Source organism: Geobacillus sp. ZGt-1, from assembly GCF_001026865.1.
Taxonomy (GTDB): domain Bacteria; phylum Bacillota; class Bacilli; order Bacillales; family Anoxybacillaceae; genus Geobacillus; species Geobacillus thermoleovorans.
Genome location: NZ_LDPD01000023.1, coordinates 691588 through 737221 on the forward strand (window position 1 = coordinate 691588; position 45634 = coordinate 737221).

General features: G+C 56.1%; 42 protein-coding genes, 1 pseudogene and 1 other annotated feature. Of the genes and pseudogenes, 12 read left to right on the forward strand and 31 right to left on the reverse strand.

From position 1 onward, the window contains the following. Positions 1-78 precede the first annotated feature (78 nt). On the reverse strand, positions 79-1782 hold the full coding sequence (ezrA, locus tag VU18_RS12210) for a septation ring formation regulator EzrA (RefSeq protein ID WP_011232272.1): 1704 nt from the start codon (positions 1780-1782) through the stop codon (positions 79-81). Between the two features lie 195 nt (positions 1783-1977). Here ezrA and hisJ point away from each other — a divergent pair, with 195 nt between their 5' ends. Together hisJ and VU18_RS12220 are read left to right on the forward strand one after the other, a co-directional pair. Beyond that, a complete protein-coding gene (gene hisJ / locus VU18_RS12215) occupies positions 1978-2802 on the forward strand; it encodes a histidinol-phosphatase HisJ (RefSeq protein WP_011232273.1) in 825 nt (274 codons plus the stop codon). A 92-nt stretch (positions 2803-2894) separates the two neighbouring features. Beyond that, positions 2895-3371: a GAF domain-containing protein gene (locus tag VU18_RS12220; protein WP_011232274.1), complete on the forward strand. Its 477-nt coding sequence runs from the start codon at positions 2895-2897 to the stop codon at positions 3369-3371. 55 nt (positions 3372-3426) lie between these two features. On the opposite strand, the gene VU18_RS12225 is transcribed toward VU18_RS12220, so the two are convergent. Further along, positions 3427-5286: a sensor domain-containing diguanylate cyclase gene (locus VU18_RS12225; RefSeq protein ID WP_021322106.1), complete on the reverse strand. Its 1860-nt coding sequence runs from the start codon at positions 5284-5286 to the stop codon at positions 3427-3429. 310 nt (positions 5287-5596) lie between these two features. On the opposite strand from VU18_RS12225, the gene rpsD reads away from it, so the two are divergent. Beyond that, on the forward strand, positions 5597-6199 hold the full coding sequence (rpsD, locus tag VU18_RS12230; protein ID WP_011232276.1) for a 30S ribosomal protein S4: 603 nt from the start codon (positions 5597-5599) through the stop codon (positions 6197-6199). 46 nt (positions 6200-6245) lie between these two features. Here the strand turns inward: rpsD and tyrS are convergent, their stop codons facing one another. Further along, on the reverse strand, positions 6246-7505 hold the full coding sequence (gene tyrS, locus VU18_RS12235) for a tyrosine--tRNA ligase (protein ID WP_011232277.1): 1260 nt from the start codon (positions 7503-7505) through the stop codon (positions 6246-6248). Between the two features lie 50 nt (positions 7506-7555). Further along, positions 7556-7780 (reverse strand) — a binding site (T-box leader). Positions 7781-7936: 156 nt separating this feature from the next. On the opposite strand from tyrS, the gene VU18_RS12240 reads away from it, so the two are divergent. Further along, positions 7937-10687: a transglycosylase domain-containing protein gene (locus tag VU18_RS12240; RefSeq protein ID WP_011232279.1), complete on the forward strand. Its 2751-nt coding sequence runs from the start codon at positions 7937-7939 to the stop codon at positions 10685-10687. Positions 10688-11031: 344 nt separating this feature from the next. Here VU18_RS12240 and acsA read toward each other — a convergent pair whose 3' ends face one another. Beyond that, on the reverse strand, positions 11032-12747 hold the full coding sequence (acsA, locus tag VU18_RS12245; protein ID WP_011232280.1) for an acetate--CoA ligase: 1716 nt from the start codon (positions 12745-12747) through the stop codon (positions 11032-11034). 174 nt (positions 12748-12921) lie between these two features. Here acsA and VU18_RS12250 point away from each other — a divergent pair, with 174 nt between their 5' ends. From VU18_RS12250 to VU18_RS12260, 3 genes are all read left to right on the forward strand, one after another. Next, positions 12922-13554 (forward strand): GNAT family N-acetyltransferase, encoded by a 633-nt coding sequence (locus VU18_RS12250; protein ID WP_011232281.1) that lies wholly within the window; start codon positions 12922-12924, stop codon positions 13552-13554. A gap of 92 nt (positions 13555-13646) precedes the next feature. Then, a complete protein-coding gene (locus VU18_RS12255) occupies positions 13647-14291 on the forward strand; it encodes an acetoin utilization AcuB family protein (protein ID WP_021322104.1) in 645 nt (214 codons plus the stop codon). Further along, the gene (locus VU18_RS12260) at positions 14288-15457 is read left to right on the forward strand and encodes an acetoin utilization protein AcuC (protein ID WP_011232283.1); all 1170 of its coding nucleotides are present in this window, start codon (positions 14288-14290) and stop codon (positions 15455-15457) included. Before VU18_RS12255 ends, VU18_RS12260 begins: the two co-directional genes overlap by 4 nt. A gap of 163 nt (positions 15458-15620) precedes the next feature. Here VU18_RS12260 and ccpA read toward each other — a convergent pair whose 3' ends face one another. The 12 genes and pseudogenes from ccpA to VU18_RS12315 all read right to left on the reverse strand — a co-directional run bounded on the left by ccpA (position 15621) and on the right by VU18_RS12315 (position 26649). Then, complete coding sequence (gene ccpA, locus VU18_RS12265; RefSeq protein ID WP_023633315.1) at positions 15621-16613, reverse strand: catabolite control protein A; 993 nt, start codon at positions 16611-16613, stop codon at positions 15621-15623. Positions 16614-16815: 202 nt separating this feature from the next. Continuing rightward, positions 16816-17898 carry a bifunctional 3-deoxy-7-phosphoheptulonate synthase/chorismate mutase gene (locus tag VU18_RS12270; RefSeq protein ID WP_025039243.1) on the reverse strand — a complete coding sequence of 361 codons (1083 nt, stop codon included), beginning with the start codon at positions 17896-17898 and terminating at the stop codon, positions 16816-16818. Positions 17899-18109: 211 nt separating this feature from the next. Continuing rightward, a complete protein-coding gene (gene ytxJ / locus VU18_RS12275) occupies positions 18110-18439 on the reverse strand; it encodes a bacillithiol system redox-active protein YtxJ (RefSeq protein ID WP_011232286.1) in 330 nt (109 codons plus the stop codon). 5 nt (positions 18440-18444) lie between these two features. After that, positions 18445-18840, reverse strand: coding sequence for a hypothetical protein (locus VU18_RS12280; RefSeq protein ID WP_011232287.1), 396 nt, complete (start codon positions 18838-18840; stop codon positions 18445-18447). A gap of 43 nt (positions 18841-18883) precedes the next feature. After that, positions 18884-19297, reverse strand: coding sequence for a DUF948 domain-containing protein (locus VU18_RS12285; RefSeq protein ID WP_011232288.1), 414 nt, complete (start codon positions 19295-19297; stop codon positions 18884-18886). A 146-nt stretch (positions 19298-19443) separates the two neighbouring features. Next, on the reverse strand, positions 19444-20748 hold the full coding sequence (gene murC / locus VU18_RS12290; RefSeq protein WP_011232289.1) for a UDP-N-acetylmuramate--L-alanine ligase: 1305 nt from the start codon (positions 20746-20748) through the stop codon (positions 19444-19446). Between the two features lie 153 nt (positions 20749-20901). Then, positions 20902-23256, reverse strand: coding sequence for a DNA translocase FtsK (locus tag VU18_RS12295; RefSeq protein ID WP_011232290.1), 2355 nt, complete (start codon positions 23254-23256; stop codon positions 20902-20904). 106 nt (positions 23257-23362) lie between these two features. Continuing rightward, positions 23363-23968, reverse strand: coding sequence for a YtpR family tRNA-binding protein (ytpR, locus tag VU18_RS12300; protein ID WP_013144448.1), 606 nt, complete (start codon positions 23966-23968; stop codon positions 23363-23365). A gap of 20 nt (positions 23969-23988) precedes the next feature. Further along, a complete protein-coding gene (locus tag VU18_RS12305) occupies positions 23989-24786 on the reverse strand; it encodes a DUF1444 domain-containing protein (RefSeq protein ID WP_011232292.1) in 798 nt (265 codons plus the stop codon). A 210-nt stretch (positions 24787-24996) separates the two neighbouring features. Beyond that, positions 24997-25237 (reverse strand): DUF84 family protein (locus tag VU18_RS20350; RefSeq protein ID WP_236687384.1); only part of this gene is annotated, 241 nt, incomplete at its 5' end. Position 25238: 1 nt separating this feature from the next. Further along, a pseudogene (locus tag VU18_RS20355) lies at positions 25239-25527 on the reverse strand (DUF84 family protein); the annotation flags it as partial. A gap of 45 nt (positions 25528-25572) precedes the next feature. Beyond that, positions 25573-26649, reverse strand: a complete 1077-nt coding sequence (locus tag VU18_RS12315; protein ID WP_011232294.1) for a M42 family metallopeptidase — start codon at positions 26647-26649, stop codon at positions 25573-25575. A gap of 116 nt (positions 26650-26765) precedes the next feature. Between VU18_RS12315 and VU18_RS12320 the strand changes: the two genes are divergently transcribed. Next, on the forward strand, positions 26766-27065 hold the full coding sequence (locus VU18_RS12320) for a PepSY domain-containing protein (protein WP_011232295.1): 300 nt from the start codon (positions 26766-26768) through the stop codon (positions 27063-27065). Here VU18_RS12320 and VU18_RS12325 read toward each other — a convergent pair. Further along, positions 27060-27908 carry an MBL fold metallo-hydrolase gene (locus tag VU18_RS12325; RefSeq protein WP_015375642.1) on the reverse strand — a complete coding sequence of 283 codons (849 nt, stop codon included), beginning with the start codon at positions 27906-27908 and terminating at the stop codon, positions 27060-27062. The two genes, VU18_RS12320 and VU18_RS12325, sit on opposite strands and share 6 nt — an antisense overlap. A gap of 80 nt (positions 27909-27988) precedes the next feature. Further along, positions 27989-28642, reverse strand: a complete 654-nt coding sequence (trmB, locus tag VU18_RS12330) for a tRNA (guanosine(46)-N7)-methyltransferase TrmB (protein WP_011232297.1) — start codon at positions 28640-28642, stop codon at positions 27989-27991. Between the two features lie 208 nt (positions 28643-28850). On the opposite strand from trmB, the gene VU18_RS12335 reads away from it, so the two are divergent. After that, positions 28851-29120, forward strand: coding sequence for a YtzH-like family protein (locus VU18_RS12335; RefSeq protein WP_011232298.1), 270 nt, complete (start codon positions 28851-28853; stop codon positions 29118-29120). Positions 29121-29229: 109 nt separating this feature from the next. On the opposite strand, the gene VU18_RS12340 is transcribed toward VU18_RS12335, so the two are convergent. The 6 genes from VU18_RS12340 to pepV all read right to left on the reverse strand — a co-directional run bounded on the left by VU18_RS12340 (position 29230) and on the right by pepV (position 36928). Beyond that, a complete protein-coding gene (locus VU18_RS12340; RefSeq protein WP_014196576.1) occupies positions 29230-30012 on the reverse strand; it encodes a phosphotransferase family protein in 783 nt (260 codons plus the stop codon). A 453-nt stretch (positions 30013-30465) separates the two neighbouring features. Beyond that, positions 30466-32622: a type I pullulanase gene (gene pulA, locus VU18_RS12345; protein ID WP_011232301.1), complete on the reverse strand. Its 2157-nt coding sequence runs from the start codon at positions 32620-32622 to the stop codon at positions 30466-30468. A 101-nt stretch (positions 32623-32723) separates the two neighbouring features. Continuing rightward, positions 32724-33662, reverse strand: a complete 939-nt coding sequence (locus tag VU18_RS12350) for a hypothetical protein (protein ID WP_014196578.1) — start codon at positions 33660-33662, stop codon at positions 32724-32726. An 11-nt stretch (positions 33663-33673) separates the two neighbouring features. Continuing rightward, on the reverse strand, positions 33674-34252 hold the full coding sequence (gene thpR / locus VU18_RS12355) for an RNA 2',3'-cyclic phosphodiesterase (protein ID WP_011232303.1): 579 nt from the start codon (positions 34250-34252) through the stop codon (positions 33674-33676). Further along, complete coding sequence (gene malA, locus VU18_RS12360) at positions 34249-35442, reverse strand: maltose permease (RefSeq protein ID WP_025039245.1); 1194 nt, start codon at positions 35440-35442, stop codon at positions 34249-34251. The genes thpR and malA overlap by 4 nt, the downstream gene beginning before the upstream one ends. 70 nt (positions 35443-35512) lie before the next feature. After that, on the reverse strand, positions 35513-36928 hold the full coding sequence (gene pepV / locus VU18_RS12365) for a dipeptidase PepV (RefSeq protein ID WP_081130533.1): 1416 nt from the start codon (positions 36926-36928) through the stop codon (positions 35513-35515). Between the two features lie 250 nt (positions 36929-37178). On the opposite strand from pepV, the gene VU18_RS12370 reads away from it, so the two are divergent. Then, complete coding sequence (locus VU18_RS12370) at positions 37179-37400, forward strand: DeoR family transcriptional regulator (RefSeq protein WP_008880936.1); 222 nt, start codon at positions 37179-37181, stop codon at positions 37398-37400. A gap of 95 nt (positions 37401-37495) precedes the next feature. On the opposite strand, the gene VU18_RS12375 is transcribed toward VU18_RS12370, so the two are convergent. Further along, entirely contained in the window at positions 37496-38242 is a 747-nt protein-coding gene (locus tag VU18_RS12375; protein ID WP_011232306.1) for a pseudouridine synthase, read from the reverse strand. A gap of 104 nt (positions 38243-38346) precedes the next feature. Here VU18_RS12375 and VU18_RS12380 point away from each other — a divergent pair, with 104 nt between their 5' ends. Further along, positions 38347-38559, forward strand: a complete 213-nt coding sequence (locus tag VU18_RS12380; protein WP_011232307.1) for a hypothetical protein — start codon at positions 38347-38349, stop codon at positions 38557-38559. 203 nt (positions 38560-38762) lie between these two features. On the opposite strand, the gene VU18_RS12385 is transcribed toward VU18_RS12380, so the two are convergent. Next, on the reverse strand, positions 38763-40388 hold the full coding sequence (locus tag VU18_RS12385; protein WP_047758157.1) for a polysaccharide biosynthesis protein: 1626 nt from the start codon (positions 40386-40388) through the stop codon (positions 38763-38765). A 112-nt stretch (positions 40389-40500) separates the two neighbouring features. Here VU18_RS12385 and VU18_RS12390 point away from each other — a divergent pair, with 112 nt between their 5' ends. Continuing rightward, a complete protein-coding gene (locus VU18_RS12390) occupies positions 40501-41811 on the forward strand; it encodes an NAD(P)/FAD-dependent oxidoreductase (RefSeq protein ID WP_047758158.1) in 1311 nt (436 codons plus the stop codon). A 192-nt stretch (positions 41812-42003) separates the two neighbouring features. On the opposite strand, the gene VU18_RS12400 is transcribed toward VU18_RS12390, so the two are convergent. The 5 genes from VU18_RS12400 to VU18_RS20360 all read right to left on the reverse strand — a co-directional run. Further along, positions 42004-42183 carry a sporulation protein Cse60 gene (locus tag VU18_RS12400; protein WP_008880941.1) on the reverse strand — a complete coding sequence of 60 codons (180 nt, stop codon included), beginning with the start codon at positions 42181-42183 and terminating at the stop codon, positions 42004-42006. Positions 42184-42298: 115 nt separating this feature from the next. Further along, positions 42299-43939: a M4 family metallopeptidase gene (locus tag VU18_RS12405; protein WP_047758159.1), complete on the reverse strand. Its 1641-nt coding sequence runs from the start codon at positions 43937-43939 to the stop codon at positions 42299-42301. 69 nt (positions 43940-44008) lie between these two features. Further along, positions 44009-44107, reverse strand: a complete 99-nt coding sequence (locus VU18_RS17535) for a transcriptional regulator (RefSeq protein ID WP_021322701.1) — start codon at positions 44105-44107, stop codon at positions 44009-44011. Positions 44108-44452: 345 nt separating this feature from the next. Continuing rightward, on the reverse strand, positions 44453-44767 hold the full coding sequence (locus tag VU18_RS12415; protein ID WP_013144427.1) for a rhodanese-like domain-containing protein: 315 nt from the start codon (positions 44765-44767) through the stop codon (positions 44453-44455). A 57-nt stretch (positions 44768-44824) separates the two neighbouring features. Next, the coding region (locus VU18_RS20360) for a class I tRNA ligase family protein (RefSeq protein ID WP_236687385.1) at positions 44825-45634 on the reverse strand (810 nt) is incomplete at its 5' end.

The window sequence follows — 45634 nt, forward strand, 5'->3', positions numbered from 1 at the left end:
AAGCTTGTGTTCAGCCATATGATTCTGTGTTTTTTAGGTAAAATAATGGATAATCAATACTCGTGATCGGGTGGTTTATCACTGTTCGCGGCTGTTATCCTCCTGCCATAATTTCTGCACACGGTCAAACGCGCCCGGCTCGACTTCTTCAACGGCCGCCACCGCCTGCCGGAGCGCCTCCTCATAATCATAATGGCGAAATAAAAATTCGGCTTCTTCCAGCCCTTTGCGGACCGCTGGATAGCGGCGGCGGTAGCGGTTGCCGTATTGAATCGTCCGCTCCGCCAGCGTCGCCTGTTCGATCATTTCCACCGTCCGCTCATACAACCGTTCCACAGCCGCTTTCGCCTCCTCCAACGCTTGGTCGACCGCCGGCATGTCAAGCGGCTTTTCTTCAAGACGCGCGGCAACGGCTTGCAAGCTGCGTCTCGCTTCCGCCAATTCAAGCGCATACGGTTCAGGCAGCCCCGGCAGCCGGCTTTTTTGCACAAGGCGGAGCGCCTCGGCCAATGTTTTTCTCATGCCGTCAAGCTTTTCGCGGGCGATCAATTCGTCTTTGCGCAGCGTCTGCAGCATCGTTCGAAACTGTTCATGCTCTTCCTTCATGAGGTCGATCTGAGACACAAGCTGCTCAAGCTCCTCTTTCAGGAGCGAATACGCTGTTTTCGCCTCGGCAACGCGGTCTTGAATGAGAAAAAACCGCTTTTGCAACTGGTGCAGCTGCTTTTCGATGCTCCGGTACTTTTCGAGGTCGCTTGGCGCCAAATGGTAGCTTTGCTGGACGAACAGCGCCTCGGCCTCGGTTTCCTTCGCCTCGGCGGCGAGCTCCTGAAGCATGCCGCTGAGGCGCGGCATTTCCGTTTGCACATATTGATGCGCGAGCACTTCGTTTTCGAGCAAATCGTAGAGCGCGTCGATCTCTTCTTTCAGCTCAGCGACAATCTGCTTCGCTTCTTCGATGCGCAGCTCATGGATCATGGCCAGACATTGCTCGATTTTTTCCCGTTTTTCCTGAAGCGTGCGCTCCATGTGCAAATGGTCAAGGATGTATCCGCGCTCTTCCATCTCTCGATAGCCATCAGCCAACTCAGCGAGCTGAGCTGGCAACGACGTTTGGCATTCGCCAAGAAGTTTGGGAATTTCTTCCATCATGGCTGTGAGCCGGCCGAGCTCTTCCTTCAGTGTCAGAACCACATCGCGCGCCGCCAAATAGTTGCCGGCTTCCGTCAATTCGGCAAACCGCTGAAACTGCTTTTCCGCTTCCGTTAAACGGACGTCAAGCAAGTCGGCAGCCGAACCGAACGTATAACGGTAAGCAAGCAGCGCCTTTTTCGCTTCCCGGTGAGCCGCACGCAGCTCCTCGATCTCCGCCCGGCTTTGTTCCTCGCTGCCGATCAACTCATTCACTTCATGAATGATTTCATGCACTTCTTCCTCAAGACGACGCAATCCGTCGGCGATCTGCCCAAGCAGCCGGCGCGCCTGCCGGTAGCGGTATTTGTCGAGCAGCCGCTCCGCGTCAAACAGCTGTTCTTCCACATTCGGCAGCTTCACTGCCACAATGTCGTCCCATTGCTGGCGCCATCGTTCAAACAGCTGCTCCGTCTCCCCTGTCATATTCAGCTGTTTCACTTTCGCCAGCTCATCCGGCACCGGCCGGTTCATCAAGTTGATTTTCCATTCCTCGAGCCGATCGATTTCCCGGTACATCCGCTTCCGGTACACATGATTATATATGATTGCCCCCGCTCCGAGGAGCAGAACGATCCATGCCATTCCCATCCGCTGATGCCCTCCTTGCATTCAAGCTACTTCTATCGAACAAACGAAAATAGCGGAGAAGGCAAAAATATATGTTTTTCAATGTTTTTATGATACCATGTTAACGACATTTTTTGACCAAAATTTTTATTTTTTTTACAAGAATCTTCTCTATTTTTGCTATGATACATAAGGAAGAAAGGAGGAAAATCGATCATGCGCGACGGGCATATTCATACGCCGTTTTGTCCGCACGGAAGCCAAGATCCGCTTGAGGCCTATGTAGAGCGCGCGATCGAACTGGGCTATACCGACATTTCCTTTACGGAGCATGCCCCGCTTCCTGAGCGGTTTATCGATCCAACGCCCAACCAGGACTGTTCGATGAAGCTTAGCCAGCTTGAGCGCTATTTGCACGCCGTCGCTGAGGTGAAAGCCCGCTACCGAAACGACATTGCCATCCGTGTCGGGCTCGAAGTCGATTTTATTCCTGGCTTTGAGGAAGAAACAACCCGCCTGCTCGACGAGGTCGGCCCGCTGCTTGACGACAGCATTTTATCGGTTCACTTTTTGGCCCACGAAGGGCAATATGTATGCCTTGATTACAGCGAAGATATGTTCGCCGACATCGTCCGCTTGTTCGGATCGGTCGAACGCGTCCACCGCGCCTACTACGAAACGGTGCTGCAATCGATCCGCACGGAGCTTGGCCGCTACAAACCGAGACGCATCGGCCATATGACGCTTGTGCGCAAGTTCCAACGCCGTTTCCCATGCTTGGAACCAATGGATGAGTGGATTGTTGCCATTCTCGATGACATCAAGCAGTTCGGCTATGAATTGGACTACAACGGCGCCGGCGCCGCCAAACCGCTCTGCCTTGAGCCGTATCCGCCGGGCGGCGTGATCGCCGAGGCGCGGCGGCGGGGCATCCCAATCGTCTACGGATCCGACGCCCATCGCGCCGCCGACTTGCACCAAGGACGGGAGAGGATGGACCGCGAGGCGCTTTCGGTTGACAACCGCCCGCAGCCGTCATAAAATAGGCGAATCAGCCATTTCCCTGCTTGCATCCTGCTGGATGTTGAGGCCAGAGTCCTGCTCCAACCATGATGAAAAAGGAGGCTAGTTCTATGTTTCGTCCCATGGCTTACAACGGAACACGCGAAGAAAATTACGCGCTCGTCATCGAACAGCTGAAATCGCTCATTTCCGGGGAACCCAACTTCATCGCCAACTTGGCGAACGCAGCCGCCTTGCTCAACCAGTTTTTCACCGACATCAATTGGGTCGGTTTTTATCTCGCAGACGGCGAGGAGCTTGTGCTTGGCCCGTTCCAAGGCTTGCCGGCATGCGTGCGCATTCCGTTCGGCAAAGGGGTGTGCGGCACGGCGGCCGCCAAACGGCGGACGGTGGTCGTTCCAGACGTTCACCAATTCCCGGGCCATATCGCCTGCGATGCGGCGTCTCAATCGGAAATCGTCGTGCCGCTCATCAAAGACGACCGCGTCATCGGCGTTCTTGACATCGACAGCCCGGTGAAAAACCGCTTCGATGACATCGACCGCCGCTACTTGGAGCAGTTTGCCAGCGTGCTCATTTCCGCCTGACGAAAAAAGCGCACCAAGCGCGAAGAAGGAATCCGCTTGCTCGGATTCCTTTTTTTTACACCTTATACAAATGACAGTCATCGTGCACAAAAATGCAGTTTTTTCCCGTCTCTTTTGCCATATAAAGCGCGGCGTCGGCTCGTTTGAACAGCTGTTTTGCATCCTCGCAGCCTTGGCGCTCCCACCATGACACGCCGCACGAAACGGTCACCGTCGGAATCGTTTGTTCTCTGACTTTTTCTGTGATGCGGCGGGCAATCGAAATGGCGTCAGACAGCGGCACTTTCGGCAAATACACCGCCAGCTCTTCCCCGCCCCAACGCGCCGCCACATCGCCATCGCGAATGTTGGCGCGCACCGTCTCAGCCACTTGGACGAGCACCCCATCGCCCGTTTGATGGCCGTACACATCGTTGATTTGCTTAAAGTTGTCAATGTCAAACAAAATGAGCGCCCCGGATGCATCGGATCCCATGGATGTTTGGATCACCTCGTCCAAGTAGCGGCGCGTATGCAGCTTTGTCAAATAATCGGTGACTACCATCTTCTCGAGCTCTTCGCGCAGCATCGCGTTCATAAACGCCAGCGTTGAATGTTGAACGAGGGATTCCAAGAGCTTAAACATCTCAAACGTAAATCGGTATGGCTCGCTGGCGAGCGCAATGCACAGTCCCTTCGTTTCCTTGTTTTGCTGCATCGGCGCCGCCATGATGGAACGAAACGAACCGAAAGCGGACACGCATACATCACCGGCAAATAAAATGTCATTTCCGCTTTGGCGCCGCTTTTCCACCCATTCGATATAGGGCTCGGACCGATGGTCGAAAAAAAACGGCGTGCTGCCTGGCAAAAGCTCCCGCTTGCCGTCGGCAAACAAGAAAAAACCGACTTCATCCGCGCCGAACGATTGTTGGATTTGCGATACCATGTACTCAATGGCTTCATGAAGCCGCGGCCGGGCGTTCAATTGGCGCATTGTGTCGTTGATCAGCTGCAAATCGGCGACAAGCCGGCGCGACTGTTCATACAACTTGGCGTTCTCAAGCGCGCTTCCAGCCGTGCTCGCCAGCAGCGAAATAAAATGAATCTCTCGTTTTGGAAATGGCGCAGCGTATGGGGCGATAATTTCAATCACCCCATACACCGCCTGCACCCCTTTAATCGGGGCGTACAGCACCGAGCGCGGCGGCGCCTCCATCTCCTCGCATTGCACTTGTCCAGTCAAAAACGCCCGCAACGCCGCCGTCTGTTTTTCCCTTTCATCCAATACAAGCGTTTTAATCGGCAAATTTCCGCGCAGATGGTTGTCATGCGACAACAGAAGGTGGTAGGTGAATGATGGATAGACGTTTTGCAGCGTGCGGATAATTTCTTCAAGCACAACATCGATATGCATCGAGGAATGAATTTTTGCGGCAAAGTGATGCAGCTGTCCATACCGTTTCTCTTCGCCCTCTCCTTGCAGCACCGCGCTAAGTTTCCGAAACAATCGCGCCAAATCCGTCCGGATCTCCCACAACAACCGCTCGTCAAAACCGCCATCTTTTCGATACATCAGCTCGACCATCGCCGGCGTCTCATCGGAAAGCATGAAAAAGAGCCGGGCCGCCATATGCGGCCCACCGGCATCGACAACAGCGACTTTCCGCTCTCCATCAGCCGCGATCGGCCCAGCGTCCGGCGTCCCAACCGCGGCCGCTTCCGGATAAAAGGCAGCCCGCACCGGGTCGTACAAATAAAAAACGGCTTGCTCGAGCGCCAGCTCTTCTTTTAGCAGCGCGAGCAACTCGCCCGCCGCCGCCGAAAACGGCCCATCGTCCTGAAACGCTAAAAACCAGTGGAAAAATTTTTGTTTAAATGATTCATACCGCTTCATTTCTTCCTTGTTCATCGCCTTTTCCACCCAAACCGGCATCATCATTCCAAATGAGAGAATGGGATGACAAATTTTTTCTAAAAATTGCATCTTTTATTATATCATACAAATAGAGAAGAAGGGAAACAAAATGTTGACTTTATCCTCTAAAAATCATATAATAGCCTTTGTGTAAAATATAGCAGCCTTTGTGCCCACCTTTATGGTTCATTTTGTTCCTCGACCCGCCGAGGTGCATCGTGTAACTCTTAGCTGCGAGAGCGAGGATGCATGAAAACAAAATGGCCATAATTGTTGGCGCACATCTGCTTTTATTTTACGGGAATAAAAGCGTAAGGAGGAGCAACGAATGGCTCGTTATACTGGCCCAATGTGGAAAATTTCCCGCCGCCTTGGCATCTCGTTGAGCGGCACGGGGAAAGAATTGCAAAAACGTCCGTATCCGCCTGGCCAACATGGTCCGGGGCAACGGCGGAAATTGTCGGAATATGGCTTGCAGCTGCAAGAAAAACAAAAGCTGCGCCATATGTACGGCGTGAACGAACGCCAATTCCGCAAAACGTTTGAAGAAGCAGGCAAAATGCCGGGCAAACACGGCGAAAACTTCATGATTTTGTTAGAATCGCGCCTAGACAACCTCGTCTATCGCTTAGGGTTGGCCCGCACGCGCCGTCAAGCCCGCCAGCTCGTGACGCACGGCCACATTTTGGTCGACGGCAGCCGTGTCAACATCCCGTCGTACCGAGTCAAACCGGGACAAACGATCGCCGTTCGCGAAAAATCGCGCAACTTGCAAGTGATTAAAGAAGCGCTCGAAGCGAACAACTACATTCCGGATTACTTGACGTTCAATCCGGAAAAAATGGAAGGGACGTACACCCGCTTGCCGGAGCGTTCCGAACTGCCGGCGGAAATCAACGAAGCGCTCATCGTCGAGTTCTACTCGCGTTAAGGCGCAAAAAAGATCCGAAATGCCGATGCATTTCGGATCTTTTTTCTTAGGCGTAGCGAATCAAATAATACTTTTTCTTCCCGCGGCGGATGACCGTAAACCGCCCCTCAAGGCGGTGTTCAGCCGTTAATATGGCTCCGACGTCTTGAAGGCGCTCGCCGTTGACGTAAATGGCGCCGCTTTGGATGTCTTCGCGCGCTTGCCGCTTCGATGGCGAAATGCCGGCAGAAACGAGCAGCTCGACAAGCGGAACGTCGCCTCCTTCATGAACGAATGACGGCACATCTTTGAACCCTTGCTCAATTTCCGCCGCTGTCAAATTGGCAATGTCGCCGCTAAAGAGCGCTTCAGAAATGCGAATCGCTTGCCTGAGCGCCTCTTCGCCGTGCACGAGCTTTGTCACTTCCTCAGCAAGCGCCTTTTGGGCCGCCCGCTTCTCTGGGGCTTCACGAAGCTCTTGTTCAAGCGCTTCGATTTCCTCTTTTGACAGGAACGTAAAGTACTTCAAGTAGCGGATCACATCGCGGTCGTCGGTGTTGATCCAAAACTGGTAAAACTCGTACGGCGATGTTTTCTCTTTATCGAGCCAAATCGTGCCGCTTTCCGTTTTCCCGAATTTCGTGCCGTCCGCTTTCGTCACAAGCGGGATCGTCAAGCCAAACGCCCGCGCCTCGCCTTTCGTTTTGCGAATAAGCTCAAGCCCTGCCGTGATGTTGCCCCATTGGTCGCTCCCGCCGATTTGCAGGCGGCAGCCTTCCGTCTCGTACAGGCGGAGAAAATCGTATGCCTGCAGCATCATATAGCTGAACTCGGTAAATGAAATGCCCGTCTCGATGCGCGATTGCACCGACTCTTTCGCCATCATGTAGTTGACGCTGAAATGCTTGCCCACATCGCGCAAAAACGTAATGACATCCAGCGGCCCGATCCAGTCGTAGTTGTTTTTGATTTTCGCCGGATTGCCGTCCGCTTCAAAATCTAAAAAACGGCCGAGCTGTTCTTTAATACGCGCGCTCCATGCCTCGACGGTTTCTTTCGCATTGAGCGTGCGCTCGCTTTTTTTCCCGCTCGGGTCACCGATCAACCCCGTCGCTCCGCCGACTAGGGCGATCGGCCGGTGCCCCGCCTGCTGGAAGCGGCGCAGCGTCAAAATGGCGGCCAAGTTGCCGATATGCAAACTGTCCGCCGTCGGGTCAAACCCGCAGTAGAGCGTCACCCGCTCCTCATTCAACAGCTTGCGCAACCCGTCTTCATCCGTCGTTTGGTTGACGAGCCCGCGCCATTGCAATTCCGCAAGCAAATCCATGTCCTTCACCTCTCTATAAATGTCATGCAAAAGAAAACACCCGCCCGTGATGAAGGGGCGAGTGTTCGTCGCGGTACCACCCTACTTAGAAAGCATGGTGCTTTCTCACTCATTTGGATAACGGCGCCGGCCGGCGGATGGCTACTAGGTGCCAAAAACGTTCGCCATCGCTGCTCAGGGAGGTAATTCACGCCTGCCTGTGGACTGGCTCGCACCGTCCGCCAGCTCTCTGCACCAGGGAGACAGCCGCTACTTGTTCCCATCATCGCTTTCTCATATGAAATATATACATTCTTATTACCATAGCGATGCGCTCGCTGTCAACTCTAACGCTTTTCGCACAAACGGCGAAAAATCGGCAAAATTCCACAATGCCTCCCCTTCCTATGGTATACTGATATATAATGACTTGCCGCATAGGGGGGGCTGGCATGAAGCGAAACCAACTTTCCATTTCTCTTGAAAAAGCGTGGCATTATTTTTCCCTTACATACGATGTGGTTTGGAACGTCATCTTAATTTTGCTCATCGTCGCACTCTGCCTTGTCTGCTTTGCCATCGGCGCCGGCGCCGGCTATTTTGCCTTTTTGGTCAAAGATATGCCCGTTCCCTCGCCCGACGAGATGAAAAAGGAGATTTACCATTACGGCGAAACGAGCCACATGTACTTTGACGGCGGCGTATATTTAGGGCGGTTCCGGTCCGACCTTGACCGCGAGGCGGTGCCTCTTTCCGAGGTGTCGCCATACGTCGTGCAGGCGATCATCGCGACCGAAGACGAACATTTTTATGAACACGACGGCGTCGTTCCGAAGGCCGTCATCCGCGCCGTGTTTCAAGAGCTGACCAACTCGCCGGTCAAAAGCGGCGGGAGCACGCTTACGCAGCAGCTCGTCAAAAACCAGATGTTGACGAACGAGGTGTCGTTTGAGCGGAAGGCGAAAGAAATGCTGCTTTCACTTCGTCTGGAGAAATTTTTTTCCAAAGAAGACATTTTAGAGGCGTATTTAAACGTCGTTCCGTTCGGCCGCAATTCTTCAGGGCGCAACATCGCCGGCATCCAAGCCGCGGCCCAAGGCGTCTTTGGCGTCAACGCCAAAGAGTTGAATCTCGCTCAAGCGGCGTTTTTGGCCGGACTGCCGCAAAACCCGTTCGTCTACACCCCGTTTGCCGCTGACGGCAGCGTCAAATCGGATCTCTCGGCGGGATTGAAACGGATGAAAACGGTGCTGTACCGGATGAAACGGGCCGGCTACATCTCGGAAAAACAGTATAAGGAAGCGCTTTCCTATGATGTGGCGAAGCATTTCGCCGCCCCGAAGCCGTCGCCGTTTGAACAATATCCGTTTTTGACGATGGAGATTGAGCGGCGGGCGAAAGAGGTGCTCGCCGAGACGTTCGCCAAGCGCGACGGCTATAAGCCGGAAGAGGTGAAGCGCGACCCCGCTCGTTTCCGCCGCTACCTCGGCGAGGCGGAAAAAGCGTTGCGCCAAGGCGGATATCGGATTTATACGACGATCGACAAAAAGATTTATGAACAAATGCAGCGCATCGCCGCCCGCTACCCGTATTACGGAAGCGACAATGTGTATTACACCAAAGACAAGAAAACAGGAAAAATGATCCCCCATCGCCAACCGGTCGAAGTCGGGGCGATGCTCATCGAAAACAAAACGGGAAAAATCATCAGCTTCGTCGGCGGCCGCGATTATGGGCGCGAGCAGTTGAACCACGCCACCCAGGCGCACCGGTCCAACGGGTCAACGATGAAACCGCTCTTAGTATACGCGCCGGCGATGGAGATGGGCGTCATCCAGCCGGCGACGATCATTCCCGACTTGCCGCTTTCGATCGGTTCGTATACACCGAAAAACGCGGACGGAAAAACGCACGGGCTCGTCACGGCGCGCTATGCCTTGCAGCAATCGTTCAACATTCCGGCTGTTCGGACGTATATGAGAATTCGATCCCGCCATCCGATCGACTATTTGCATAAAATGGGGGTCACGAGCGTCGCCAAACAAGAAGAGGCCAATCCAGCTTTGGCGATCGGCGGGACGCACATTGGCGTCACGGTCGAGGAAAACGTCAACGCCTATGCGACGTTCGCCAATTACGGATCGTTCGTGGACGCTTACATGATTGAGAAGATTGTGGACAAAAACGGAAAGATCGTTTACAAACATCAAAGCAAACCCGTCCCGGTGTTTTCGCCGCAAACGTCGTACTTGATGATCGATATGATGCGCGATGTGCTTCACGGCGGAACGGCCTCGTCGGTGCCGCGCTACTTGACCTTTTCCGCCGATTGGGCGGGAAAAACCGGCACATCGCAAGACAAGCGCGATTCGTGGTTTATCGCCGTCAATCCGAACGTCACGTTCGGCGTTTGGATCGGCTATGACCGGCCGGCGCCGCTTGAGTCCCGCTACAAAGGGCTTTCCTACAGCCAGCGCACCCAGCTGTTATGGGCGCGGTTGATCAATGCTGCCTATCAAGAAAACCCGAAGCTCATCGCTCCGCCGAAGCGGTTTCTCATGCCAGGCGGCATCGTCCGCCGCGCTTACTGCGCCGCGAGCGGCTTCAGCCCGTCGGCCGCGTGCGAAAAAGCCGGGCTCGTCCGTTACGATCTGTACAATACGAAGTTTGCACCGCGGGAAGGAAGCGGCGAGGAAGTGATGGAAAGCCGGGTCGTCGTCATCGGCGGACGCCGCTATGTGGCGCTTGAGACGACGCCGGAAGAGTTTGTCACTCGCGAAGTGATCGTGAATCCGAAGCTTCTCGCCGATTGGGGGATCAACGGCGAAGGGCAGGCAGGCGATGCATCGCTCGTCTCCACATTAAAGGAAAACGGCCGTCCACCGGCTCCACCCGCCGCTCGGCTTGCAGGGGGCAAGCTCGTCTGGAATCGCCATAACGAGCCGGATGTCATCGGCTACCGCGTCTATCTAGTGAACGAAACGGGGGAACGACGCCTCGCCGCCGCTGTTAAAGCGGACGAGGCAGCCTCGTTTTCGCCGCTGCAGCCGGGCGCCGCGTACTGCGTCACTGCTGTGGACATCGCCGGACAGGAATCGGCGCCGTCGAACCTCGTTTCGCTGCCGTCCGCCTCGCCGCCCAATTCCGGTCATCAAAAGAGCGGCGAGCCGTCTTCTCCCCCGCCGTCGGGTGACGTGGAGTGACAAGGAGCTGACCCAAAAGATTGTCTTTCTTTGATTGGCTTTCTTTAGAAGATGCCATTCGTTTTGAATAAAGAGTTGGCGCGTATATATGGTGATCGAAAAGAGGGTGTCCCGATCCTTGTTGGGACACCCTTTCTTGTTTTGTGAAGATGGGGATTTTCGCCAAATGGATGGTTCTTAAGCGAAGAGGAAACGGGCATGTATCAAGTTTTTCAAATGGAGAAATCACGCTGTTGGCCGCGTTTTCCGTTCCATCACCGTCTTTGCAGCCGCCCCGCTTCGGCCCCAGTCTGAAAAGAACAACAGCGCCTGGAACAGCGGATGTTCCAGACGCTTTTCGCTCATCAGTCTTCCATCGTCGACAAATCGCCGGTCGGCAAGTTGAGCTCCCACGCCTTTAGGACGCGGCGCATGATTTTCCCGCTCCGCGTTTTCGGCAGTTTGTCGCGGAACTCGATCTCACGCGGCGCGGCATGAGCGGCAAGCCCTTTTTTCACAAATTGGCGGATGTCTTCTTTCAGCTCCTCGGACGGCTCGTACCCTTCGCGAAGCGCGATGAACGCTTTGATGATTTCCCCGCGCACCGGATCCGGCTTTCCGATGACGCCGGCTTCGGCAACGGCCGGATGCTCGACGAGCTTGCTTTCGACTTCAAACGGTCCAACGCGTTCGCCGGATGTGTTGATGACATCGTCAACACGGCCTTGGAACCAGAAGTAGCCGTCTTCATCCATGTAGGCCGAATCGCCGGATACGTACCAGTCGCCGATAAAGTATGATTCATATTTTTGCGGGTTGTTCCAAATCGTTTTCATCATCGACGGCCAGCCTTTTTTGATGGCCAAGTTGCCCATCCGGTACGGCGGCAAGACGTTTCCTTGGTCATCAATGATCGCCGCCTCAACGCCCGGAATCGGTTTCCCCATCGATCCCGGCTTGATTTCCATGCACGGGTAGTTGCAAATGAGATGCCCGCCTGTTTCCGTCATCCACCACGTATCATGGATGCGGCGGCCGAACACTTTCATCCCCCAGCGGATGACTTCCGGGTTGAGCGGCTCGCCGACGCTCAAAATGTGGCGGAGCGAGCTTAAATCATATTTTTTCACGACTTCATCGCCGGCGCCCATCAGCATGCGGAACGCCGTCGGCGCGCTGTACCAGACGGTGACGCCGAAATCTTGGATCGTTTGATACCAAGCATCCGGGCTGAAGCGGCCGCCGACGATGACGCTTGACGCTCCGCACAGCCACGGGCCGAAGATGCCGTACGACGTCCCGGTCACCCACCCCGGGTCAGCCGTGCACCAGTAAATGTCGTCTTCTTTTAAGTCGAGCACCCATTTCGCCGTTTGATAGTGCTGAATCATCGCGTTATGGACGTGCAAAACGCCTTTCGGCTTGCCGGTCGAACCGGATGTGTAATGCAAAATCAAGCCGTCTTGGCGGTCGACCCATTCGATGTCGAAATGCTTGCTTGCCTCATTCATCCGCTTTTTCAAATCGATGTACGGCCCTTCCTCGACAATGCCGTCGCCGACCAAAAAGACGTACTTCAACTCCGGCAAATCGCCGACCGGCACGCGCGGCAGAAGCTCCGGCGTCGTAATGATCGCCTTCGCCCCGCTGTCTTCAAGACGGTCGCGCACCGCTCCTTCCATGAACGCCTCAAACAGCGGCCCGACGATGGCGCCGGTTTTAATGATCCCAAGCACCGCAAAGTACAGTTCCGGAGAACGCGGCATGAACACGAACACACGGTCGCCCTTCTGAATGTCCGCCGCCTGTTTTAAGACGTTCGCCACCTTATTGGACATCTCTTTCATTTCTTTGAACGTATATTTCTCGTTCCGCACCGCGTCGCGGTAATAGAGCGCCACTTTATTTTTACGGAACGACTCAGCATGGCGGTCGATCGCCTCATACGCCATGTTGACTCGGCCCGTTTCATGCCAAGAAAACTCTTTCTCCACTTCCGACCATTGAAACTGTTTATATGTTTCTTCGTAGTTTTTCAAATTGTAGTCCCCTTGTATGACAGGAAGCCGTTCTGTGTTCATTCTCCGATCCCCCTTATGTAAGTGATTACATTTCTATTATAGTCGATTGAAAACCATTTCTCAATTTTTAAAATATTCCTCGTCCCCACTTTTTTGAAATTTTTTTGAACCGCGCCAGCCGGCGCCGTTTTTATGTATAATGGAAGCAGAACGACCAATTCAGGTGGTGGACGAATGGAACATAAAAAAACGTATAACGCCAAAGAGCTGAAAACCCCGAAAGGAACGCTCCTCATCGAAGGGCCGGTGACGCCGGAAGCGTTGGCCAGCTACGAATTCCACCATGACCTCACTTCCTTCCGCCCGCCTGCCAAACAGCACAAAGCGTTGATCGAAATCGCCAAGCTGCCGGAAGGGCGGATCATCATCGCCCGCCGCGGCGAGGTGATTGTCGGATATGTGACGTTTTTGTATCCCGATCCGCTTGAGCGTTGGTCGGAAGGGAACATGGAAAATTTGCTCGAGCTTGGCGCCATTGAAGTCATTCCGGAGTTCCGCGGGTTTGGCGTCGGAAAAAATTTATTGATCGTCTCGATGATGGACGACGCCATGGAAGACTACATCATCATTACAACTGAATATTACTGGCATTGGGATTTAAAAGGCACGGGGCTGAACGTATGGGAGTACCGAAAAGTGATGGAGAAAATGATGAACGCCGGCGGGCTCGTCTGGTATGCGACCGACGACCCGGAAATTTGCTCCCATCCGGCGAACTGCCTCATGGTCCGCATTGGCAAACGGGTCGACGCCGAATCGATTCAACGGTTCGACCGGCTTCGGTTTATGAACCGCTATATGTACTAGCTGAAATTCTCAGCTGTCCGGACGTTTGCGCCCGCCTTGCCGGTTGCGGGCGGCGCGCATAAAATGCCACGCACAAAGGGGAGAGGAGAACGATGCTTGTCGAACAAGTGATGAAAGCACCGGTTATCACGCTTCGCGCCACCAATACAATCGCCGAAGCGCTGCAGCTGCTAAGACATCACCGCATCCGCCATCTGCCGGTCGTCGACGAGGAAGGACGTCTTCTGGGGCTTGTGACGAGCCAAGATTTGCGCGACGCGAGCCCGTCCATTTTCCATCTTCATGAACATCTTGAAGACTTGCAAAAACCGGTCAGCACGATTATGAAAACCGACCTCATCGTCGGCCATCCGCTCGATTTCGTCGAGGAGGTGGCGGCGCTCTTTTACGAACACCGAATCGGCTGTCTGCCGATCGTCAATCACAGGAAACTCGTCGGCATCATCACGCAAACGGATTTGCTCCGCACGTTCATTGAATTGACCGGCGTTCACCAGCCGGGGTCGCAAATCGAGATCAAAGTGCCGAACGAAACCGGCATGTTAAGCAAAGCGGCGGCCATCATCAGCGAGCGCCATGTGAACATCGCCAGCGTCTTGGTGTATCCAGCTCCGGATCCGAATGAGAAAATTTTAGTTTTCCGCGTGCAGACGATGAATCCGCTTCCATTGATCCGCGATTTGCAAAACGCCGGCTATCACGTGCTATGGCCGAACTTGCCGGGGGTTACGTCATGAGCCGAAACTGCGCATTCGTCTATAGCGAGCAATTTCTTCAGTACAAATTTCATGACGACCATCCGTTCAACCAGCTGCGGGTCAAAATGACATACGACTTGCTTTGCACGCTCGGCGCGCTCGAAGACCGCCAGATCGTCGCCCCGCGCATGGCGACCGATGACGAGCTGGCGCTCATTCACGACCGCTCCTACATCGAGGCGGTGAAAGCGGCCGGGCGCGGCGAGCTGTCGGAAGCGGCGGCGCAAAACTACGGCCTTGGCACCGAGGATACGCCGATTTTCCCAAACATGCACGAAGCGAGCGCTCTTTTGGTCGGCAGCACCCTCACCGCCGTCGACGCGGTTCTTTCCGGAGCGGCCGAGCATGCGCTCAACCTTGGCGGCGGTCTGCACCACGGCTTCCGCGGCAAAGCATCCGGCTTTTGCGTCTACAACGACAGCGCGGTCGCCATTCAATACATCAGGGAGAAATACGGACTGCGCGTGTTGTACGTCGACACGGACGCCCACCACGGCGACGGGGTGCAATGGGCGTTTTACGACGATCCGAACGTTTGCACGTTTTCCATTCATGAAACGGGGCGCTATTTGTTCCCAGGGACCGGAAATGTCAACGAGCGCGGCTTAGGCGCGGGCTACGGCTATTCGTTCAACATTCCCGTTGATGCGTTCACGGAAGACGAATCATGGATCGCCGCCTATACGACCGCGCTTCGGGAAATCGCCGACTTTTTCCGCCCGGACGTCATCGTGACGCAAAACGGCGTCGACGCCCACTATTACGATCCGCTCACCCATTTGTCGGTGACGATGAAAACCTACCGCGCCATTCCGAAACTCGCGCACGAAATCGCGCATGAATATTGCGGCGGACGCTGGATCGCCGTCGGCGGCGGCGGCTATGACATCTGGCGCGTCGTGCCGCGGGCATGGGCGCTCCTTTGGCTCGAGATGACGGGACAAGCCGATGTGTCCGGCCCGCTGCCGGATGAGTGGCGCGAACGTTGGCAACCGCTTTCACCCGTCGCGCTTCCGCTTGAGTGGGACGACCCGGATGACTTGTATCCCCCGATCCCGCGCAAGGCGGAGATCAGCGAAAAAAATGCGCAAACGGTGGAAAAGGCGTTGTATTTCATTCGCAGTCAACGCCGGGCGGGGACTTGATTTTTTTTCATTTAAAGAAAACAATGGATTTCTACGTCCTGTTTTCCTAGTCAACTTCCGTTTTCACCGAAAAACGGGCCGACTGCAAGGCGATTGCAGCTGTCAAAAAAGAAATGGAGCAAAGCAAGCAAGAAGCTGGCCCCCGTGTTGAGGCCAGCTTTTTTCATTTCGTCGACTCCCGCACTTCAAGCCGGTGCGGCAAGACAACGATATGGTGGTCCACTGGCTCTTTGTTCATATACTTCGTCAAGAGCCGCATCGCCACCGCCCCGATGTCGTACATCGGCTGCACGACGGTCGTCAGCCGCGGCCGCACCATCGTCGCCAATCGCGTGTTGTCAAAACCGACGACTTCCAGTTCATCCGGCACGCGCACCCCGTGGTCTTGGGCGCTGTGGATGATGCCGAGCGCCATTTCGTCCGTGCCAGCAAACACCGCCGTCGGCCGTTCGGCAAGCTCTGTGATTTTCTCATACGCCTCCAAGCCGGAGTCGTACGAGTTGTCGCCCTCAATGACGAGCTCTTCCTCATACGGCGCGCCGTGTTCTTCAAGCGCGCGTCGGTACCCCGCCAACTTCCGCTGGTTGATCGGGTCATCGGTCGGACCGGTCACATAGACAATGCGGCGGTTTCCTTTTTCCAGCAAATACGTCACGGCTTCAAACGCCGCCTGCTCATAGTCGATGTTGACCGAGGGAATCTCGTTCGGTCCCATCGTCGCCGCAAGCACGATCGGCACCGACGACTTTTGAAATTCGGCGACGTGCTCATCGGTGATCGTCCCGCCCATAAACAACAGGCCGTCCACTTGCTTGGCGAGCATCGTGTTGAGCAAATGCAGCTCTTTTTCTTTGTTTTGGTCGGAGTTGCTCAAAATGATGTTGTACTTGTACATCGTGGCGATGTCCTCAATGCCGCGCGCCAGTTCGGCGAAGAAAATGCTCGAAATATCCGGGATGATCACTCCGACCGTCGTCGTTTTTTTGCTGGCGAGCCCCCGCGCCACGGCGTTCGGGCGGTAGCCGAGCCGTTCGATGGCCTCAAGCACTTTTTTTCTCGTCGACGGTTTGACGTTCGGGTTGCCATTGACGACGCGCGAGACGGTCGCCATCGAGACGTTCGCCTCCCGCGCCACATCATAAATCGTTACCGTCATGTTGTTTCACTCCTTTTCGCTCGATCCGATAACCGGTCAAATTCCGAATGTATGTACAACTATCATACGATACATTATCGCCAACTCGCAACGAAATCGCAACCATTTTGCCGGTTTGTTCACAAACCGTTCACGGGTAGTTTGCCCCAACACTCGCCATCTCATCAAAAAATCCCCTCGGGCAACAACCGAGGGGATCGTCTTACGCCTGAACAAACTGACGTTGGAACGCGCGCACTTCTTCCATAAACTCGTTGAATTGGGCGATGTCCATTTGCTGGGCGGAATCGGACAAGGCGACGGCCGGGTCCGGATGCACTTCGGCCATGACGCCGTCGGCGCCGATCGCCAAGGCCGCTTTGGCGCACGGGATGAGCAGATCGCGCCGCCCCGTTGAGTGGGTGACATCGACGAACACCGGCAAGTGCGTTTCTTTCTTCAAAATCGGCACAGCCGAAATGTCGAGCGTGTTGCGCGTCGCCCGCTCGTACGTACGGATGCCGCGCTCGCACAAAATGATCTGCCCGTTTCCTTGTGACATGATGTACTCAGCGGCGTTGATGAATTCTTCAATCGTCGCCGCCAAGCCGCGCTTCAGCAAAATCGGCTTGTTCACTTGGCCGGCTGCCTTAAGCAGCTCAAAGTTTTGCATGTTGCGCGCGCCGATTTGGATGACGTCAATATAGTCCAAGGCGATTTCAATGTCCGCCGGGGTGACGATTTCACTGATGACCGCCAAATCAAACTCATCGGCGATCCGTTTCAAAATTTTCAGCCCTTCCACGCCGAGCCCTTGGAAATCGTACGGCGACGTGCGCGGTTTGTAGGCGCCGCCGCGCAGCAGCTTGATCCCTTGTTTTTTCACGGCCTCCGCCACCACAGCGACTTGTTCATAGCTTTCCACAGCGCACGGGCCCATGACGAAATATTGGTTGCCGTCGCCGATTCGCTCGCCTTTCACTTCAACAATCGTGTTTTCCGGATGCTTTTTCCGCGAGACAAGGAGCGCCTTGCGGTGGTCGTCTTCCTGCAGCTCGAGCGCTGCTTTAAAAATTTCCTTGAAAATGTGCTGCAGCGTCGATGTTTCAAACGGCCCATCGTTATGCTCGGAAATGAGATCCAACATTTTCCGTTCGCGCACCGGATCGTAGCGGTGCGTCCCTTGCGCTTCTTTAATTTTTCCGATCTCCTGAACGAGCCGCCCCCGTTCATTGATCAGTTTCAACAGCTGCAAGTTGATCTCATCGACTCGCGCCCGCAGTTCGTCTAATCTCTCATTGCTCATGCTTTTCTCATCCTTTCGCCAAGTGTAGTGCATTGTTTTCGCCGCTTGCCGGCAAGCGGCGCCCCCGTCTTGGAGAGCGAAGTCGTTTAATTAGTGTTTATTATAATCGATGGAGCTATCGTTGTCACGAAAAAAATGCTTTTTTGATTAAACGCTTTTAAGCGATAAAGTAAAAAGTGTGCAAAAAACCGCCCGCAGTAAAGGCGGACGGTCAAGCGCCGACATGCTCCGAGAGCGCGCCATACGTAATGGCCCAATGGGACGCATGCCAGACGACGCGGCCGTTTTCAAACAGCAGCACTTGCGGCGACTCGTGTTTCACCCCGGTCGTTTCGGCGATATAGTTGGAGAGCGGCCGCGCCTCTTGGACGTACAGGCAATACACCGCCAGCTCTGGATGGTCTGCGGCGAACTTCTCGCATTCGCCAAACGCCGCTTGACTGATCGGGCAGGTGAGGCTATGCTTGACGAACAAAAAACGCTCCGTTTCCTTCATGACGCGGTCAAACTGTTCGATCGTCTCCAGCTTCTCCATTCCCATCGCCTTCACTCCGTTTCTTTTCGCGACGTGATGCTTTGCTCGGCGTCATCAAGCGCCGCCTCGGCTTCCTCAAGCAGCTTTTGCAGCGTTTCCCGGTCGGCTGGCCCGGCGGATGGCGGAATCGGAATCGTCGCCTCCTTGGCTTCCTCTCCATCGTTTTCCCCGCCGGCTGGCGCCGTCGTGGATTTCAACGGGATGAAGTTGGCGATTTCCTTCGTTTTCTCTTTCGCCGTTTCCAACCATTCGACAGCCGTTGTTTTCACCGGCTCCCACGTTTCATCGTTGCTCCACTCGGCCAGCCATTTCCGCCCTTTTTCGCTCGTCAAAAACAACGCAGCAGCCGCGCCGGCGATGCCGCCGACCAGCGCGCCAAGCAAAAATCCACCGTTATTTTTCGCCATTCGATACACCCTCCCTCTAGAAATGTTGAACGGGAATGCTCCTTTAACGATTGTTTTTTCTCCATTTTTCCCGTAAATCGAGCAAAACATTTGTCCAGCGCAACGCCTTGCCCCATTTTCCTTGCCCCAGGCCCGCCCGCGCCGACAAACCGGCAGCCGCCTGCCGAAGCGCGCGGTTGAGCGAACGAATCGTGCCGCCGATCTCTCCGACCGCTTCGATTGCGCCATTTAGCGTTTCTACTTTTTTTTGCACATCGCTGGCGATGCCGTTGGCCGTATGGAGAAGTTCACGAACTTCTTTCGCCACCGTTTGCACTTGCTCATCGGCATGGTCGATCGCCGCCGTCAGCCGGCGCAGCGTTTCCTGCAAAACGATGAGCGTCCTGGCTATGTAAACAACAAGCAGCAAAAAAGCAAGCGCGATGAGCGCCACGCTTCCATACAAAAGCCATTCCACCCGATTCCCTCCTTGCCCATTCGAACGTTTCATTCCCTTTGTACCCATCTTTTCCCGCTTTCAAACTTCGACATAGAAAAGACGGCTTCCTTTTTGAAACAGGAAAAAACGGGCCATCTTCATCACAGCCCGTTCCCTGTCGGCCGTCAGGCGGAAAGAACGGCCCGTTCGTACGCTTGTTGAAACTTTTGAATGTCGCCGGCGCCCATGAACACCAACACCGCGTCTTGATGCTGCTTCAACACGGCTACGTTTTGTTCCTCAAGCAGCTGGGAACGCGGAATTTGCGCCTGCAAATCACGGATCGTCAGCTTGCCCTCATGTTCGCGCGCCGAGCCGAAAATGTCGCACAAATACACGTGGTCCGCTTGCAGCAAACTTTCGGCAAACTCGCGCAAAAACGTCTGCGTCCGCGTATACGTATGCGGCTGAAAAATCGCCACCACTTCGCGCCCCGGATATTTTTGCCTTGCCGCCTCCAATGTCGCCGTAATTTCGCGTGGATGATGCGCGTAATCATCGATCAGCACTTGGCGCCCGACCGTTTTTTCACTGAAGCGGCGCTTCACGCCTTGGAACGTTTGCAGCCGCTTGGCGATCGTGCCCGCATCCACCCCTTCGTAGTGGCAGAGGGCGATCACGGCGAGAGCATTCAATACGTTATGAGTGCCGAAGCGCGGAATGGCAAACGAAGCGAAAAATGTGTTGCGCACGAACACATCAAACGCCATCCCTTCCGTCGTCTTGACGATATTGCGCGCCTGAAAATCGTTTTCTTCGCCGAATCCATAAAACAAAATCGGCACTTTCGCCTGAATGTTCGGCAAATACGGATCATCCCCGCAGGCGACGATCGCTTTTTTCACTTGATTCGCCATTTGCTGGAAAGCGGAAAACACATCGTCGACATTGGCAAAATAATCCGGGTGATCAAAGTCAATATTTGTCATGATCGCATAATCTGGAAAGTAGGAAAGGAAGTGCCGGCGGTATTCGCACGCTTCAAACACAAAGTATTTGCTCCCTGGCTCTCCTTTTCCCGTGCCGTCTCCGATCAAATAGGACGTTGGATGGGCTCCTTGCATCACATGGGCAAGCAACCCCGTCGTCGTCGTCTTTCCATGCGAACCGGTCACCGCGATGCTCGTAAACTTGCCTGCCAGCTGGCCTAAAAAGCGATGGTAACGAATGACAGGCACACCAAGCTGACGGGCCGCCTCGATTTCCTCATGCGTATCCGGAAATGCGTTGCCGGCAATGACCGTATAACCTGGACGAATATTGTCTTTCGAAAAAGGCAGCACCGGGATTCCCCGCTCTTCAAGCGCCTTTTGCGTGAAAAACCATTTCTCTACATCCGACCCTTGCACCGTATAGCCAAGGTCATGAAGCACTTGCGCGAGCGCGCTCATCCCCGTGCCTTTAATGCCTACAAAATGGTAAGCTGTCATCGTTAAGCCCTCCAACCATCGTCTCTCTGTAAGACAGTATATGATATCCATCTCGTTTTGCCATTTCTCTCATTGCGGTGCACCATTCATTTCCCCATTATAGCACGCAAGGAGGCAAAACACTACCGCCCGCCCAAAGGAGGCCGCCCGCCCTCAGCTGTTCTGCTCGCGCCAGCGCTCCCACTCATCCTCGCTCATCAACACATCGCGCGGTTTGCTGCCGCGCGCCTCCGAAATCAACCCTCGTTCCTCCATCATCTCGATCAACCGGGCAGCGCGGTTGTAGCCGATGCGGAAATGACGCTGCAGGCTCGATGTCGACGCCCCTCCTTGGGCGATGACAAACCGGCACGCCTCCTCGAACAGTTCGTCATCCTCGCCGCCCATCGACGCCGTTTGCCGAAAATCGTCCGGATCAAACAGATAGGATGGGCCTTGCTTCTCTTTCACGTGCGCTGCCACCCGCTCGATTTCCTCATCAGAAATAAAGCAGCCTTGCAGCCGCACCGGCTTGGCCGAACCATTTTCCAAAAACAGCATATCGCCGCGCCCAAGCAGCCGCTCAGCCCCATTCACATCTAAAATGGTGCGCGAATCGACTTGGGAGGAGACGGAAAACGCAATGCGCGTCGGAATGTTCGCCTTGATCAATCCCGTGAGGACATCGACCGACGGCCGCTGCGTCGCGATCAGCAGATGGATGCCGCACGCCCGCGCTTTTTGCGCCAGCCGGCAAATCGATTCTTCGACATCGGCTGGAGCGGCCATCATGAGGTCCGCTAGCTCATCAATGACGATGACGATGTACGGCAGCGGCGGCTCGCTGCTTCCGCGTTCGCGAAGATGGGCGTTATACTTTTCAATATCGCGCACGCCGGCGTGGACAAACTGTTCATACCGCCGTTCCATTTCGCCGACCGCCCACTTGAGCGCCCCCGCCGCCGCCTTCGCCTCGGTGATCACCGGGCTGAGCAAATGCGGCAGCCCGTTGTACGGCGCCAGTTCGACCATTTTTGGATCAATGAGCAGCCATTTCACTTCGTGCGGCGCTGCTTTATACAACATGCTGATAAGCATCGCGTTCATGCATACGCTTTTTCCCGACCCGGTCGCCCCGGCGATCAGCCCATGCGGCATTTTTCGGATGTCAGTCACGACCGGCGCACCGCTAATGTCAAGCCCAAGCGCCACGGTAAGCGGCGATGGGCTTTTACGGAACGCTTCGCTTTCTAAAATTTCCCGCAGGCGCACCGGACGGCTCGTTCGGTTCGGCACTTCAATGCCAATCGTCCGTTTTCCCGGGATCGGCGCCTCGATGCGAATATCTTTCGCCGCCAGACTGAGTTTGATATCATCGATTAAACTCGTAATCTTGCTCACTTTCACTCCTAAATCCGGCTGCACTTCAAACCGCGTCACCGTCGGTCCTTGCGTCGCCCCAACGACTTTGGCGCCGATATGGAAGCTCGCAAACGTCCGGTCCAAACGCTGGCATTGGTCGCGAAGCCACTGCTCGTCGCGTTCGGCCGCTTTCTCGGGCGGTTCAAGAAGCGCCAATGGCGGCAGTACGCAGCCGTTCGATCGATTCGCCGCCTTTTCTTCGAGTTTGCGCCAATCTTGCTTTAACATGATCACATTATACGGGATGCGCGTTCGTTCGGGGCGGGAAGCCTCCTCCCGGCCCGCGGGCGCCGCCGAGTGACGGATTTCGCGATCTGGGGTCGTCTCCCGCTGTTCTGTCGAAGAAGCGCTCCCTCCGTCTCCATTCCTCATCTGTGACGGCACCCCTCGTCCTTCGCTCTCCAAGCCGCCGTCTGTTGCGTGCGGCGCGCGTTCGTTGCCTCGTTCGTCCAGCTCCTGCCCTTTCTTTTCATCCGCCTCGGCATCATGTTCTTCCTGCCCTGCCGCCGGCGCCAGCTCATGTTTTCCTTCCGTTTCCATAACAGCCGCGGGCATCGCTCCGCTCGCGTCTTCGTTCCATTCCTCTGCCCCCTTGGCCAAAGGCGCCTCTTCTTTTGGCGGTTCAGCCGCCCGGCTTTCCGTGCCCTCTCGCGCGTCTCGCCGTGTCGCTTCTCCGCGGAGGGCCTCTTCCCGAACCGCCTCATCGCTCCGATTCTCTATGTCCCCCGCACCGGTCAGCTCGGGTTCATCCGCTCGTTGCCGCTGTTTCCCCCGATTCCGATCATATCCAAAAACCGGGGATGGCACATCGGACGGGCGGAACGGCCGTTTTTCCGCTATTTCCCTTGAAACGCCAGCTGACGGGCGCCGACTCGGCAGCGGCCGGGATGCCTCGCTTTTCTCCCGCCTCGGCCTTTCCTGATTTTCACCCGGCTGGTCATCCGGAATCAACGGAAAGCGGAAGCGGCCTTGCGGATATTGGTAAATGACATTCACCGCGCCGCGTTCGGGCATGCCGGCCGACAGCCGGGAATTCGCTCGCTGCTCGTTCCCTTCCTCTTCCTCGTCGCTCGTGAGAAAACGAAGCCATCGTTTCCAAAATTTCATCCATCACGTCACTCTTTCTTTGCCTTCATTGTCGGAAAAAACGCCACTGGCGTCGTTCCAGTGGCGAAACAACAGTCGGAATCCGTCTGCACCGCCCGTCGGAACGTCAAAAAACGAACGGCTGGCCGACCTCATACTCATCGGACAGCACCAAAATGCCTTTCTCCTGCGGGGCGTTTGGCAGCCCAAGCTCGCGGGCCGAACAAATCATGCCGGATGACCGGACGCCGCGCAGCTCGCTTTCTTGAATGACGAGGCCGTTTGGCATCACGGCGCCGATTTTGGCGACGACGACTTTTTGCCCTTCGGCGACGTTCGGCGCTCCGCAGACGATTTGCAGCACCTCACCGCCGACATCGACTTGGCAGACGCTCAATTTATCGGCGTTCGGATGCTTCGTTTTCTCTTTCACATATCCGACGACAAACTTCGGCGACAAGTCAGCTTCGATCGGTTCGTCAAAACCGTTTTTCGCCAAGATGTCGTTGATGACGCCGACGAGCTCCTCATTCACTTCCAGCGGACCGTTGCCGGAAAACGGATAGTACGAAGACGCGGAAAAAATGTTATAGCCGACCGTCTCGCCCGTCCGTTCGGACATGATGCGGACGACATCGCCTTGTCTGACAAACGTCCGTTCCTCATCCGCCGCCGGTTTCAGCGACACGAGCAGCACGTCGCCGACCCCTTCTCGGTTGTAAAACACGTTCATCGCTTCATTCCTCCTTGCCGCTACGTTCTCCGTTTTTTTCCTAAAATAAAAATCGGTTCAAGTTTCCCATTTTCGTATAAAAACGACAGCGCCGTGATCGGCACGCGGCCGCCGGCAAAAAAGCTCATCGTCATTTGCGCGAGCACGTCATAACCGATGTCGTTGCGGACATCAGCGATGATGAGCACATCTTGATGCGGAACAGCGACGGCCATCGTTCCTTCCACGCGCGCCCGCATGCCGGCCAAAAACGATTCGTTTAAAATGCGGCTCGCATCATACCCGTCATTGGTGTTCACAAAATAAAACACGTTGTCCGCCACCCGGTCCTCTTTCACCGGCGTCGGCAGCGACCGAACGTTGAAACGGGCGATTTCCTTCACCCGCTCGCGGCTCCATTTGTCTTTCTCCAGCATGCGCTCATCAATCAAGCGATACGTTTTGCCTAGGTCGAGCGCATAGTAAATGCGCGTTTCGGCTGTATGATCATCAAACAGCAACGGAATGCCTTCTTTCGTCTCCGTCGGAAACGACGCCGAGCGAATGACGGGATAAATGTTTCGCTCGTTGCCGGAAAGCGCCGCGTCTTCCTCCATCGTTTTCAACGTTTCCTCTACATAATAAACGACTTCGCGCACCGCCTCATCTTTTTGTTCGTGCCATTTGGCGATCACGCCGGGAAGCGAGATCGTGACGCCTTTTTTCGTGCGGCGGTCTTCGACGCGCATCGCGTCTTGCTTGGCGTCAAAGCGAAACGTCCAGTGCCGGTGGGCGACGAGGCGCTCTTTAATCTTCTCATACATTTGCCGGCTGTTCATTCGTGTTCCTCCTTGTTTTGCCGGCGGCCGTGCCTTCCGTTTCCCTCTTTCGGCCGGGACTTGGCCAAAGGCGCATCCGGCGTTGACAATGCCAGGCCATGCCCGTGCGGCGTTTTCCACCGTTTGACGTTGCCAGCCGCTCGGTCTAGATCCTCGCGCGGCCCGCTCATTCAGCCGCCCGCCATCATCGGCATGACCGTTCGTTATTTATCATACATGGAACGACCCGTTTTGACAAAGCCATTCATATTGACCGGCCAAAAGCTCGACGATGTGGGAAAACATCGCCGATCGGTCAACGCGCCCGTTCGTCAATACGCCGACCGCGCCTTCTTTCCGCCGAACGTTCCTCCGCCCGGTGTACGCTTCCATCACGTCGCCGAGCTCGCGCCCCGCCTCGATGCCGGTGCCGACGTCCGGCGGGAGGGCGAGGCGGGCGCCGGCGGCGGCCNCCACCACTCCGTTTCGGTCAGCGAGCGCCCCCCAGTTGCACAGCCACCATTGCCCATCGATCTTCGTCACGCCGCCTTCCAATCCGATGCCGATGTCCGCCTCCGCCGCTTCGAGCGCCCGTTTGGCGCGCCCGATGGCGCCAAGCCGCGTCTCCTCATCGGACAGCGGCTGCGCGGAAACGCCTGATGGCACCTCAAGCGATACAATGCGGTATTCCTTTTCCGAAAGCACCGCCCGAACGGCGGCGATTTTCGCTTCGTTGTTCGTTCCAACCGCAACAGTTTTCATCCAGTGCCCTCCTTGTCATGGAAAAGGAGAAGCCCTCGCTTCTCCTCAGCTGTTTTGGCGAATCGTCTCGACCGTTGTCCGGTCGCACCGTTTGACGAGCTCAACGATGAGCTGTTTGGCCGCCGCGTAATCGTCGACATGAATGATCGACGCATGCGTATGAATGTAGCGGGCGCAAATGCCGATCACCGCCGACGGCACGCCGCGGTTGGCGATATGCACCCGCCCGGCGTCGGTTCCGCCGCCTGGGGAAATGAAAAACTGGTACGGGACGCCGATCGTTTCCGCCGTATCAAGCACAAATTCGCGCATGCCGCGGTGCGTAATCATCGTCCGGTCGTACAAGCGGATGAGCGCTCCTTTGCCGATATGGCCGAACGCCTGCTTGTCGCCGGACATATCGTTGGCCGGGCTTGCTTCCAGGGCAAAAAAGATGTCCGGGTTGATCATCGAAGCCGCCGTCTGGGCCCCACGCAGCCCGACCTCTTCCTGCACGGTCGCCCCTGCGTACAAGACGTTCGGCACTGTTTCGCCGTTCAGCTCTTTTAACAGCTCGATCGCCAATCCGCAGCCAAACCGATTGTCCCACGCTTTTGCCATCACGGTTTTTCCGTTGGCAAGCAAAGTAAACGGGCTGACCGGCACGATCGGCTGGCCGGGGCGAATGCCGACTCGTTCGGCATCTTCACGGCTTTCCGCTCCGATGTCAATCAACATGTTTTTGATCTCCATCGGTTTTTTGCGCTGCTCCTCATCAAGCAAATGCGGCGGAATCGACCCGATCACGCCGATGACCGGCCCTCCGTCCGTGATAATCTGCACGCGCTGGGCGAGCAGCACTTGATCCCACCAGCCTCCTAGCGGCTGGAAACGAATCATGCCGTGATCCGTGATCGCTGTCACCATAAATCCGACTTCATCCATATGGCCGGCGACCATCACCGTCGGGCCCGCCTCATCACCGCGTTTGACGCCGAAAAGGCTCCCGAGGCGGTCTTGCACAATGTCATCGGCGTATTTCGCGAGCTCTTGGCGCATAAACTGCCGCACCGGATGTTCATAACCCGGTGCGCCTGGAAGCTCGGTCAACGTTTGGAATAATTGCAGCGTGTCCTTATTCATCACGCGTCTCCCTTTCTATGTTCGATTTCACCGTTCCGTTTCTTTCCGTCCTTCTTACATGTTCCGCCAAAATCGGCTATACTAAACCGTATCAAAGCGAAAAGGAGGAAAGAAACATGGCTTGGAAACAGTGGCTCGTCGGCGCCGCCGTCGGTGCGGCCGTCGTCTATGCCATTCGCTCCGCTTCCAAACCGGCGCTCCTTGCCCCGGAACAAGCGCTGGCGCTGGCGAAAGCCGCGCTTGGCGGTCCGCGCGCCATCCGCGGTTCCTGGATTCAATCCGCCCCGGAGCGGTATGAGAAAAACGGCCTGGCGTACACCGTATACCGCGGCGGCGTCTGCCGCGACGACGGGGATGACGAGTTTTTCATCAACGCCTACACGGGAGCCATCGTAGACGCCAAGCCGCTGTCATAGCGGCCGCTCCCGCTTCACGGCGGCGGCCATCGTCCCGTCTTCCTGCCATTTCACAGCCCGATAGTAGGCATCATGGTAGAAGGTAAACCACGCATTTTGCTTTACGCCGTACGGGAGCCATCGCTGTTTGGCAAAAATCGAATCCATCGGGTAATCGTCGTACGCCATCACCCAAAGGACGTTTTGATGGGCGTGCGTGCCAAGCAAATCGCCAAGATGAATGGCCATCTCCCCGTCTGATTCGATGAGCACGATCGCATGCCCGGCGCTATGCCCGCCGGTATGGACGAGGCGGATGCCAGGAACGACTTCCGTTTCCTTTGTAAACGGAACGACTTGATCCGCGATCGGCTCCCAATTTTCTTTCCAATACGTATTGCGCGATCGGATGTTCGGGTTTCGCATTTCCTCCCACTCGACATCCGAGGTGATGATCGCCGCGCGCGGAAACGCCGGCACGAGCCGTCCGTCTTCCCAAACGGTCAATCCGCACGCATGGTCAAAATGCAAATGGGTCATGATGACGATGTCGATGTCGCGCCGCGTCAGCCCGAGCTTGGCAAGCGATTCATCAATCGCTGATTCTTCCGTGACGCCGAAGTTGCGCTTTTGCTTGTCGGTCAGCTTGCCGTTGCCGATGCCGGATTCAATGAGCAGCCGTTTTCCATAGGCTTCCACCAAAATCGGATCGGTGCGCAGCTCGATTTGATTGTTGTCGTTCGGCGGATATTTTTTCGACCAAAGCGGTTTCGGCACGACGCCAAACATCGCCCCGCCGTCAAGATGGGTGACGCCGCCCCGAAGCCATGTCAATGTGACTTGTCCAATTCGCAACTGTTCCATTTCCTCTCTCCCCCCTCCACTAGTGTACCATTTTCTCCATCAATCGGAAATAGAAAAAGACCCGACCAATCGGTTCGGGCCTATGACGACCGCCGCGGCGGGCGCACCGCCTCGCATCGGTAAATGCGGTTTCCTTTGGCAGAAAATTTTTCCTCATACTCTGTCATGACATTGTCCGTCATGCCGCTTTGATGCAAGTCGAGCTGGACCGATGCGAGCACAAACCCATATTGCGACAAACTGACAAGCGAGTATTCGAAAAACGATTGATTGTCCGTTTTCAAATGGATGTCTCCGTCTTCCGCCAAAATGCGGTCATAGAGCGCCAAAAAGTCCCGATACGTCAGCCGCCGCTTTTCGTGCCGCTTTTTCGGCCATGGGTCGGAAAAGTTCAAATAAATGCGCGACACTTCCCCGTCGGCAAAAAACGCGGTCAGATCTTTCGCATTGGCGTTCAGCAGCTTGACGTTCGCGAGCCCGCTTTCGATCAGTTTGTCAAGCGCGGACACGAGCACGCTCGGGTACAGCTCGATGCCGATGAAATTGACATCCGGATGAAGTTTGGCCATTTCCGTGATAAATTTGCCTTTCCCCGTCCCGATCTCGACATGGAGCGGTTGGTCGTGGCCGAACAGCTCGCGCCATCGCCCGCGCTTTGTTTCGGGATCGGGAATGACGTATTGCGGATACGCGGCGATTTTGTCTTTCGCCCACGGTTTGTTGCGCAAACGCATATTGACACCTCAGCCTTGTTTCCGTTTGTTGGTTTGACGATACCACACTCGCGCCAAAGAAGCAAACGCGAAAAAACGCCCGGGCTTGAACGCTCTCCCGCCTACGCTCACGCGTAGAAGCAGGGGGTCTTTTCGGTTTCGAATCATAAACTCGGCTCGATCCGGGCATGATAAAACCGTACAGCCTGGCGAAAGGATGGTGACCAGCATGCCGCTCAACTATAACCATCAATTGACCGTACTTCGCGACATTTTATCCGAACATCAGCTCGATTGCTGCGGAACGGTGTCCGAATGCGAACAAATTGAACGGCTCGCTAAATCGCTGCTCGCCAACGATGAGGTGGACGGCCAAGTCAAGCAAATTCTCCCCCATATTTACGCTTATGGCCAAGGCGGGAAATACAGCACTGATTTAAACGCCCACATTTCCGCCCACCAAGGCCAGCTCGCCGACTGGGTGAATGGGCTGTCCTGACCGCGGCGCCNTCGTCATCGGCAGCGGAAACAAATGGCGCGGCGGCAGCCGAACACAGCGATCGCGCAGCCCCCGGCGCCGGCCGTTCGGACGCTGAGGCCTCGCTTGGTCAACTCTCTACCATGACGCGCTTCAATAACCGAAGCGACTGCTCCTTTTCTTTTTGGCCGTCCTTCCCTTTCGGCCAAAACAGCGAGTGCAACGTATGAGCGATCGTATACCACTTTAGGCGGAGGCCAAGCTCCTCGCTCCATGCCCATCCGTACTGGTCGAGCCACGTCTTCCATTCGGCGCGCGGAATGTACAGATGAAGGAGCATGCCGATGTCGATCGCCGGATCGGCGATCATCGCTCCGTCCCAATCGATCAAGTACAACGTGCCATCATCGGCCAGCAGCCAATTGTTATGGTTGATGTCACAGTGGCAGACAACATATTCGCCATCCGGCAATGACGACACATGCTGCTCCAGCCAGTCAAGCGCCTGACAGACGACAGAACCACCGGCCGGATGACGCCGCTGCTGCTCAGCGAGGAGAGCGAGCATTTTCTTCGCGCGCAGCGGAGATTTGCCGAGCCGCTTCAGCATCGTCACCAGCTCTTTTGAACGATGGATTTTCCTTAGCAGCGCCGCCACTTGCTCGCTTCCCATCTCCCACGGCTTCAGCTCCCGGCCGTTCAGCCATTGCTGGGCCGTAAACACATCGCCGTTTTCGAGCCGTTTCGTCCATACAAGCTTCGGGACGATGCCCTCGGCCGACAATACAGCCAGAAACGGAGAAGAATTCCGCTTTAAAAACAATTTCTTTCCTTCATATTCCGCAAAATACGCATCCCCTGTAGCGCCGCCAGCGGGAGTGATCTCCCACTCCTTACCTAGTAACTGTTCCAAGCGTGTTCACCTGCGACTTAAAAATAGAAACATCTCCGTTTGCTTCTCGCGCCCAAATAAAAAGGACGGCCAGGCCGCGTCCTTCCTCCGTCCGTTTTACTTGTATTATACTGAAATACCGCTCCGGCATGCAAACATTTTTCTCGGCAAACGCCCTGCTTAAAACTGCCAAAGCGGAAGTGCCCCGCGGCTCCCACTCCGATCGGCCGCCCTTTCCCGTTTCGTCTCAACTGGAACACCGTTCATTGGGTGCGCCAAAGACGAGCGCAGCCGCTCTTACAAAGGGCTGACGACTGAAACAAACAACCTGCTCAACGCCGGTCTTTCTCAAGTGCAGAAGGATTGCCAAATCGGCTTCTCCTTTCCGACAACCCCCATTGGCTTGGCGAACATACTCGTTTTTCATCGGCCTTCCAAAGGTCTTGTGGCGAACCCCGCGCGCCGTCTGAGCGGTCACCCTGCAGGATGGACGAGCACCCATGTGCCGATGCCGTCAAGCCGAAGCATGCCGCGCGCTTGGCCAAAGGGCGTTGTCCCGCATCGCTGTCCGTCGCATACAACCGCCCACTCGCGCTCGTCGGGGAGCGCAATGGCTGTCTCTTTCTCCTCGTTATGATGCACGACGATGATGTCCTCCCAAGGCCCATAGACGGCGGCATCATGCAATCGGTAGGCGATGACCGACGGCGGCAGCGGCTCAAGAAACGTGAAATGACGCAGCACTTCCGCCTCCGTGGCGAGGCGAAATGCGCCATGCGCACGGCGAAGGGCGATCAATCCTTGAACGTAGCGGACGTCGTCTTCATAGCGGCTTTTCCGCTCCCAATCCAGCTGATTGACCGCATCCGGCGATCGGTAGCTGTTCCCATCGCCGCCTTTCGTCCGATAAAACTCTTGGCCGCTGTGCAAAAACGGAATGCCTTGCGCCAACAGAACGATCGCCGTCGCCAGCTTTTGCCGCTTTCGCCGGAGCCATTCCGGCTCATCATGGTTGGCCGCCTCCATCTTATCCCAAAACGTATGGTTGTCATGACATTCGACGTAATTGATTGACTGACGCGGGTGGCAAAACAGCCCGCCGAGCGCTCGCAAGCTCCCGGCAATGGCGAGCTTCACCTGTTCTCGCCCGCCTGGGTTGCCGAGGGCGAACCCACGGTCCGGCAAATGAAAGGTGCTCCCTTTCACCGCATCGCGAAACCGGTCATTGAAATAAGCGAAGCGCGGCAGCTGCTTGGCGTTGGCCATCGTCGCCTTTTGTTCCGGTGGAAGAGGCGTCGGCAAATCCCACCCTTCCCCATACACAAGGATCGACGGATCGATGGCGTCGAGGGCATCGCGCACCGCTTTCATCGTCTCGATATCGTGCACGCCCATCAAATCAAAGCGGAACCCGTCAATGCCATATTCTTTCGCCCAAAACACCACCGAATCGACGATCCAGCGGCGCGCCATCCGCCGCTCCGAAGCGATGTCGTTGCCGACGCCGGTGCCGTTGGCCGGTTGGCCATAGGCGTCGTAGCGGAAGTAATAACCGGGAACGAGCTTCTCAAGCGGCGATTGCTCCCGGTCATAGACATGGTTGTAGACCGCATCCATCACGACGCGCAAGCCATTTTCGTGCAGCGTGTGGATCGCCTGCTTCAATTCTACAATGCGCGCGTATGGATCCGCTGGATCGGTCGCATAACTCCCTTCCGGCGCATATAGATGAAGGGGATTGTATCCCCAGTTGTAAGCCGCTTGTGGGTCGCGCTCATCGACGCCCGCAAAGTCCATAAACGGCATGAGCTGCACATGGGTGACGCCCAGCTCTTTGACATACGAAAGCCCGGTGGCCGTCCCGTTCGGCCCGCTCGTGTTCGTTTCGGCCAGCCCGAGATACTTCCCTTTATGGACGGCGCCGCTGTCCGGGTGGCTGGTAAAGTCGCGGATGCTCAGCTCATAAATGATGGCATCCGTCGGCGAACAGAGCGGCGGAAGCGGCAAAGAGGGCGGCGCCAGCTTCGTTTTCTCCCAGTCGATCACGACGCCGAACTCGCCATTGACCGAAACCGCGGTCGCATACGGGTCCACTGCCTCGCGCCATACGCGGTTGATGCAGGCGATATATGTGTAACGCGCTCGCTCCCAATCGCCGGGGACGACGGCTGACCATACGCCGCGTTCGCCGCGCACAAGCGGCACGCAGCGGATCTCGTCGAGATGCGGATGAACCAGCTTGACGCTAACCGCGGTGGCGGTCGGCGCCCATACGCGAAATACCGTCTGTTCTTTGAGATACTCCGCTCCTAACGGTCCATCATAGAAAAACCGATCATCAAATGCAGGAGTGCGCACAACGGCGCCGATTTGAACATCGGTCTCCTCCCCGCGGCAAGAACGCACCCAGTATGTCGCTCCAAACTCGAACGCGGATGCAAACCGGCACACATATTTCACCGTCTCCCCAACATCCTCGACGTGCTGCACGGACAGCGGAATCTCCTCACCGCTCGGCGCCACGAGCGTAAACGGCGCCATTCCATCAAAGCCGAGCGATTTCGGCGCAAGCACAACGATTTGATCCATCTCGTCCAAATAGGCGGCAAACGTTCGGCTGATGTGAAGCATGTGCGTTCACCCCTTTTTTCTCCCGTTAATACCATCATACGTAAAAGAAAAAGGGCGGTGCCAAATCATCGGCCGGTCGCCCTATCGATGCACAGATGTTTCTATTGTTGCCCTTCCTCGCCGCTCATATTCCCGTCATGGCGGCGGTCGTAAAAGCTGGCGCAATGGCGAAGCAGCGCCTCAGCCGCTTTCAGCTGCCCGTGCCGAAGCGGGAGAGCGGAGCGGCGCAGGCGGGAAAACCACTCGTCATAATTTCGCTTATCAATATAGCGGATAAACGGAAAAAGACCGCCGCTGTCAATGTAGCCGGAGCGGTTTAACAGCACGAGGTGGATCGGCCAATCGACCTCATGTTTGCGAAAAATCTCCGAAACGATCTGCTCCGTCCGCCGCAGCGACACGACCGGGTTGACCAGCCTCGTTTCGTTCGTTCCGGCCTGTTCCACCCAAAACCGGCCGGTTGACGCCATGACGATGTTGTCCGGCCTTCCTTCGACGAAGGCAATGCACCAGAGCGCGGATGGCGTCAACATCATCGTCTCCAGCTCCACCGGCGCCTTGCCGACCATCGCCACCGGCCGGTAAAAGCATAAATGCGTATCCGGAAACCGTTGCAAAAAATATTTCAACGTCTCATCGCCATACACGGCTTCATCGAGGGAGGAAACGTACATCATCGTGGAACTCGCCCATTTCAGCTGCAACTCGAACAACTCATCCAAAAACTGCTGTTTCAATTCCTCCAGAGTAGCCGCCGGACGAGCCATCGGCGCAAGAGAAAACGTCTCTTCTTCCGTAAGCGCGGCACGGCGGCGCCATCGTTTCGTCAGCCGTTCCCACCATGACGGTTTGTCAAGCCAAGCATTCCACGTCTCGCCCGTTTCAAGCCATCCGCTGGCCTCAGCCGTTCGTTCGGCTTGCCACCGCGCTTTTGCCTGCTCCCATTGCCGCTGCTTCAGCCGGATGAACTCCGGCACATAATAGTACACATCCGTTTCGTAGCGGGAAATGCAATCCATGAGTTTAACGAGCTGACCCATTGTTTCACCTGCTATTTCCGGCCATTCATCGGCGCGCCAAGCAACGGGAACACGGCGATCGCTTCGTACTTCGGCGTCCGTTCCATATTCGTCCGATACAGCACGATCTCAGGCACCGAAAACACCGCCTTGGCCGCGGCAAGCGAACGGAGGCGATCCGGGTGAAACGGTTCGGCTCCCTGCCATTTGCGAGCGATCGTAATATGCGGGGCAAACGGCCGCCGGTCCAAGGAAAACCCAAGCTTCATGCACGCTTCATACACGTCGCGCCGCAGCGCATGCAGCCGCTCTTCCATTTCGACTCCTTGCCAAAAAATGCGCGGCGCCGTCCGCTCCCCGAACGTCCCAAGCCCGGCAAGCACGAGGGGAAACGGGGCGCATCGGGCGGCGGTGGCGGCCATCGCTTCGCACAGCGGCGCCATTTTTTTCGGCGGCACATCGCCTAAAAACGCGAGGGTGATATGATAGTCCTCTTCATGCACCCATGTGCGAAACGGCAGCGACGGCGCCGCATTGCTCGAAAAACGGGCGATGGCTTGTTTCGCTTCGGCTGTCAGCGGAACAGCGATGAAATAATGACTCCGTTTCATCCTTTCTCACCTGCCGATTTGGTCGTTTTTTCCAGTTTCCCCAACCAAATGAGCACGAACACTCCAACGATGGTGCAAGCGCCAAAAAACACGTAGACAGCGCCGATCTGCCAACGCTCAAACAAATATCCGCCCACCAACGTGCAAAACCACGCGCCAAGTCCGCTGCTCGTCGCCGAGTAAAGGGCGACGGCCGTCGCCTGCACCCGCTCGGGCGCCAAGCGGCGCACATACTGGAGGGCGGTTGGAATTGCCAGCCCGACCGAACATCCTTGAACGATCGCTGTGATATAGACAAACCAAAGCGGCGGATCGGCGACATACGACCACCAGCGGGCGGCCGACACGAGCGCAGCCAACACGAGCAGGCGCGTCATGCCGAACCGGCGGATGAGCCGGTCGGCCGTTTTCATAAACGGCGCTTCGCTTCCGGCAGCCAGCCAAAAGGCGAAGCCGATGCCGGTCAGCGTGCCGCCAAGCTCGTGGATCAACAGCCCGAAATAGGAATTGTTGGCATAAATCGGACCAAACAGCAAAAATGTTGCGACAAGCAGGAGCTGAAACGAGCGGACGGACAGCAGCCCGCGCACATCCTGAAACGTCAACGCCCCCGGCGCCGCCATCGGGTAGCGCGGCAGGCGGGCGGCCAAAACAGACGCGGCCAACAGCGCCAACGAAAAGGCGTAAAAAATGACCGCAAACGCGACATGATCGGACAGCCATCCGACAACCAACACCGACGCGGCAAACCCGATCGACCCCCAAAGCCGAATCGCCCCGTAGTTTCCGCCCGAGCGGCGCACATGATGAAGGGCGATGCTGTCTGAGAGCGGAACGATCGCGCTTTGCGCCGCCGAAAGCAGCACGGTCAAGGCGACGAACACCCGGTAGTTTCCGGCCAGCGAATAAAGAAGCCCAAACAGCGCTGTCACCCCGAGCGCCAGCGTCAACAGTTCGACCGGTTTGCGCGTATAATCGGCCGCCGTGCCCCAAAGCGGCTGGGCCGCCATCGTCACGATCGGGGGAAGCGACATGATCCAGCCGATCGCCGCCCCCGAAAGGCGCGCCTCTTCCTGCAAATAGACGGACAAAAGCGGAAACAACGCGCCAAAAGCAAAAAAGATGAGAAAATAAAAGAGCGGAAACACCTGTTTTCGCACCGCCGCCTCCCGTTTGAACGCCGCTTCCATCCCGTCCCCCCCTTTCGTTAAAACAACGCCCGCCCCGCTCTCTTTTTTCGCCGGGGCGGCGGACCGCCGTTTATTTCGCCAGCTCGTAGATCGCCTGCGCGTAAATGGCTGTCGCTTTCACCAAATCGTCGATTTCGATATACTCATCTTTCTGGTGGGCGACATCCGGACGGCCCGGAAACAACGCGCCAAACGCCACCCCGGCGGTCAAGGCGCGGGCGTATGTGCCGCCGCCGATGGCCAAAAGCCGGGCCGGCTCGCCCGTCTGCTCTTCGTAGACGCGCTGAAGCGTGCGGACAAGCTCGTGGCTCGGATCGATATAATGAGGCTTCGTATCGCTGAAACGGCTGAGCGCGAATCCATGTTCAGCCGCAGCGCCGGCGAGCGTCCGGCGGATCGCGTCACCGTCGGCCGTCACCGGATAGCGGATGTTCAGCCCAATCGTTCCGCCATGCCGCCGGTCATACGACAGCACCCCGACGTTGACCGTCAAGTCGCCGCTTTGTTCGTCCCGATACGCAAGGCCAAGCCGCCGGCCGCGGGCATCGCCAAAAAAGGCGGAGGCCACAAACTGAACGAACGGCCGGCTTCGGCCATCGAGCGGAAGCGACGCCAAAAACTGCGCCAAATAGACGCCGGCGTTTTTGCCGCGCTCCGGCTCGGCGCCATGAGCGGACACCCCTTCCAATTGAAAGACGACGGCCCCTTCGCTTTGCCTGATGCTCCCCTTTACGCCGCGCTCCCAGCAAAACTGTTCATAGAGGCCAAGCAGCTCCTCCGTCCGTCCCGCTCCTTCCACCACCGCTTCAGCCGCATCCGGCACCATATTGTAGCGGCGCCCGGCTTGGAATGAGGCAAGCGCGAGCCCTTCCGCCTCCGCCGATTTAGGCGGGCGGTACGACAAATCGGCGTCAATGATTCCTTTTTCAGCATAAATGATCGGAAAATCAGCATCCGGCGCAAATCCGACATCCGGCATTTCCTCATGGCGAAAATAATGCTCCACACACCGCCAGTCGCTTTCCTCATCGCCCCCGATGATGAGCCGCACCCGCTTGCCAAGCGGCAGCCCGAGTTCACGGATGATTTTCATCGCGTAAAACGCCGCGACGGTCGGCCCTTTGTCATCGATCGCGCCGCGCCCGTAAAGGCGGCCATCGCGCACCTCAGCGGCAAACGGATCCATCGTCCAGCCGTCCCCGGGCGGCACGACGTCGATATGGCCGAGCACGCCGACAAGTTTCTCCCCATGCCCCATTTCGATATGCCCAGCAAATCCGTCCACATTTTTGACGCGAAACCCTTCCTCCCGGCCGCGGCGAAGCATATGCTCAAGCGCCTGGGCCACCTTGGGCCCAAACGGCGCGCCCGGCTGCGCCTGCTGATCCTCGCGGACGCTCGGAATGCGGACAAGCGCTTGCACGTCGCGGACAAGATCGTCTTTTCGTTTCTTCGCTTCGTTCATCCAGTCGATGTTCAACGCCATTCTTCCTTTCCTTATTCAACACCCTTTGTTGCCAACGTATCATATCAAAAACAGGAAGTCAAAATGTTTCATTCGTTGCAAATCGATTTCCGTTTCATGACAAAATGTTGAAATTTTTCGTGAATAGAAGCAACCGGGTAGCATTTTCCCTCTCATTTCGTGTACAATGGTAGTAAACAGACAAAGACATCTCTCATCTGCTAGCGGTCGGTTGTGCCATGCGAATGATGCTAAGATAGGGAGTGGTCTTTTGAAACCTTCAACACATCGGATGCTTACCCGCATCAAGTCCGTGTATATGTACATTAGCGAAAAAGGAACGGTTACGACCCAAGAGCTTGTTGATGAGTTCGGCACCACCCCACGAACGATCCAGCGCGACTTGAACGTGCTTATGTACAACGATCTCGTTCGCAGCCCAAGCAAGGGCAAATGGACGACCACAAACAAAAAAGTGCGCATCTCTTCGTAAACCCGGTGCCAATAGGGTAGGCAAGATGAGAGATGAACGCAAACCATTTTTCCACAGATGAATATCCACTATTTTTCCATAAAAAAGGAACCGCGTCAGGTTCCTTTTTTTTCGTCCGTCTCTGGCCGGTATTGCTTCAACATGCCCACCTCTTCATCCGTCAATTCCCGATACTCGCCGACGGCCAAATCCGGGTCAAGCGGCAGCGGCCCCATTTGAATTCGTTTTAAATACACGACCCGCTTGCCGACCGCTTGAAACATCCGCTTCACTTGATGGAACTTCCCCTCGGTGATCGTCACCTCGACATCGGAACGAAGGCCGGATTTCAACACAACGAGCTTGGCCGGCTTTGTTTCATAGCCGTCATCAAGGACGACGCCGCGCTGAAACGCCGCGACATCCGCTTCCGTCACTTCCCCGTCCACGACGGCAAAATACGTTTTCGGCACGTGTTTTTTCGGCGACAACAGCTGATGGGCGAGCTGGCCGTCATTCGTCAAGAGCAGCAGCCCTTCCGTATCTTTGTCAAGCCGCCCGACCGGAAACGGGGAAAATGCCCGGTCTTCTTCTTCAAGCAAATCGACGACCGTCTCTTCCACGGCATCTTCCGTCGCGGAAACGACCCCCGAAGGCTTATTCATCATCAAGTAAATGAATGGCTTGTACTCGACCGTTTCTCCCCAAACGGTCACGATTTGCTCATCCGGCCGCACTTTCGTTTTCGCATCACGAACCGGCGCGCCGTCCACTTTCACCGCTCCGGACTTGAGCAGCTTTTTCACTTCCTTCCTCGTCCCATACCCCATATGGGCGAGCAGCTTGTCAATGCGCAGCTCCACAAATCTCCCTCCTAAAAATATGGCCTTCATTAGGCGTTCATCTAGTCCGCTTCCGCCTTCCCCCCATACACTGTGAAGGAAACATCAAGAAGGGGGATTTGCCGATGAATGAATATTACTATTATGTCCCAACGTTGGATGATTACCGTCAACAGCCGCCAGCCAGCCAATTTTGGCCCGGATACCCAGGCGGGCCATTCGCCAACTGGGCGCGGCGCATCGAACGGCTTGAGCGGGCCGTCGAACGGCTCGACCGCCGGCTCGACCGGGTGGAAAGCCGCCTCGATCGCATCGAACGCCGGCTCGGCCTGTCGTAAGCGAAATGGAGAAAGAAGGCGGGGACGACCGCCTTCTTCTTTTTTTGCCGCAAGCCGAACGGCATGGGGGAGGGCGAAAAACAGCCGTCGTCGAACCCTTTCGCTCGGGCGCCGCGATGTTCGCAAGAAGCGCCGTCCGCCGGGCTCCCGGCCTAAACGAGCCGCTTCTAGGAAACGGCCGTCCGGTCAACGGCCGATCCCTTCTACGATACCGCCTTTTTCTCTTTCCGGCGCCAAAACGCAAACCGGTCGCCAAACAGCGCCGAAAACAACCCGGAGCGGATGCTGAGAAACAAGTAGACGGCCGCCCCGACCGCTGCGCCGATGGAAACAGCGCCCACCGATTCAGCGGTGCCGGCGCGGTAATCGATCCATCGGGACGCCAGCGCCTCGACCCCCATAACCGCCGCTGACATCGCCGCCGTCAGGATGGCCATAAACGCCGTCCGGCGGGCGACAAACCGATAGCGGTAGCGCGTGCGGCGCTGAATGACCCATAAGTTGAACGCCACCGAGACGAAATAGCCCGCCATCGTGGCCACAATGGCCCCGACGGCCGACCATTTCATAATGAGCGGCGTGTTGAGCAAAAGCTTCACAAGCAAGCCGGCAGCCAAACTGACGACCGTAAACCGCTGCTCGTTGATGCCTTGCATGATCGCCGCCGTCACAGAAAACAAAGCGTACAAAATCGCCGCCGGCGCATACCAGCGCAACACTTGTTCACCAAGCGGATCATAGCTGTAAAACGAGCTGTACACCGGCCCTGCAAGCACCGCCATGCCAATCACCGCCGGGAGCGTTAAAAACATGAGCACTTGAAACGTCTGGTTCAAATATTGCCGCAGCGCTTTCCGATCTTGCGCGACATACGCTTTCGTAATCGTCGGGATGAGCGCCAAGCTGAACGAGGTCGCGAGCGTCACTGGTATGATGACGAGCTTTTGCGCCCACATGTTGAACACGGAATACGCGTGCTCCGAGATGTTCCCGCGGCCCGCCGCCGCCATCGCGTGATTGAACGTAAACTGATCGACGAGCTGGTACAGCGACATCGACAAGCCGACAAAAACAAACGGAATCGAAGAAAGAAGCAGCTCTTTATACATCGCCAAAAGCGACACGTCCGCTTCGCCGCGGTCACGCGCAAGCAGCGACTGCAAATACGGACGCCGCTTCCACCAATAGACAAGCAACACCAAAAGCCCCGCCGCCGCCCCGACAAACGCGGCAAACGTCGCCGCGCTCACCGCCGCGACGATTGAGCCGTCCCAAACGCGCAAAATGACATAGCAAGCCCCAAGCAAAAACGCGATGCGCGCGATTTGTTCGACGACTTGCGACAGCGCCGTCGGGCCCATCGACTCATGTCCTTGGAAAAATCCGCGGATCAAGCTCATCACCGGCACGATGAGGAGCGCAAAGCTGACCGCGCGGATGACGGCCGTGACGTCGTCGACCGAGTTGACGTTCGTTTTCGCATCGATGACGTGCGGCGCCAAGATGGGCGCCAGGGCGTACAAAATGAGCCATGAGGCGATGCCGCTTGCGATCATCAAGACAAGGCCGGAGCGAAAGAGCCGATAGCCGACGCCGTATTCCCCAAGCGCGTTGTATTTCGACACAAACTTTGACACCGCCACCGGCAGCCCGCCGGTCGCCAAGCTCAAAAAAATTTGGTACGGCACATAGCCGTATCCGTACAGCGCCCCGCCGCGCTCGCCGACAAGATGGTAAAACGGGATGACGTAAAATAAACCAAGAAGGCGAGAAATCATCACGCCAGCCGTTAAAATAAACGTGCCGCGCAGCAGTTTCGATGTTGACATATGACCCCTTCCCTAGCCATGGACGTTGAAAATGACAACGTATCTATTTTACCATAGTTGTCAATGGAACGAAAAATATCGGCCACGCGCAGAAAGAAAGGGTGGAATGAACATGGGATACGACGTCATCATCATCGGCGGCGGTCCGTCCGGGCTCATGGCGGCCATCGGCGCCGGCGAAGAAGGGGCGAAGGTGCTCTTGTTGGAAAAAGGAACGAAGCTCGGGCGCAAGCTCGCCATCTCCGGCGGCGGACGCTGCAACGTGACGAATCGGCTGCCGGTGGATGAAATGGTCCGCCATATTCCCGGCAACGGCCGCTTTTTATACAGCGCCTTTTCCGTATTTAACAATGAAGACATCATCCGCTTTTTTGAGCGGCTCGGCGTGCCGCTCAAGGAGGAAGACCACGGCCGCATGTTTCCTAAAAGCGACAGCGCCCAGTCGGTCGTCGACGCGCTTGTTCGCGAATTGTCGCGCCTTGGCGTCGATGTTCGGCTTGAATCGCCAGTGGCGGACGTGTTGTATGAACAAGGAAAAACAGTCGGTGTCACGCTGAAAAGCGGGGAGACGATCCACGCCCGTGCGGTTGTCGTCGCCGTCGGCGGCAAATCGGTGCCGCAAACCGGCTCAACGGGCGACGGCTATCCGTGGGCGGAAAAAGCGGGCCACACGGTGACCGAATTGTTTCCAACCGAAGTTCCGATCGTCTCGCATGAGCCGTTCATCCGAGAGCGGACGCTGCAAGGCTTGTCGCTGCGCGACGTCGCGTTAAGCGTCTTAAAGCCGAACGGCAAGCCGATCATCACCCACCGGATGGATATGCTGTTTACGCACTTCGGCATTTCCGGCCCAGCCGCCCTCCGCTGCAGCCAGTTTGTCGTCAAGGCGTTGAAAAAAGCGGCGGACGGCGCGGTCGAAATGAGCATCGACGCGCTTCCGGACGTGACGCAGGAAGAGCTGTTTCAACATTTCGCCAAGCTGTGCAAAGAGGAGCCGAAAAAGGCGATGAAAACGATCGCCAAAACGGTTCTTCCCGAGCGGTACGCCGTCTTTTTGCTCGAGCGGGCCGGCATCGACCCGCACGCCTCTGCCGGCACGGTCGGCCATGAGGCGCTGCGGGCGTTTGTCCGACAGTGCAAACAGTTTACCTTTTACGTCCACGGCACGCTGCCGCTTGAGAAAGCATTCGTCACCGGCGGCGGCGTGTCGGTCAAAGAAATTGAGCCGAAGACAATGGCCTCCAAATGCATGGCCGGCCTTTACTTTTGCGGGGAAATTTTGGACATTCACGGCTACACGGGCGGCTACAACATCACCGCCGCCCTTGTCACCGGGCGGCTCGCCGGCGTGAACGCCGCCCGCTATGCATTGGCGGAAAAAAACGGGGCGAGCGGCTCCGCGGGGCAGACAGCAACGAATTGACCGCCGTCCTCATGCCCCTCGGGTGCTCCGGGGCGTTCGCTGACATTCCGACAACGCCCGTCTTCAAGGCGGGCGATCGCAAAATTTCGCCGCCTGAAATGGAAATGCCGCAACGAAAAAAGCGTCGCCCGCTTTGGGGGGATCAGCACGAAAACGGCCAAAGAATCCCGCAGTCTGGAGCCGTGTGAAGTGTCAAGTCCGGTAAATGACCATGGCGGAAAAACAGTAGATTTGCTCGCCTTCCGATTCCATCGCCGCCACGCTGTACTTGACATCGATCAACTGTCCGTCTTTCAATCGGGCTAAAAAATCATTGACCGCCGCTTCCAAATCTTTTTCATGCTCTTTATCAAACACTTTCACTTTGTACATCGCCATTCCCCCGTTTTCTTTTTCCTTTTCCACGCATTTAGGGAAAATCCTGCCCACAAAAGGCGTCACGCGCCCCCGAACAGCGGGACGCGTGACGTCAGAAACTTCATTCGTCTTAATACACTCCAACCGCATTGAACGCCTGTTTCACCGAGTTGACTTCTTGGCTTGTCGACCCGTACAAATCAGCGGCCGCTTGCACGCAGGCGGCGCGCAGCTGGCTGAAGTTCGACGTCGGCGTCAAATAGTAGACAAGCGCCCGGTAGAAAATTTTCCCCATTTTGTCGCGGCCGATGCCGGTGACGCTCACGCCGTAATGGACGCCGCCTTGGCTGAGCAAGTACGCCGCTTTATTGATGATGCCGCTGTTCGTATGGACGCCGCCGTTGTCTTGCGTGCCGGTGTACCGTTTGGAATAATGATCCGGATCGCCGTATTTCGCCGGGTCGGACATCGAGCGGAGCGCATCGCCGGCGATCCCAGGCGTGTAAATGTCTTCGCCGATCTCCCAGTCCGGGTTGCGGTTGGCGTAGAACTCCACGAGCGTGCCGAAAATATCGGACATCGCTTCATTGATGGCGCCGGATTCGTTTTGGTAAACAAGCCCGGCCGTATAATCCGTCACCGCATGGGTCAACTCATGCCCAACGACGTCAATGCCGCCGGAAAACGGCAAAAACGTCTGTCCGTCGCCATCGCCGTACACCATTTGCGAACCGTTCCAAAACGCGTTGTTGTAGCCACGGCCATAATGGACGGTCGAACGGATGGCGGCGTTGCTGCCGTCATAGCTCAGCCGGCCGTGCACATTTTTGTAGTAATCATACACGACGCCGGCGTAATAATGGGCGTCCACGGCCGCCGCGTCATAGCTGGCGAAAAATTGGTTGTCGCCATCGGCCCACAAGCTGCCGGGCAAAACGGTGCGGTTTCGTCCGTCATACGTAAAAATGCCGCTGCCGCGCGTATTGTCTTGCAAATAGTAGTAGCCATAATACGAGGAATACGTCGTATTGATATATTTCTGATCCCCCAACACACCGCGGCCCACGCCGACCGTCGACGTGCCGGCGACCGGCTGCCCGCCGCCCGGCTTCGCCTCGTCCATTTGGTTCCATTTGTTCAACACTTTTCCGTCTGCGGCATCGATCATGTAGATCCAGTTGCCTGGGACAGGGGTTAAAAAGCGGACATTGACTTCATAGGCGAGGCGCGGGGTCTCCCCATCCGGATAGATGACAAGCCGCGTTGGTTTTCCCTCTTCGGCCGCCGGCCGTTCTTTCGTCACCGCATCAGCCACATCTTGTTTCGCGATCATTTCCGCTTGTTGAATGGAAATGGCAGCTTCTGTTTTCAACGTTCGTTTGTCCAAATTCGGAATGAGCGTACCCGACAAAGAGGACAATTCGCCATCGTTGACATGGGCAACGAGCACGGCGCCATACACAGGGATGCCGCGATAGCGCTGTTCAAAACGCATGACCGTATGGCCGAGTTCATCCGTTTGTTTGCCAATCAAGCTCAGCCGTTCGCGGGCTTGTCCACCAAGCTGGAACGTATTCTTCTCTTGATCAAGATAACGGTAAACCAATTCTTCCGGAGCATCCTCGCCTTTTAACAGCGAACCAGAAACGAACGACGGCGTCTTCCACTGTTCGTTCCACACCATTGACTTTTCCTTCGCCGAAGCCCCGAACGGCCAAGCCATCAATCCAAACGCCAACCCAATCGCGCCAAGCATCGCCCGTTTGTTCATTCCCTTTACCCCTTTCTTATATTTTCAAATTATTTATTCTAGTGAACTACCCCCACTTAACTCGCCTAATTAAGATAAATAAGAAACCGAAATAATGCCTTCAGCCGTTTCTTCTTGGGTCAGGCCTTTCATCAAGCGGGCGAATTTCAAGCGGTCGCCGAGTTTCAACAGAGAGCTCCTCCTTCGAACAAGTGTCTGATTTTACCGAAAATTATATCCTTTCCTTTTTTTTCTTGCATCACACTTTGGTACTAAAACAAAATGGAAAAAGCGCCCCAAAAAGCTGGGACGCTTTTTCGCTCCTACCCCGCAAGCGGACCGGGGAAGCGCAAGCCGCCGACGCATGAAAAGGCCCGCGGCAGCCAGCCATTCCTCTGCCTCTTGACTGAACGGGGCCGTTCGGATGGATCCATTTCCCATCCGCTGACACGTTCCGTCGTTTTGGTCTCGACAAAAACGGGATCACTTGGATGACGGCCCGCCGCCATGCCCTGTTCTTTGAGCCGGAAGCGCTTATCGCTTCGGCACTGTTTCGCCTTCCCACTCGAGCATGCCGCCCGTCATGTTGCGGACGCGATAGCCAAGCTCTTGCAAGTAGCGGCAGACGTTTTCGCTCCGCCGTCCGGAGCGGCAGACGAAAATATATTCTTCGTTGCGGTCGAATTCCTCAAGCCGATCGGGGATGTCGCCCATTTTAATATGTTTGGCGCCGGGGATCATGCCGAGGGCGACTTCCTCGTCTTCGCGCACATCGACAATGTTCAGCTTTTCCCCGCGTTCGAGTTTTTCTTTCACTTCAGCCGGCGTGATTTCCTTGATCTCTTCCATGGCAGATCGACCCCTTTCGTTGGTGGATAGGGAGCGGGCCGAAGCCCGCCCTCATCATCAGTTGGCGACGATATTGACGAGCTTGCCGGGGACGGCGATCACTTTGCGCACGGTTTTGCCCTCAAGCTGCTCTTTGATTTTTTCATCGGCGAGCGCCCGCTCCTCGAGCGCTTCTTTTGGCAAGTCAACTGGCACGTGCAAGCGCGACCGCACTTTGCCGTTGATTTGCACGACGATTTCCACGACGTCTTCCACAAGCTTCGTTTCATCATACGTCGGCCACGGTTCATAGGCGATCGTGTCCGTGTGGCCAAGCTTTTGCCACAGCTCCTCGCCGATGTGCGGGCAGACCGGCGACAAGAGCTTGACGAAGCCTTCCATGTATTCTTTTTTCATTTGCTCCGCTTTGTACGCTTCGTTGATGAACACCATAAGCTGCGAAATGGCGGTGTTAAAGCGCAAGGATTCGTAGTCTTCCGTCACTTTTTTCACCGTTTGGTGATAGATGCGCTCGAGCGTATCGTTTGCCGGTTCGTCGACAATGTTCGGGTTCAGTTCGCCATTCTCGGTGACAAAGAGCCTCCAGACGCGGTCGAGGAAGCGCCGCGCCCCGTCAAGCCCTTTCGTCGACCAAGCGATCGACGCCTCAAGCGGCCCCATGAACATTTCATACAGCCGCAAGGTGTCGGCCCCATGGCTTTCGATGATGTCGTCCGGGTTGACGACATTGCCTTTTGATTTGCTCATTTTTTCGTTGTTTTCGCCTAAAATCATCCCTTGGTTGAACAGCTTTTGGAACGGTTCTTTCGTCGGCACGATGCCAAGGTCATAGAGAAACTTATGCCAGAAGCGGGCATAAAGCAAATG

Excerpts from the sequence above, each read along its gene's own strand:
- trmB (WP_011232297.1), bottom strand. The coding sequence starts at position 28,642 with ATGCGTTTGCGCAACAAACCGTGGGCGAAAGACAAAATCGCCGCGTAT.
- thpR (WP_011232303.1), bottom strand. The coding sequence starts at position 34,252 with ATGAAACGGAGTCATTATTTCATCGCTGTTCCGCTGACAGCCGAAGCG.
- VU18_RS12270 (WP_025039243.1), bottom strand. The coding sequence starts at position 17,898 with ATGAGCAATGAGAGATTAGACGAACTGCGGGCGCGAGTCGATGAGATC.
- VU18_RS12325 (WP_015375642.1), bottom strand. The coding sequence starts at position 27,908 with ATGGAACAGTTGCGAATTGGACAAGTCACATTGACATGGCTTCGGGGC.
- VU18_RS12225 (WP_021322106.1), bottom strand. The coding sequence starts at position 5,286 with ATGCCGGTTTGGGTGGAAAAGGCGATGAACAAGGAAGAAATGAAGCGG.
- VU18_RS12250 (WP_011232281.1), top strand. The coding sequence starts at position 12,922 with ATGGAACATAAAAAAACGTATAACGCCAAAGAGCTGAAAACCCCGAAA.
- VU18_RS12390 (WP_047758158.1), top strand. The coding sequence starts at position 40,501 with ATGGGATACGACGTCATCATCATCGGCGGCGGTCCGTCCGGGCTCATG.
- VU18_RS12335 (WP_011232298.1), top strand. The coding sequence starts at position 28,851 with ATGCCGCTCAACTATAACCATCAATTGACCGTACTTCGCGACATTTTA.
- VU18_RS12220 (WP_011232274.1), top strand. The coding sequence starts at position 2,895 with ATGTTTCGTCCCATGGCTTACAACGGAACACGCGAAGAAAATTACGCG.
- VU18_RS12255 (WP_021322104.1), top strand. The coding sequence starts at position 13,647 with ATGCTTGTCGAACAAGTGATGAAAGCACCGGTTATCACGCTTCGCGCC.
- malA (WP_025039245.1), bottom strand. The coding sequence starts at position 35,442 with ATGGAAGCGGCGTTCAAACGGGAGGCGGCGGTGCGAAAACAGGTGTTT.
- acsA (WP_011232280.1), bottom strand. The coding sequence starts at position 12,747 with ATGAACACAGAACGGCTTCCTGTCATACAAGGGGACTACAATTTGAAA.
- ytpR (WP_013144448.1), bottom strand. The coding sequence starts at position 23,968 with ATGAACGTGTTTTACAACCGAGAAGGGGTCGGCGACGTGCTGCTCGTG.
- VU18_RS12400 (WP_008880941.1), bottom strand. The coding sequence starts at position 42,183 with ATGTACAAAGTGAAAGTGTTTGATAAAGAGCATGAAAAAGATTTGGAA.
- hisJ (WP_011232273.1), top strand. The coding sequence starts at position 1,978 with ATGCGCGACGGGCATATTCATACGCCGTTTTGTCCGCACGGAAGCCAA.
- VU18_RS12260 (WP_011232283.1), top strand. The coding sequence starts at position 14,288 with ATGAGCCGAAACTGCGCATTCGTCTATAGCGAGCAATTTCTTCAGTAC.
- VU18_RS12350 (WP_014196578.1), bottom strand. The coding sequence starts at position 33,662 with ATGGGTCAGCTCGTTAAACTCATGGATTGCATTTCCCGCTACGAAACG.
- tyrS (WP_011232277.1), bottom strand. The coding sequence starts at position 7,505 with ATGGATTTGCTTGCGGAATTGCAATGGCGCGGGCTCGTCAACCAAACG.
- pepV (WP_081130533.1), bottom strand. The coding sequence starts at position 36,928 with ATGGCGTTGAACATCGACTGGATGAACGAAGCGAAGAAACGAAAAGAC.
- VU18_RS12380 (WP_011232307.1), top strand. The coding sequence starts at position 38,347 with ATGAATGAATATTACTATTATGTCCCAACGTTGGATGATTACCGTCAA.
- VU18_RS12295 (WP_011232290.1), bottom strand. The coding sequence starts at position 23,256 with ATGAAATTTTGGAAACGATGGCTTCGTTTTCTCACGAGCGACGAGGAA.
- VU18_RS12405 (WP_047758159.1), bottom strand. The coding sequence starts at position 43,939 with ATGAACAAACGGGCGATGCTTGGCGCGATTGGGTTGGCGTTTGGATTG.
- murC (WP_011232289.1), bottom strand. The coding sequence starts at position 20,748 with ATGACAGCTTACCATTTTGTAGGCATTAAAGGCACGGGGATGAGCGCG.
- VU18_RS12315 (WP_011232294.1), bottom strand. The coding sequence starts at position 26,649 with ATGAATAAGGACACGCTGCAATTATTCCAAACGTTGACCGAGCTTCCA.
- ezrA (WP_011232272.1), bottom strand. The coding sequence starts at position 1,782 with ATGGGAATGGCATGGATCGTTCTGCTCCTCGGAGCGGGGGCAATCATA.
- VU18_RS12385 (WP_047758157.1), bottom strand. The coding sequence starts at position 40,388 with ATGTCAACATCGAAACTGCTGCGCGGCACGTTTATTTTAACGGCTGGC.
- ytxJ (WP_011232286.1), bottom strand. The coding sequence starts at position 18,439 with ATGGGAATGGAGAAGCTGGAGACGATCGAACAGTTTGACCGCGTCATG.
- pulA (WP_011232301.1), bottom strand. The coding sequence starts at position 32,622 with ATGCTTCACATCAGCCGAACGTTTGCCGCCTATTTGGACGAGATGGAT.
- VU18_RS12240 (WP_011232279.1), top strand. The coding sequence starts at position 7,937 with ATGAAGCGAAACCAACTTTCCATTTCTCTTGAAAAAGCGTGGCATTAT.
- ccpA (WP_023633315.1), bottom strand. The coding sequence starts at position 16,613 with ATGACGGTAACGATTTATGATGTGGCGCGGGAGGCGAACGTCTCGATG.
- VU18_RS12280 (WP_011232287.1), bottom strand. The coding sequence starts at position 18,840 with ATGGCGAAAAATAACGGTGGATTTTTGCTTGGCGCGCTGGTCGGCGGC.
- rpsD (WP_011232276.1), top strand. The coding sequence starts at position 5,597 with ATGGCTCGTTATACTGGCCCAATGTGGAAAATTTCCCGCCGCCTTGGC.
- VU18_RS12305 (WP_011232292.1), bottom strand. The coding sequence starts at position 24,786 with ATGAACAGCCGGCAAATGTATGAGAAGATTAAAGAGCGCCTCGTCGCC.
- VU18_RS12415 (WP_013144427.1), bottom strand. The coding sequence starts at position 44,767 with ATGGAAGAGATCAAGGAAATCACGCCGGCTGAAGTGAAAGAAAAACTC.
- VU18_RS12320 (WP_011232295.1), top strand. The coding sequence starts at position 26,766 with ATGGCTTGGAAACAGTGGCTCGTCGGCGCCGCCGTCGGTGCGGCCGTC.